Source organism: Microbacterium sp. CH12i, from assembly GCF_000685355.1.
Lineage (GTDB): Bacteria > Actinomycetota > Actinomycetes > Actinomycetales > Microbacteriaceae > Microbacterium.
In genome coordinates this window covers 53924-109600 of sequence record NZ_JHET01000001.1, presented here as the reverse complement: position 1 = coordinate 109600, position 55677 = coordinate 53924, and the positions used below count along the sequence as shown (strand labels likewise).

64 protein-coding genes and 2 pseudogenes (2 of these 66 only partly in view) are annotated in these 55677 nt (G+C 63.4%); 45 read left to right on the top strand and 21 right to left on the bottom strand.

The genetic code is table 11. The annotated features are described in order from the left end of the window. A protein-coding gene (locus DC31_RS00625; protein ID WP_235201248.1) for an alkaline phosphatase family protein crosses the window boundary here: on the top strand, positions 1–1527 show its 3' portion. The gene continues 123 nt to the left of window position 1, outside the view; 1527 of the gene's 1650 nt are visible here — the last part of the coding sequence; its start codon lies off the left edge, out of view; it ends in the stop codon at positions 1525–1527. A gap of 13 nt (positions 1528–1540) precedes the next feature. After that, entirely contained in the window at positions 1541–2257 is a 717-nt protein-coding gene (locus DC31_RS00620) for a glutamine amidotransferase-related protein (protein ID WP_036275831.1), read from the top strand. Between the two features lie 6 nt (positions 2258–2263). Here DC31_RS00620 and DC31_RS00615 read toward each other — a convergent pair whose 3' ends face one another. Both DC31_RS00615 and DC31_RS00610 read right to left on the bottom strand, forming a co-directional pair. After that, positions 2264–2734, bottom strand: coding sequence for a hypothetical protein (locus tag DC31_RS00615; RefSeq protein WP_036275829.1), 471 nt, complete (start codon positions 2732–2734; stop codon positions 2264–2266). Continuing rightward, positions 2731–3939 (bottom strand): cation:proton antiporter, encoded by a 1209-nt coding sequence (locus tag DC31_RS00610; RefSeq protein WP_036275825.1) that lies wholly within the window; start codon positions 3937–3939, stop codon positions 2731–2733. The genes DC31_RS00615 and DC31_RS00610 overlap by 4 nt, the downstream gene beginning before the upstream one ends. Before the next feature lie 97 nt (positions 3940–4036). Between DC31_RS00610 and purU the strand changes: the two genes are divergently transcribed. Beyond that, positions 4037–4888: a formyltetrahydrofolate deformylase gene (purU, locus tag DC31_RS00605; protein WP_036275822.1), complete on the top strand. Its 852-nt coding sequence runs from the start codon at positions 4037–4039 to the stop codon at positions 4886–4888. 6 nt (positions 4889–4894) lie between these two features. On the opposite strand, the gene DC31_RS00600 is transcribed toward purU, so the two are convergent. Together DC31_RS00600 and DC31_RS16695 are read right to left on the bottom strand one after the other, a co-directional pair. Then, positions 4895–5941: an NAD(P)H-dependent flavin oxidoreductase gene (locus DC31_RS00600; protein WP_036275819.1), complete on the bottom strand. Its 1047-nt coding sequence runs from the start codon at positions 5939–5941 to the stop codon at positions 4895–4897. Positions 5942–6020: 79 nt separating this feature from the next. Next, complete coding sequence (locus DC31_RS16695; RefSeq protein ID WP_051606273.1) at positions 6021–6473, bottom strand: hypothetical protein; 453 nt, start codon at positions 6471–6473, stop codon at positions 6021–6023. A 112-nt stretch (positions 6474–6585) separates the two neighbouring features. Here DC31_RS16695 and DC31_RS00590 point away from each other — a divergent pair, with 112 nt between their 5' ends. The 3 genes and pseudogenes from DC31_RS00590 (at position 6586) to DC31_RS00580 (ending at position 8348) form a co-directional block, all read left to right on the top strand. Then, positions 6586–6912, top strand: a complete 327-nt coding sequence (locus DC31_RS00590; RefSeq protein ID WP_200872837.1) for a DUF6412 domain-containing protein — start codon at positions 6586–6588, stop codon at positions 6910–6912. Between the two features lie 11 nt (positions 6913–6923). Continuing rightward, positions 6924–7675: pseudogene (locus DC31_RS20415) on the top strand (YidC/Oxa1 family membrane protein insertase). 10 nt (positions 7676–7685) lie between these two features. Beyond that, positions 7686–8348 (top strand): hypothetical protein, encoded by a 663-nt coding sequence (locus tag DC31_RS00580; RefSeq protein WP_036275817.1) that lies wholly within the window; start codon positions 7686–7688, stop codon positions 8346–8348. On the opposite strand, the gene DC31_RS00575 is transcribed toward DC31_RS00580, so the two are convergent. The 5 genes from DC31_RS00575 to DC31_RS00555 form a co-directional block, all read right to left on the bottom strand. Then, entirely contained in the window at positions 8335–9423 is a 1089-nt protein-coding gene (locus DC31_RS00575; protein ID WP_051606272.1) for an alcohol dehydrogenase catalytic domain-containing protein, read from the bottom strand. The two genes, DC31_RS00580 and DC31_RS00575, sit on opposite strands and share 14 nt — an antisense overlap. Position 9424: 1 nt before the next feature. Continuing rightward, positions 9425–10135: a phosphonatase-like hydrolase gene (locus tag DC31_RS00570; RefSeq protein ID WP_051606271.1), complete on the bottom strand. Its 711-nt coding sequence runs from the start codon at positions 10133–10135 to the stop codon at positions 9425–9427. Next, positions 10132–11280, bottom strand: coding sequence for a TIGR03364 family FAD-dependent oxidoreductase (locus tag DC31_RS00565; RefSeq protein WP_036275816.1), 1149 nt, complete (start codon positions 11278–11280; stop codon positions 10132–10134). Before DC31_RS00565 ends, DC31_RS00570 begins: the two co-directional genes overlap by 4 nt. Before the next feature lie 141 nt (positions 11281–11421). Beyond that, positions 11422–12288 (bottom strand): EamA family transporter, encoded by an 867-nt coding sequence (locus tag DC31_RS00560; protein WP_036275813.1) that lies wholly within the window; start codon positions 12286–12288, stop codon positions 11422–11424. A 379-nt stretch (positions 12289–12667) separates the two neighbouring features. Next, complete coding sequence (locus DC31_RS00555) at positions 12668–13810, bottom strand: sensor histidine kinase (RefSeq protein ID WP_036275811.1); 1143 nt, start codon at positions 13808–13810, stop codon at positions 12668–12670. Between the two features lie 227 nt (positions 13811–14037). Here DC31_RS00555 and DC31_RS00550 point away from each other — a divergent pair, with 227 nt between their 5' ends. The 14 genes from DC31_RS00550 to DC31_RS00495 all read left to right on the top strand — a co-directional run bounded on the left by DC31_RS00550 (position 14038) and on the right by DC31_RS00495 (position 28288). Beyond that, a complete protein-coding gene (locus DC31_RS00550; protein ID WP_036275809.1) occupies positions 14038–14697 on the top strand; it encodes a response regulator in 660 nt (219 codons plus the stop codon). Positions 14698–14727: 30 nt separating this feature from the next. Beyond that, the gene (locus tag DC31_RS00545; protein ID WP_036275807.1) at positions 14728–16017 is read left to right on the top strand and encodes a M18 family aminopeptidase; all 1290 of its coding nucleotides are present in this window, start codon (positions 14728–14730) and stop codon (positions 16015–16017) included. Positions 16018–16051: 34 nt separating this feature from the next. After that, positions 16052–17503 (top strand): purine-cytosine permease family protein, encoded by a 1452-nt coding sequence (locus DC31_RS00540; RefSeq protein ID WP_036275804.1) that lies wholly within the window; start codon positions 16052–16054, stop codon positions 17501–17503. Then, on the top strand, positions 17500–18078 hold the full coding sequence (locus tag DC31_RS00535) for a cysteine hydrolase family protein (RefSeq protein ID WP_036275803.1): 579 nt from the start codon (positions 17500–17502) through the stop codon (positions 18076–18078). Before DC31_RS00540 ends, DC31_RS00535 begins: the two co-directional genes overlap by 4 nt. 38 nt (positions 18079–18116) lie before the next feature. Further along, positions 18117–19568, top strand: a complete 1452-nt coding sequence (locus tag DC31_RS18905) for a BCCT family transporter (RefSeq protein WP_235201247.1) — start codon at positions 18117–18119, stop codon at positions 19566–19568. After that, on the top strand, positions 19550–20302 hold the full coding sequence (locus DC31_RS18900) for a BCCT family transporter (protein WP_235201246.1): 753 nt from the start codon (positions 19550–19552) through the stop codon (positions 20300–20302). The genes DC31_RS18905 and DC31_RS18900 overlap by 19 nt, the downstream gene beginning before the upstream one ends. Continuing rightward, complete coding sequence (locus tag DC31_RS00525; protein WP_036275799.1) at positions 20299–21771, top strand: aldehyde dehydrogenase family protein; 1473 nt, start codon at positions 20299–20301, stop codon at positions 21769–21771. Before DC31_RS18900 ends, DC31_RS00525 begins: the two co-directional genes overlap by 4 nt. A gap of 33 nt (positions 21772–21804) precedes the next feature. Next, on the top strand, positions 21805–23367 hold the full coding sequence (locus DC31_RS00520) for a GMC family oxidoreductase (RefSeq protein WP_036276211.1): 1563 nt from the start codon (positions 21805–21807) through the stop codon (positions 23365–23367). A 134-nt stretch (positions 23368–23501) separates the two neighbouring features. After that, complete coding sequence (locus tag DC31_RS00515; protein WP_051606270.1) at positions 23502–24566, top strand: alpha/beta hydrolase; 1065 nt, start codon at positions 23502–23504, stop codon at positions 24564–24566. Between the two features lie 28 nt (positions 24567–24594). After that, the gene (locus DC31_RS00510) at positions 24595–25482 is read left to right on the top strand and encodes a tryptophan 2,3-dioxygenase (protein WP_051606269.1); all 888 of its coding nucleotides are present in this window, start codon (positions 24595–24597) and stop codon (positions 25480–25482) included. Continuing rightward, a complete protein-coding gene (locus DC31_RS00505; protein WP_051606268.1) occupies positions 25482–26519 on the top strand; it encodes a hypothetical protein in 1038 nt (345 codons plus the stop codon). The genes DC31_RS00510 and DC31_RS00505 overlap by 1 nt, the downstream gene beginning before the upstream one ends. Before the next feature lies 1 nt (position 26520). After that, the gene (locus DC31_RS20050) at positions 26521–26649 is read left to right on the top strand and encodes a hypothetical protein (protein ID WP_327036779.1); all 129 of its coding nucleotides are present in this window, start codon (positions 26521–26523) and stop codon (positions 26647–26649) included. Between the two features lie 80 nt (positions 26650–26729). Continuing rightward, complete coding sequence (locus DC31_RS00500) at positions 26730–27743, top strand: kynureninase (protein WP_327036778.1); 1014 nt, start codon at positions 26730–26732, stop codon at positions 27741–27743. A gap of 197 nt (positions 27744–27940) precedes the next feature. Next, a complete protein-coding gene (locus DC31_RS00495) occupies positions 27941–28288 on the top strand; it encodes a hypothetical protein (protein WP_036275797.1) in 348 nt (115 codons plus the stop codon). A gap of 15 nt (positions 28289–28303) precedes the next feature. Here DC31_RS00495 and DC31_RS00490 read toward each other — a convergent pair whose 3' ends face one another. Then, positions 28304–28705 (bottom strand): hypothetical protein, encoded by a 402-nt coding sequence (locus DC31_RS00490; protein WP_036275793.1) that lies wholly within the window; start codon positions 28703–28705, stop codon positions 28304–28306. A 124-nt stretch (positions 28706–28829) separates the two neighbouring features. Between DC31_RS00490 and DC31_RS20410 the strand changes: the two genes are divergently transcribed. The 3 genes from DC31_RS20410 to DC31_RS00480 all read left to right on the top strand — a co-directional run bounded on the left by DC31_RS20410 (position 28830) and on the right by DC31_RS00480 (position 30671). Then, positions 28830–29525 (top strand): MFS transporter, encoded by a 696-nt coding sequence (locus tag DC31_RS20410; protein ID WP_442921825.1) that lies wholly within the window; start codon positions 28830–28832, stop codon positions 29523–29525. Continuing rightward, a complete protein-coding gene (locus DC31_RS20405; protein WP_442921824.1) occupies positions 29459–30115 on the top strand; it encodes an MFS transporter in 657 nt (218 codons plus the stop codon). The genes DC31_RS20410 and DC31_RS20405 overlap by 67 nt, the downstream gene beginning before the upstream one ends. A 208-nt stretch (positions 30116–30323) precedes the next feature. Next, complete coding sequence (locus DC31_RS00480) at positions 30324–30671, top strand: cupin domain-containing protein (protein ID WP_036275791.1); 348 nt, start codon at positions 30324–30326, stop codon at positions 30669–30671. Positions 30672–30764: 93 nt separating this feature from the next. On the opposite strand, the gene DC31_RS00475 is transcribed toward DC31_RS00480, so the two are convergent. The 5 genes from DC31_RS00475 to DC31_RS17340 form a co-directional block, all read right to left on the bottom strand. Further along, complete coding sequence (locus DC31_RS00475; protein ID WP_235201245.1) at positions 30765–31229, bottom strand: MarR family winged helix-turn-helix transcriptional regulator; 465 nt, start codon at positions 31227–31229, stop codon at positions 30765–30767. Between the two features lie 64 nt (positions 31230–31293). Further along, the gene (locus DC31_RS00470) at positions 31294–31749 is read right to left on the bottom strand and encodes a MarR family winged helix-turn-helix transcriptional regulator (protein ID WP_036275788.1); all 456 of its coding nucleotides are present in this window, start codon (positions 31747–31749) and stop codon (positions 31294–31296) included. Position 31750: 1 nt separating this feature from the next. After that, positions 31751–33409 carry a DHA2 family efflux MFS transporter permease subunit gene (locus DC31_RS00465; protein WP_081813665.1) on the bottom strand — a complete coding sequence of 553 codons (1659 nt, stop codon included), beginning with the start codon at positions 33407–33409 and terminating at the stop codon, positions 31751–31753. Positions 33410–33610: 201 nt separating this feature from the next. Beyond that, positions 33611–35206, bottom strand: coding sequence for an isocitrate lyase (locus tag DC31_RS00460; protein ID WP_036275786.1), 1596 nt, complete (start codon positions 35204–35206; stop codon positions 33611–33613). 129 nt (positions 35207–35335) lie between these two features. Continuing rightward, the gene (locus DC31_RS17340) at positions 35336–36517 is read right to left on the bottom strand and encodes a carboxylate-amine ligase (protein ID WP_152545296.1); all 1182 of its coding nucleotides are present in this window, start codon (positions 36515–36517) and stop codon (positions 35336–35338) included. 679 nt (positions 36518–37196) lie between these two features. On the opposite strand from DC31_RS17340, the gene DC31_RS00450 reads away from it, so the two are divergent. The 3 genes from DC31_RS00450 (at position 37197) to DC31_RS00440 (ending at position 38921) form a co-directional block, all read left to right on the top strand. Next, the gene (locus DC31_RS00450) at positions 37197–37679 is read left to right on the top strand and encodes a pyridoxamine 5'-phosphate oxidase family protein (protein WP_036275782.1); all 483 of its coding nucleotides are present in this window, start codon (positions 37197–37199) and stop codon (positions 37677–37679) included. Positions 37680–37762: 83 nt separating this feature from the next. Beyond that, positions 37763–38110 (top strand): hypothetical protein, encoded by a 348-nt coding sequence (locus tag DC31_RS00445; protein ID WP_036275781.1) that lies wholly within the window; start codon positions 37763–37765, stop codon positions 38108–38110. Positions 38111–38114: 4 nt separating this feature from the next. Continuing rightward, positions 38115–38921 (top strand): nitroreductase family protein, encoded by an 807-nt coding sequence (locus tag DC31_RS00440; RefSeq protein WP_036275778.1) that lies wholly within the window; start codon positions 38115–38117, stop codon positions 38919–38921. On the opposite strand, the gene DC31_RS00435 is transcribed toward DC31_RS00440, so the two are convergent. Further along, complete coding sequence (locus tag DC31_RS00435; protein WP_036275777.1) at positions 38922–40436, bottom strand: FAD-dependent oxidoreductase; 1515 nt, start codon at positions 40434–40436, stop codon at positions 38922–38924. A gap of 204 nt (positions 40437–40640) precedes the next feature. On the opposite strand from DC31_RS00435, the gene DC31_RS00430 reads away from it, so the two are divergent. Together DC31_RS00430 and DC31_RS00425 are read left to right on the top strand one after the other, a co-directional pair. Then, on the top strand, positions 40641–41690 hold the full coding sequence (locus DC31_RS00430) for an iron-containing redox enzyme family protein (RefSeq protein WP_442921830.1): 1050 nt from the start codon (positions 40641–40643) through the stop codon (positions 41688–41690). Beyond that, positions 41687–41887 (top strand): CDGSH iron-sulfur domain-containing protein, encoded by a 201-nt coding sequence (locus DC31_RS00425; RefSeq protein WP_036275771.1) that lies wholly within the window; start codon positions 41687–41689, stop codon positions 41885–41887. The genes DC31_RS00430 and DC31_RS00425 overlap by 4 nt, the downstream gene beginning before the upstream one ends. Positions 41888–42012: 125 nt before the next feature. Here the strand turns inward: DC31_RS00425 and DC31_RS00420 are convergent, their stop codons facing one another. After that, a complete protein-coding gene (locus DC31_RS00420) occupies positions 42013–42282 on the bottom strand; it encodes a DUF7218 family protein (protein ID WP_036275766.1) in 270 nt (89 codons plus the stop codon). Between the two features lie 216 nt (positions 42283–42498). Here DC31_RS00420 and DC31_RS00415 point away from each other — a divergent pair, with 216 nt between their 5' ends. The 3 genes from DC31_RS00415 to DC31_RS00405 all read left to right on the top strand — a co-directional run bounded on the left by DC31_RS00415 (position 42499) and on the right by DC31_RS00405 (position 44053). Then, positions 42499–43041 (top strand): GNAT family N-acetyltransferase, encoded by a 543-nt coding sequence (locus DC31_RS00415; RefSeq protein WP_051606265.1) that lies wholly within the window; start codon positions 42499–42501, stop codon positions 43039–43041. A gap of 32 nt (positions 43042–43073) precedes the next feature. After that, positions 43074–43247: a hypothetical protein gene (locus tag DC31_RS18330; RefSeq protein WP_160173185.1), complete on the top strand. Its 174-nt coding sequence runs from the start codon at positions 43074–43076 to the stop codon at positions 43245–43247. Positions 43248–43375: 128 nt separating this feature from the next. After that, on the top strand, positions 43376–44053 hold the full coding sequence (locus DC31_RS00405) for a DUF6766 family protein (protein ID WP_036275761.1): 678 nt from the start codon (positions 43376–43378) through the stop codon (positions 44051–44053). A gap of 49 nt (positions 44054–44102) precedes the next feature. On the opposite strand, the gene DC31_RS20400 is transcribed toward DC31_RS00405, so the two are convergent. Continuing rightward, positions 44103–44489 carry a hypothetical protein gene (locus DC31_RS20400; RefSeq protein ID WP_442921832.1) on the bottom strand — a complete coding sequence of 129 codons (387 nt, stop codon included), beginning with the start codon at positions 44487–44489 and terminating at the stop codon, positions 44103–44105. 145 nt (positions 44490–44634) lie between these two features. Between DC31_RS20400 and DC31_RS18325 the strand changes: the two genes are divergently transcribed. The 5 genes and pseudogenes from DC31_RS18325 (at position 44635) to DC31_RS00380 (ending at position 47371) form a co-directional block, all read left to right on the top strand. Continuing rightward, positions 44635–44787 carry a hypothetical protein gene (locus tag DC31_RS18325; RefSeq protein ID WP_160173184.1) on the top strand — a complete coding sequence of 51 codons (153 nt, stop codon included), beginning with the start codon at positions 44635–44637 and terminating at the stop codon, positions 44785–44787. A 545-nt stretch (positions 44788–45332) separates the two neighbouring features. After that, positions 45333–45560 (top strand): annotated as a pseudogene (locus DC31_RS17335) (alcohol dehydrogenase catalytic domain-containing protein); the annotation flags it as partial. Positions 45561–45595: 35 nt separating this feature from the next. Next, the gene (locus tag DC31_RS20395; protein WP_442921829.1) at positions 45596–45748 is read left to right on the top strand and encodes a DUF7882 family protein; all 153 of its coding nucleotides are present in this window, start codon (positions 45596–45598) and stop codon (positions 45746–45748) included. A 109-nt stretch (positions 45749–45857) separates the two neighbouring features. Next, positions 45858–46379, top strand: a complete 522-nt coding sequence (locus DC31_RS17940) for a hypothetical protein (protein ID WP_235201244.1) — start codon at positions 45858–45860, stop codon at positions 46377–46379. Beyond that, positions 46376–47371, top strand: coding sequence for a cation diffusion facilitator family transporter (locus tag DC31_RS00380; RefSeq protein ID WP_036275755.1), 996 nt, complete (start codon positions 46376–46378; stop codon positions 47369–47371). The genes DC31_RS17940 and DC31_RS00380 overlap by 4 nt, the downstream gene beginning before the upstream one ends. A gap of 460 nt (positions 47372–47831) precedes the next feature. Here DC31_RS00380 and DC31_RS00375 read toward each other — a convergent pair whose 3' ends face one another. After that, complete coding sequence (locus DC31_RS00375; protein ID WP_081813647.1) at positions 47832–48833, bottom strand: IS481 family transposase; 1002 nt, start codon at positions 48831–48833, stop codon at positions 47832–47834. 110 nt (positions 48834–48943) lie between these two features. Here DC31_RS00375 and DC31_RS00370 point away from each other — a divergent pair, with 110 nt between their 5' ends. Then, positions 48944–49183 carry a hypothetical protein gene (locus DC31_RS00370; protein ID WP_036275749.1) on the top strand — a complete coding sequence of 80 codons (240 nt, stop codon included), beginning with the start codon at positions 48944–48946 and terminating at the stop codon, positions 49181–49183. A gap of 44 nt (positions 49184–49227) precedes the next feature. Here the strand turns inward: DC31_RS00370 and nrdH are convergent, their stop codons facing one another. Next, positions 49228–49455, bottom strand: coding sequence for a glutaredoxin-like protein NrdH (nrdH, locus tag DC31_RS00365; RefSeq protein ID WP_235201243.1), 228 nt, complete (start codon positions 49453–49455; stop codon positions 49228–49230). Between the two features lie 324 nt (positions 49456–49779). On the opposite strand from nrdH, the gene DC31_RS00360 reads away from it, so the two are divergent. The 7 genes from DC31_RS00360 to DC31_RS00335 all read left to right on the top strand — a co-directional run bounded on the left by DC31_RS00360 (position 49780) and on the right by DC31_RS00335 (position 54127). Next, on the top strand, positions 49780–50871 hold the full coding sequence (locus tag DC31_RS00360) for a tyrosine-type recombinase/integrase (protein ID WP_235201242.1): 1092 nt from the start codon (positions 49780–49782) through the stop codon (positions 50869–50871). Next, positions 50868–51191 (top strand): helix-turn-helix domain-containing protein, encoded by a 324-nt coding sequence (locus DC31_RS00355; protein ID WP_036275737.1) that lies wholly within the window; start codon positions 50868–50870, stop codon positions 51189–51191. Before DC31_RS00360 ends, DC31_RS00355 begins: the two co-directional genes overlap by 4 nt. Beyond that, positions 51188–51601 carry a DNA repair protein RecO C-terminal domain-containing protein gene (locus DC31_RS20390; protein WP_081813646.1) on the top strand — a complete coding sequence of 138 codons (414 nt, stop codon included), beginning with the start codon at positions 51188–51190 and terminating at the stop codon, positions 51599–51601. Before DC31_RS00355 ends, DC31_RS20390 begins: the two co-directional genes overlap by 4 nt. A 493-nt stretch (positions 51602–52094) precedes the next feature. After that, positions 52095–53018 carry a hypothetical protein gene (locus tag DC31_RS17930; RefSeq protein ID WP_152545294.1) on the top strand — a complete coding sequence of 308 codons (924 nt, stop codon included), beginning with the start codon at positions 52095–52097 and terminating at the stop codon, positions 53016–53018. Beyond that, on the top strand, positions 53015–53146 hold the full coding sequence (locus DC31_RS19795; RefSeq protein WP_268748194.1) for a hypothetical protein: 132 nt from the start codon (positions 53015–53017) through the stop codon (positions 53144–53146). Before DC31_RS17930 ends, DC31_RS19795 begins: the two co-directional genes overlap by 4 nt. Positions 53147–53277: 131 nt before the next feature. Continuing rightward, positions 53278–53520 carry a hypothetical protein gene (locus DC31_RS00340; RefSeq protein ID WP_235201241.1) on the top strand — a complete coding sequence of 81 codons (243 nt, stop codon included), beginning with the start codon at positions 53278–53280 and terminating at the stop codon, positions 53518–53520. 43 nt (positions 53521–53563) lie between these two features. Continuing rightward, the gene (locus tag DC31_RS00335) at positions 53564–54127 is read left to right on the top strand and encodes a hypothetical protein (RefSeq protein ID WP_036275730.1); all 564 of its coding nucleotides are present in this window, start codon (positions 53564–53566) and stop codon (positions 54125–54127) included. Between the two features lie 9 nt (positions 54128–54136). Here DC31_RS00335 and DC31_RS00330 read toward each other — a convergent pair whose 3' ends face one another. Beyond that, positions 54137–54667 carry a hypothetical protein gene (locus tag DC31_RS00330; RefSeq protein ID WP_152545293.1) on the bottom strand — a complete coding sequence of 177 codons (531 nt, stop codon included), beginning with the start codon at positions 54665–54667 and terminating at the stop codon, positions 54137–54139. A 96-nt stretch (positions 54668–54763) separates the two neighbouring features. On the opposite strand from DC31_RS00330, the gene DC31_RS00325 reads away from it, so the two are divergent. Then, on the top strand, positions 54764–55677 hold the 5' portion of the coding sequence (locus DC31_RS00325) for a hypothetical protein (protein WP_036275724.1). It continues 85 nt past the right edge of the window; the window shows 914 of its 999 coding nt (coding positions 1–914); it begins with the start codon at positions 54764–54766; the stop codon falls past the right edge of the window.

Sequence of the window (55677 nt, the reverse complement as noted above, 5' to 3'; positions counted from 1 at the left end):
GATCACATCGTCGTGGTCATGGGCGAGAACCGCTCCTTCGACAACCTTCTCGGCCACCTCTACACGCCGGACACGCTTCCGGAAGGTCAGACCTTTGACGGGATCGCGTTCGGCGACTACTCGAACGTCGCACCGGACGGCACGGTTATCCCCGCGCACGTCTATGACGGACCCACCGATCATGTGATGGGCTTACCGAATCCCGATCCCGGTGAGGAGTTCCCGCACGTCAACACTCAGCTGTTCGAAGCCGTCTCCCCTGCCGGAAACGAACATCTCTGGGTCGAGCATATGACAGCGCCGTACAACGCTCCGGCACCCGGCGTGACGCCTACCAATGGCGGGTTCGTTCAGGACTACTTCATCAACTACCGGCGGTTGAAAAAGGGTGAGGCGCCGGCCACCGATCAACTTGAGCACATCATGGGTGGCTTCTCGCCTCAGATGCTGCCGGTGTTATCGACCCTGGCGCAGGAGTTCGCTGTTTTCGACCACTGGTTCAGCGCTGTCCCCTCGCAAACGTTTTGCAACCGATCGTTCTTCCACGCCTCGACGTCGCATGGGTTCGTCACGAACAAGCACGACGGCGGATATGAGAAGTGGATTGACGCACCAGAGGCCCCGACGATTTTCAATCGTCTCGAAGAGGCAGGTCTCAGCTGGAAGGTCTACTACGACGAGATCCAGCTGGTCTCGTACACCGGATTCCTGCACGCTCCGGTTCTGGAGAAGTACTGGAAGACCGACCACTTCGCCACGATGGATCAGTTCTTCAAGGATGTGAAGAATGGGGACCTGCCCGCCTACGCGTTCATCGAGCCGCGCATGACGTTCAACCACAATGACTTCCACCCACCGTTCGGCGTGCTGCGTGAGGATGCTGTCGACGGCGTCGACGTCATCGACAGCGCCCTCAGCGATGTGCGCGCGGGTGAGGCACTGATTCACAGCATCTATTCGGCGATCAAGGACTCTCATTCTTCCGAGGGTTCGAACGCCATCAACACGATGCTGCTGATCACCTTCGACGAGCACGGGGGCACGTATGATCACTCAGCCCCACCCGCTGCTGTCCCTCCCCATAAAGGCGAGAAGGGCGAAATGGGATTCGCCTTTGATCGCCTGGGATGCCGCGTCCCGGCCATCGCTGTTTCTGCGTACACGCGTCGCGGCACCGTCATCAATGACGAAATGCACCACGGCTCGGTCATCAAGACGCTGTGCGAACTGCACGGGCTCAAGCCGCTCACCCACCGCGATGCCGGCGCGAACGACTTGTCTTCCATCGTGAACCTCGAGCAGCCTCGGCACCCTGATGACTGGCCGGAGATTACGCCGCAGTGGGTGCCCAAAACCCGCAAGAGAACCCACCGCACCCCGCGCACACACATCAGAACAAGCCGCTCAGCCCGCCAGCCCGCGGTCTCATGGGCCTGCTTCAGGCGCGATTCGGCAATCCAGACGCACCGGTTCCCGAGACCTTCGCCGAGGCATACGAGCAGCTGCACAAGTACGGCGTCGGCGTGATGGGAACAGACTGATGGCGTCACTTCTGTACGTCTGCGTGCGGCCGGAGAAGGGCGCGGCGGAGGCCGAGCATGTGTCTTTCCTGCGCGGGCTCGGGGTAGACGAGCTGGATCAGCTCGACCTCGTCGCGACTCCCCTCACCGACGACGTGCTTGCGCGTCACCGTGGCTTCGTCATCGGCGGTTCGCCGTTCAACGTGACGGATGCCGAAAAGACACCGCTGCAACTGCGGGTTGAGGCAGACCTCGAGCGCATCGCGGCGCGCGCACTCGAGGATGAGACGGCCGCGTTCTTCACCTGTTTCGGTATCGGAGTCGTGACGCGGATGCTGGGCGGCACGCTCACTCTTGAGCATCCGGAGTCGACGAGTGCAACTGAGATCAGGACGACGGATGCCGCGGCATCCGACCCGATCTTCGGACCGAGCGCGCCGGCGCTGAAGGTGTTCACGGCGCACAAAGAGAGTGCATCGGCTGCGCCCGCGGACGCAACACTCCTGGCGACCAATGACGCGTGCCCTGTGCAGGCATACCGCGTGGGCACGCACCTGTACGCGACGCAGTTTCACCCCGAGCCGAGTCCGCGTGACTTCGCCGACCGCATGACGTTCTACCGGAACAACGGCTACTTCGATGCGGAAGCCTTCGAACGTGTCGAAGCCGAGGTGCTCGCTGCCGACAGCGTCAACGGCGCAAATCTCTTGCGCCGGTTCGCCGCACACTTCGCCTGAAGGCGCTTAGAAACCGGCGCTCTCGCGCATCAGCGGGATGCGCTCATCCAGATATGCGGCCAGCGGCATGTACGCACCGGCGCTCGACCATCGCACCGAGGGTACGGCGTCGATCATCGCTAGCGGACCCGAGGAGCCACCGGCATCCACTGTCTCGACGTCAATGACCGACCAGCCGACGTGTGCGACTTCTCCTTCGCCGAAGCCGCCGCGCAACGCCATCTGGCGACGCGCAGCTCGCGCCCGCGCTGACTCCGCTGTGTACCCACGGCGACCGGGGTCTGCGGCCCGCAGTATCTCGCCCGTGGCGAGCACGCGGTCTTCGCTGAGCAACAACACTCCGACATGCCACGCCTCCCCCACCTGCACAATCCGCTCGCCGCGCCAGCGTGAGGAACGCTCCTCGCCGAGGCCTTCCTGCGGCACACCCACCAGCGCAGTTCTCGCCGCGACCAGCAGTTCGGATGTTGTGGTCATAGCTCTCCCTGCGGCACGTCTCGCTCGACGGCATCCAGTCGCTCGCGCTCGCCGCGCAACGTCATCGCGATGAGCGGGTAGATCAGCACTGACAGCATCCCGGCACCGACCAATGCGGATGCGATCGCGGGAGCCAGTATTTTCTCATCCACACCGATCGCGGTGACGGCCACGATGATCGGAAGGCCCGTTGCGGCCATCAGCCCCACCGTGGTCCGCTCCCGCATGCCCGCACCCTTCACTACCGACAGTTGGGCTGCCATTCCACGGATCACCAGCAACGCGACCAGGAAGAGCGGCACGAGCGCGATCGTTGAGGGTTCTGCGGTGAGGGACTCTAGATCGAATGTGACGCCGGTGTAGAGGAAGAAGATCGGTATCAGGAAGCCGAACGCGATTGCCTCGATCTTGCTCTCAATTGCTGCCGCGTCGGGCGCGGGCGCCCCCGCCATGACGATGCGCCAGACGCCGCCGGCGACGAATGCACCGAGCAGCATGTCCAGATCCAAAATGACGCTGAGCCCGACCAGCGCGGCAATCAGCATCAGGACAAACCGCACGCCGAACTGGGCTGAAGTGTGTTGCGTCGCCCTTACGAATGCGTGCAGTCGCCCGTAGGGTGTGCGTTGCGCCACGACAATTACGATGACGGCTACTACGACAAATGCCAGCAGGATCACTGCGGCCAGCGGCGCCTTGCGGGTACTGAGGAAGATCGAGATCGCGATCAGAGGCAGAAACTCTCCGATGGCACCGATCGCGGTGACAGTCCGACCGAATGGCGTATCGAGTTCGCGTGCGTCGCGGAGAATCGGCATCAGCGTGCCCAGTGCCGTCGAGCTCAGCGCGATACCGATCACCACCATGCCCTCATCGGGTGCGAGTAGGAAACCGACGCCGATGCCCAGTGCCAGACCGAGAACCCATCCGAGTGAGGCACGCACGAGGGGCTTACCGGTGATGGCGCGGAAGTTGATCTCTGTGCCGGCCATGAAGAACAGCATCGCGAGTCCGAAGTCGCTGAGCTTCTCTAAAACGACGCTCTCTTGCACCCAGCCGAGCATCGCCGGACCGACCAGGATGCCGAGTACGAGCTCGAAGACGATGATCGGTACCCGCAGCACCGGGCGAATACCACGCGCAAGCAGAGGAGCAGCGACCGCGAGCAGCGGGATTAGCACCAGCCCCGCGTCGATCGCATCCACGTGCTCAGGGTATCGACAAGGCAGCCTGGTGTGCTCGATTCGTCAGCGTCTCACGAACGGGGCAGAATCGACACAGATCTTTTTGCAAGGAGCCCCCATGTCTCAGACCGATACCGCACGCCTGCTCATCGCCTGCGATGACCAGCCCGGCATCGTCGCGGCCGTCGCGGGCGCACTCGCCGCGCACGGCGCGAACATCATCTCGCTCGACCAGCACTCGACGGATGCCGCGGGCGGACGTTTCTTCCAGCGCACGGTGATCCACCTGGACGGGCTAGCCGCCGCACGCCCCGCGTTGGAGGCATCCATCGCGGAGGTGGCTGACCGCTTCGGCATGGAGTGGTCGCTGCACGACACCGCGCGCCGCAAACGCGTGGCGATCTTCGTGTCGAAGTACGACCATTGCCTGATGGAGTTGCTGTGGCGCACCCAGCGCGGTCAGCTCGACATCGACATCTCGATGGTTATCTCCAACCACGCGGATCTCGCTGAGTCGGTGCGCACGTTCGGGGTGCCGTTCGTGCACATTCCGTCTGGCGACAAGGTCGCGATGGAGCAACGCCAGCTCGAGCTGTTGCAGGGCAACGTCGATCTCGTGGTGCTCGCACGCTACATGCAGATCCTCACCGACGATTTCATCGAGCGCGTCGGCGCACCGATCATCAACATCCACCACTCGTTCCTACCTGCGTTTATTGGCGCCAACCCTTATGCGCGGGCCAAGGAGCGCGGTGTGAAGCTGATCGGCGCAACCGCGCACTACGCGACCGCCGACCTCGATGAGGGTCCAATCATCGAGCAGGACGTCACACGCGCCTCACACGCTGACTCGGCCGCTGACCTGCAGAGCCGTGGCGCCGATGTTGAGCGTCAGGTGCTCGCCCGCGCCGTGCAGTGGCACACGGAGGATCGCGTGATCGTGCACGGCAAGTCGACCGTCATCCTGTAGCCGGACTTAAGCGCGGGCAGGCAGCCCAGCTACCAGTTCCTGAAACACCTCGATCGCGTTGTCCAGTCGCGCAAGCGGTGCGGCCTGGCCCAGCCAGAGCGACTGAAGTTCACCCAGGTTCTGCTCTCCTGCTGCTGCCCGGAACTTCCCGGTGAGCCAGTTCTGCGCGGGGAACGGCCCGATCATGCCGCCCGCCTCGATCGCGCGGACCGTCCGGTTGCGCACACCACGGGCAAGGCGCCCGCTCATCGCCTTCGTCAGCACGCTCTCATCGGCGGCAGTCGAGCGGATGGCGCGTCGGTGCGCGTCGTTCGCTGCTGACTCCTGTGTCGCGAGAAACGCCGTTCCCACTTGAACGCCGGATGCTCCGAGCGCGAACGCTGCCGCCACCCCGCGTCGGTCGGCGATGCCTCCGGCCGCGATTACTGGGACCGATACGGCATCCGCTACCTGTGGCACGAGCGCGAACGTGCCGACCAGCGAATCCTCTGCGGGGCGCAGGAACGACACTCGATGACCGGCCGCCTCAGCGCCGCTGGCGATAATGGCATCCACTCCCCCCGCCTCCAGCGCGATAGCTTCGGCTACCGTCGTCGCGGTGCCGATCACCCGGATGTCACGGCGATGCGCCTCGTCGATCACCTCAGGCGAAGGAACCCCGTAGACAACGCTGAGCACCGCGGGCGCAGCATCCCAGATCGCCTCGAGCTGCTCATCCAGTGTCGGCAGATAGCGATCGGGCCGTGCAGGAATCTCGACCCCGACCACGGCGTAGAACGGCTCGAGCGCCTGCGCGAACACGCTGTATTGCGGACCCGGCTCGACCTCGTCGCCGGTGGGCAGCCAGATGTTCAACGCGAATGGCCGGTCCGTGACTTCACGTAGTGCCGCCGCGGTCGACCGGATTCGCTCGCCGTCGTATCCGTAGAGTCCGTAGGCGCCGAGACCACCCGCGGCGCTCACTGCGGCAGTAAGCGCCGTCGATGACAATCCACCGAAGGCGCCGAGGAAGATCGGATGCCGGATGCCCAGGAGTTCACGCAGATCACTCATACTTCCGAGGCTACGCCCGGCATCCGCATGCGTTCTCATCTGTGACGACGATCACTTATCGGCCGTCATCACACTGCCGTCACAGTTGCAGCGTGACTCCTGCATCGGTGCACGCCCCGCTCGCATCCAGCACCCACGTGGTCATGAGGCCCTGCGTTTCCTCCGACATGACGCCGTCGATGCTGGCCTCGTACGCGGCGGCCCGCAACACGGTGAACATCCCGTAGGTCTCCTCCGGGATGGTCGGAAGCACCGGCTCCAGCGCGAGACCGATGTCCATATATCCATATCCGTCGGGGTCTTCAGGATCGACGTCGCCGTAGTCCGCCCAGGTGCTATTGAAGAGCTCGCACGATTCCTGCACGCTGAGCATCTCGGCGCCAGAGCTCGTGGCATCGCTCGTATCTTCCACCGGCGCGGCCTCCGTCTCGACCGGCGCGGGAGGCTCGGGCTGCACAGCAGGACTGCAGGCAGTGAGGCCCACGATGACAACGGCGGTGACGGCAGCGAGCACCAGAAAGTTCTTGGACATGTTTCTCCTCGTGGACGATGCACGATGAGTCCCCCGCGCGTCTTCACCCTATGCGAAGACAGTGAGCGCTCAGAATCAGCGGCACTAGACTCGCAGCAGGACGGGAGATCGTGTGAGTGAGTGGTTTGAGCAGATGCTGAGCATTCTCCTCGCCGCGCTCGGCCTCGTCTCTGTGCCGGATGTGATGTCCTTCGGCGTCGCCATCGCGATCGTCGCCGTCGCGCTCCTCACGCTGACGATCGTGTTGAGCACCCTGCCGGCAGGCAGCAGCAGTGCCCCGCATCCGCGGCGCGCCATCGGCAGATCCGTCCTGCTCTCGCAGAGTGATCCGGGAGCCAGCGGCCACCCCCGTCCCAGGCGCCGGGAGTCGTGCGCGCCGTGTAACCGTCCGTTCGTGACGGGAACGCGGCTCTTCGCCGACCTTCCCGCCACACTCTGAACGGACTTTCCTTGGACATTTATGCCTTCCCGCCGATCGCGGCGATCCTCGACGCCGCCTACGGCGCGCTCACGGGACTCGCCGATCTGCTCCAGCCGCTCGCTGGATCTGCTGCTGCCGCCGCGGCCGTCATCCTCGTCACCCTCATCGTTCGCGCCCTACTCATCCCCGTCGGCGTCTCGCAGGCGAAAGCCGAGCAGACCCGCGCCCGGCTCGCGCCCAAACTGCGCGAAATCCAACGCAGGCACAAGAAGAACCCCGAACGCTGCAGCGCGAGACCATGCAGCTCTACAAGGACGAGAACACCTCGCCCTTCGCTGGATGTCTACCCGTACTGCTGCAGGCTCCGGTCGTCGGCATCCTTTACTCGCTGTTCCTGCGCACCGACATCGCCGGGCACCCGAACGACCTGCTGACTCACAACCTGTTCGGCGCCTCACTCGGCACGAGCCTCGTCAACATGCTGACCATCGGGCCGTTCTCGCTTCCGACGCTCGCCGTGTACGGCGCACTGATTGTCATCATGATCGTGATCGCCGAGGTCACGCGGCGCGTCTTCCGCCCCACCCCTGTTGAAGACTCCCCCATGTCGTCGCCAGGGATGCTCCGCATCATGAGCGCACTGCACTATCTGACCGCGGTGTTCGCCGTATTCGTGCCGCTCGCTGCCGGGCTGTATCTCACGGTCACCGTGACCTGGACGCTGGCGCAACGCGTGGTCCTGCGTCGCCGGTACCCGCTTCCGATCGCCAACGCGCGATAGGTTCGGTGGCATGATGATCGCCGATTCCAAGCCCTCACGCACCGCGCGGGTGCTCATCCTGGTCGGTGGCGGCATTCTGGCGTTGATCTTGTCGGTCCAAGCCGTCGGGATGCTTCGCGAGCAACTGCACGTCGGATGCTCGTTCGGCACGATGGGAGAAGCCACCGGATCCTGGATGTGCACCGATGGTATCGGCTACCTCTTCCCTGGCCTCGCCCTGCTCTTCGGTTCTGGTCTGTCGCTGCTGATCGGTGTGTTCGTGGTGCTGGGCGCGAGGTTGGAGCGCACTCGGCGCCGCGCTCTTACAGTCCTCGCGTTCGCACCGCTGCTGTGGTCACTCGGCTGGCTGAGCTCGGTGACGCTCGCCCGCACGGATCCGCTGCCGGATGGCGAAACGTGGCCGGGCGTCTGGCTGATCGCTGTGGGCATCAGCGCACTTCTCGCTCTCGCGGGCGCGGCCCTCGCAGCATCCGCACCGCCGCTGCGAGGAGGTGCCGCCTATTTGCTGTGGCTTACCGGCGGGGCACTCTTAGTCGCGGCCAGTATCGTGCAACCCGGTCTCGCGCTGGCGACAGTCCCGACGGCTGCACTGCTCGCCGCCGCGCGACTCGTCCCCCTCCTCACTCGAGACGAGTCAACCGACGGCTTGCGCGACAGATTCAGCGCGGGTTGAGGGCGACGCGCAGCGGCGCGCCTGGTGCGGATGCCGCGATGAGCGCAGCATCCACGTCATCCAACGGATGCACCGCACCGACGACGTCGGTGAACGGGAAGGCACGCCCGCGACCGGCGAGGAAAGCGACGGCTGCAGCGAGGTCACGCCCGGTGTAGTTGTGCACCCCGGTCACCGTGACCAGTCGCCGCACCAGACTTTCCGCATCGAGCAGCACCGGATCAGCGGGGAAGACACTACCGACCAGGACGACGGTTCCGCCGATGCCGGCCGCTGCGATCGACTCAGCTACCGCGTGGCCGGATGCTTCGATGACGAGGTCCGCCGGCCCTGCTGATTCCATCAGCGCAGTCGCTCCGAATCGCTCTGCGAAAGTGCGTCGCGCGGCCGAAGGGTCAACGATCGTCACCTCGGCACCGTCGTCCGCTGCGATCGCGGCGGCGGAAAGCCCGACCAGCCCCGCGCCGTAGACCAGCACCCGGATGCCTTCCAGGCTGCGTCCCGCCGAACCGCGGGTGACGGCGGCCCAGGCCGTGGCCGTTGCGCACGACGCCGGTGCGAGTACTGCGGCGGGCAACGCCTCTGGCACCCGCACGATCGCGGTGCCTGCGCGTAGATGCACGTGCGTGGCGAATCCGCCGGTGAGTTCCCATCGGGGTCCGATGCGCTCATGACCGTATTTCGCCAGTGACCGGCACTTCTGTGTGAAGCCCGCAACGCAGCGATCGCACGTGCCACATGACACGGTGACCGACCACACGACGCGGTCGCCGATGTGCAGGACAGTGCCGTCCGCGGTCACTGCACCGTCGTCGCCGATAGCGATGACACGGCCCACGCTCTCGTGCCCGAGCACCAGCGGTGTCGGTGCGGACCGGTGGCCCTGCACCGTGTGCACGTCAGAGCCGCACACGGTCGACAGCTCGATCGCGACCAGCACGTCGCCACCACTGAGCGCCACACCTGGCACGGCAACAGTCTCGTGCGGCTGGCCTACGCCGAGCCAGACCTTCGCGACCGCCGACGGGCGCAGCGTCACATCGTGGCGCTCTTCATGCGGCAGCAGGGTACGCATGTCAGGACGTTCCGGCGAAAGCTGCGTCCAGCAGGGTGCGCGCCCGGAGTGCGGCGTGCAGCGCAGTGACGTCGTCGAGCACCATGTCAGCGCCGGCAACGATCAGTGTGGCTCGATCGTGTGCGCCGCTGAGGACGCCGGCGACGAAACCCGCACCAGCCCGACGGCCACTCTCGACGTCGCTACTGGTATCACCGCACACAGCTACCGCGCGCACGGACGAGGTGCCGGTGCGCAACAGCGCCGTGAGAACCAGGTCGGGTGCGGGGCGCCCCCGGCCGGCGTCCACCGGCGACAGTGCGAGGTCAACGAGGTCGCGCCAGCCGAGCCCGTCAAGCAACGCATCGCGAGTGACGGGTGCAAAACCGGTGGTCAGCACGACCTTGAGGCCTGCATCCCGCAAGTTAGAGATGGCGTCCGCCGCGCCGGGAACTTCAGCCACACCATGCTCAGCGACGATCTCGGAATATGCGCCCTCGAACGCGGCGGTGGCGGCGGCGGCTCTGGCAATATCTCCGCCGGAGAGGTGCGTGAACACATCGATCTTCGACATGCCCATGGTGTCGCGTACGTACTCCAGGGCTTCATCCCACGGCATCCGTTCGGCGACGCCGGTGCGCTCTGCGGCACGCTGGAAAGCCTGCTCGACGACGCCGTCGTCGCGGACGGTCGTTCCTGCCATGTCGAGGACGACGAGTTCGATGTTGGTCATGGGGTTCCTCCCTGTGCGGGCTGCGATGCCCGGTCAAATGCAGATGAAAGTGTGCGTTCCGCGAGTCCCAGCCCCGTCGTCATGCCGATCCCCGTCGTCGCCGCGATCACGTGCAGCCCCGGCTCTGGCTCCTCGATAAGGAACTCGTTCGGCCCGGAAGCGTAGATGCCCTGCCAGCGCTCGAGCACGCGGAAGCGCTCAACGTCGAACAGAGAAGCCGCCTCATCAAGGAAAGCTTCGAAGGCCGACTCGGGCTGGAATGGCCCCGGCTGGATACCCCGAGAGTGCGAGTCGCCGATGATGAACGAGCCGTCCGGTAGCTGGGTGTACATCTGGTTCAGGTCGAGCGCGGCCAGGTCGGGGCGCTCGGTGTGCAGCCGTTCACGAAGACGAGCGGTCTCGGCGAACGCGCCGAAGCGGCCGTACCGCAGCAGCGACCACCCGGTCAGCAGCGGCGCGTCGAGCGGGCGTGGAACATGGGCGGCGACCCGCATCATGTCGAGCGCACAGCGCACGACGCCGGCGCGTTCTGCGAGCTCCGGCAAAAGCTGGTCGACGTCGTGATTGACAGCGACAACCACGAGCCCAGCATCGATCGCACCGCGCGTCGTCTGCACTCGAGATGCAGCAACCTCGGTAACGGCCGTGCGGAAGAAGAATTCAACACCGAGGGACGCGAGGTGTCTGACGATCGCGCCCGATGCTTCACGGGGATTCGTCTGCAAATCAGAATCGATGACTGCACCGCCGATGACCGCGTCTCGTCGGAGCGGAGCACGGTGAAGCAGCTCGTCGACATCCAGCATTCGCAAGTCGCCGTCTTCCGATGCTCGCTCGAGGATGGCGAACTCGTCTTCGTGGCGCGCGGCGATCAGCGTGCCGGACTCCCGCACCCAGAACCCGGCGTCGGTCGCGAGTTGCAGCCAGATGTCACGCGAGGCGTCGGCGAATTCGCGAGCAAGGCCCGTCTGTGCGCCGATGCAGAGGTGTCCAAAATTGCGGATTGTCGCGCCGACCGGTTCTGCCGTGCGATCGACGACAGCGACGCGCAGACCGCGACGAATTCCGGCGTAAGCGGCACCCAGACCGACGATCCCCGAGCCGACGACGACGAGCTCGACGGCCGTCACCGATCGAGTCTTCATGACGGCCTTTCGAGAGTGAGCGAGGGGGATCCACTTGCCACTCTGACACCGGCCAGAAAGGCATCCGCGCCGAACTCGGGAGAGTTTCCCTCCCGTTCACCGACCCTTCGCCCGGGTGAACAACAGATGCTCTACTCCCCGTCAAAGTGCGAGCAATATGATGCCGGCCACCACAATTCCCGATGCGCCCAGCCGCCACCCCGGCTTCGACTCTTTCAGAACCAGGACGCCGAAGAGGCTGACCAGTACGACGCTCACTTCGCGCAGCGGCGCGACGAGCGCGACGGGCGCCATCGTCACCGCGATGAGGATGAGGATGTAGGACAGCGGCGAGAGGAATCCGAACACCAGGATGCGGCGCCACTCCAGCTTCGCGAATGCCAGCGTCGCGCCCCAGCGACGCCGAAGCATGAACGAATAGACGAAAATCTCCATGAGGCAGGTGCCCACCATGTACGGCACCGGCGCAAGCGACCACTCGCGCACGGCGTGTGTGTCCCAGATCGTGTACGTCGCGATGGCAACGCCAGTGAGCAGACCGAACACGATCGATGGATCCCATCCGCGACGTCCGTTACCGCGCGGCGGCATGTCGACGAGTCCGAGCGCGATGACACCGCCGATGATCGCCAGCACCCCGACCAGTGCCCACACCGACGGACGTTCCCCGAGCAGCAGGATCGCGGCGATCACCGCCAGGAACGGCCCGCTGCCACGCGCGGTTGCGTACACCGTGGAGAGGTTTCCTACGCGGTAGCCGTGTTGCAGCACCAGCATGTAGGCGACGTGCAGCACACCCGAAACGCCAACACCGAGGAAGAACCCGGCCAGGTCGCTTTCGTGCAGCCCTCCGGTGAACGGGATGACAGCACCCCAGATGACGGCGCCAGCCACCGCACCGCACCACAGAAATGGGATGCCGGCACGGCTGACTCCGTGGGCAATGATGTTCCACGTGGCGTGCGTGACGGCTGCGGAGAAGACCAGGACAAGGGCAAGAAATGACACGGGAGCCTTCTGTTCGCCAGCGGGCGCGACGAACGGGCTCCTCCGGGCTTTTGTCCTGTCAGATGACGGCCATCCGTGGGGATAGACCGTGGTGCCGCTCGGACCAGTCGGGCGTAAACCCCGGAACCCTAGGCACTATCAGGCGTCAACATAGCATCCGGATGTGAATGGCAGGAACGGGCCTGGACAGCGAGGATCGCGAGCGCGAGAACGTCAGAGTCGCGCCCGCGATCAAAGCGCTGGGGACGCTTTATAACCAAGGCGCTGGGGACGCCTATCTGGGGTACCTCTGACGATACGGATACGCGGTACGTGCCAGTAGGCCCGAAGGTCCCGCACACCCTAGACCTTTGTCTAGATCTTCACTTGATCGGCAACTTCACTTGATCGGCAACAGTGCCGACACGCGCCATTGGCCATCGTCTGCGCCAGCACTGAACTCGCCGTGGGCACCGAGCACGCGCTCTGCCATCCGATTCACGCCAGTCTGGCTGGAGGGCAGATCCCGTCGGGGCGTCTCTGAAAGCGGGCTGCAGATCTCCAACTTCAGTGACTCGTCATCGACATCCAATCGGATGCTGACTTCTCCTGCGCCTGCGTATTTGAGAATGTTCGTCGTTGATTCGCGCATGACGCGAGCAAGAATGATTTCGCCGGCACGGTGAATACGCTCATCGCGCGGGGCTCCCTCGATGCGCACCCGATGCCCGGCGGCCTCGATCTCGCTGCGGGCCTCGTCGATCGCCGTCGCGAGGTCGCCAGAGTGCACTGCGGACGAGCGTGGCCCGTCATCTGCGAGTTCGATCACGAAACGTAGATCCGTCATCGCCGTTTTCGCGGCGACACGAATCGCTTCCTGCGAGTCACGGCTGCGTTCGGCATCATCGAGCATCTGAACATGCAGCGCGACGACGGTGAGGTGATGCGCGATGCTGTCGTGCAATTCGCCGGCGATCCAACGGCGCTCGGCGAGGACCGCTTCACGCTCGTGCTCGGCTCGCTCCGCGAGCTCCTGCTCTAGCCTTCGTCCCTTGTCCAGGGCGATTCGGAGCGCGAGCCCGATTGCTCCCGCCACTGTCGCGATGATCAGGTAAGCGCCGACGGTGACTGGAGCGTCGGTGTCGCCGTACGCGACGATCGCGGTCGCCACCAGGAAGGCACCGATGTAGCAAAGGATGAGCGCAGTTCGGCCCAACCGCATGACGAGTCCGACCGCCACAGCAGCGGCGAAGATCGACTCGGATTCCGTACCCGCGATGAACGACACCGCGAACACGATTCCCAGCGAGATTGTGGCCGCCCAGGGCGACCAGAGGTACAGCGCGAACACGATCGAGGTCGCGATGCTAAGAACAGATTGGAAGAGGCTGGGGCTATAGGAGAGGACGAGGCTGGAGACGTCGACGGCGATGACGCCGCCGATCACCACGAGCATCACGACACGCTCAAGAGTGCTCAGCGCCCCGGCTCGCGTCAGTCGAAGGAAGCCAGAGCCATCCGGGAGTAACCGACCGAAAGCCATGGTTCAGTATCTCCTATTTGCCAAATGCGTTAGCCTTAGAAACCGAAGGCCTTCGCCATCATTTGCCAGAAAGTCATAGTTTTCACCACCAAGATTAGGTCTTACGTCGAATGTCTAAACTCATCTTCTCGGTGAACAAGCGTCAGCGCATCTGACTACCGGACAGTCTTTTTTGACCAAAGGTCTAGGGCATCCGCGACAACCCTCCTGGCGGTTAGGCTTCTCTCATGCCGGAAATCCGTGTTCTCATCGTCGATGACGATCCGCTGGTGCGCTCAGCGCTCTCGCACTTCGTGTCGCGCGATGCAGAGATCGAGGTCATCGGCGAAGCCGAATCCGGTCTCGAAGCGATCGCCTTCGTGGAGCAGGACATTCCTGACGTGATCATGATGGACGTGCAGATGCCGGAGATGAACGGTATCGAAGCGACCGCAGCCATCGCGCAGCGCTGGCCGGACATCCGCATACTGGCCGTGACCACCCTCGAAGGGAGCGATACCGTGCTTCCGATGCTCAGCGCTGGCGCTTCCGGGTACATGCTCAAGGACTCCAGCGCCGAGAGCATTCGCGCGGGTGTACGCGAGGTCTACAACGGCGCCAGTTCTCTGTCGCCGAGGATCGCGTCGATGCTCGTCAAGCACGTGCGCGAGACCGAATCTGCCGCAGCCAGGCAGACGGATCAGCTCGCCCCGCTCACTGAACGCGAGAGAGAAGTACTCCACTGCCTGACGCAGGGCATGTCGAACGCTGAGATCGCGCGGGCGATCATCGTCTCTGAGGGCACTGTAAAAGCCCACCTCGGCAGCATCATGTCGAAATGGCAGGTGCGCGACCGCGTGCAGATCATCGTCGCGGCGGCGCATGCCGGCCTGGTGAACTTCGGCTGACTCGCCCTGACGCGCGGCTACGATCGAAGGATGCCCGTTACGCCGCACGCCCTGTCGCACGCTGAGGATCTCGCCGATTTCGTCGCAGCATCCCCCTCGAGCTATCACGCCGCCGAAGAGGTCGCACGACGCCTTGAGAACACCGGTTTCGTAAGGCTGAGCGAGGAGGACGCGTGGCCGACACAAGCCGGCGGCCGTTTCGTCGTTGTGCGCGACGGCGCTGCGATTGCCTGGGCTGTACCGAAGCATGCCGCAGCCACGACATCCGCGCAGATTTTCGGTGCCCACACTGATTCCCCCGGTTTCAAGCTCAAGCCGAAGCCGACGACCGGTTCCCGTGGCTGGCTCCAGGCAGGCGTCGAGGTCTACGGCGGCCCGCTGCTCAACTCCTGGCTTGACCGTGAACTGCGCCTCGCTGGCCGCCTCGCACTAGCAGACGGCCGTGTCGTGCTCTCCGATACTGGTGCACTGCTCCGCCTTCCCCAGCTGGCGGTTCACCTGGATCGCGAGGCGAATACCGGCCTCGCGCTCGACAAGCAGTTCCAGACCCAACCGGTGTGGGGCCTGGGAGATCCGACCGCAGAAGACCTGCTCGGTGAGCTTGCTTCTTCCGCTGGCGTGGACGCCGCAGATATACGTGGATTTGACGCCGTTGTGGCGGATTCTGCTCGGGGTGCGGTGTTCGGAAAGGACAACGCGTTCTTCGCCAGTGGTCGGCTCGACGATCTGGCATCCGTGCATGCTGGCGTAGTCGCACTGTCGGCACTGGCCGCGGACGAATTTGAGGGCCAGGGCATCGCGATCCTCGCGGCTTTCGACCACGAAGAGCTGGGTTCGAACTCTCGCTCTGGCGCCGCAGGCCCATTCCTTGAAGACATTCTCGCGCGGATCTACGCCGACCTGGGCGCAGATGCCTCTGAACAGCGTCGCGCGTTCGCGGCATCCTGGTGTCTCTCCAGCGATGTCGGTCACTCAGTGCACCCGAACTACGCGCACAAGCACGATCCGGTTGTGCAGCCGCTGCTCGGGTCGGGCCCGATCTTGAAGATCAATGCCAACCAGCGCTACGCGACGGACGCTCTAGGCGCAGCCGCCTGGGCGAACTGGTGCGCCACCGCGGGAGTCCATTCTCAAGAGTTCGTCTCGAACAACGCCGTCCCCTGCGGGTCAACGATCGGTCCGATCACGGCGACCAGGCTCGGAATCCGCACGGTTGACGTCGGCATTCCGATCCTCTCAATGCACTCCGCTCGTGAGCTCGCCGGCGTCAGTGACCTCGACGCGCTGACACGCGTCGCCGCATCCTTCTTCACCGCCTAACCCCACGCAGGCGCGGCAGTGCCAGGATGATGGCATGAGCCAGAAGATTGCAGCAGCACCGGGGCTGATCGAACGCGCCGGCATCGAGGTCATCCCCGAGTCTGATCGCACGGCGAAGCCCCGCGACCTGTTTTGGCCGTGGTTCGCGGCGAACGTCTCGGTGTTCGGCATGTCGTACGGCTCGTTCGTGCTCGGCTTCGGCATCTCGTTCTGGCAGGCGACGATCGTGTCGATCATCGGCATCGTGGTGTCGTTCCTGCTGTGCGGCCTGATCGCCATTGCCGGCAAGCGCGGCTCCGCGCCGACCATGGTGCTCTCGCGCGCGGCGTTCGGCGTGCACGGGCAGAAAGTCCCCGGCATCGTCTCGTGGCTGACCTCGATCGGCTGGGAAACGTTTCTGGCGATCATGGCGGTACTCGCCACTGCGACCGTCATCACCCAGCTCGGCGGCGACGGCGACAGCGTCGCTCTGAAGATCACCGCCACCGTGATCGTCGCGGCGCTCATCGTCGCAGCATCCGTGCTCGGCTATCACACGATTATGAAGCTTCAGTCGGTACTCACCTGGGTCACCGGCGCCGTCACGATCCTGTACGTCATCCTCGCCTTCTCGCACATCGATTTCGCCGCGGTCATGGCGCTCCCCGACGGCAGCCTCGGTCAGCTCATCGGTGCACTGGTGATGGTCATGACCGGGTTCGGTCTCGGCTGGATCAACATCGCCGCCGACTGGTCGCGCTACCAGAAACGCACCGCATCTGACGGCGCGATCGTCGCGTGGAACACGATCGGCGGGTCAGTCGCCCCGGTCATTCTCGTCGTCTTCGGTTTGCTGCTCGCGGGCTCCGACGAGAATCTGCTGAACGCGATCGCCGGAGACCCAATCGGCGCTCTCGCGGCGATTCTCCCGGTCTGGGTGCTCGTACCGTTCTTACTCACCGCGGTGCTCGCGCTCGTCTCCGGCGCGGTGCTCGGAATCTACTCCTCCGGACTCACGCTGCTGAGCCTCGGCATCCGCATTCCTCGCCCGTCTGCAGCGGCGATCGACGGTGTCATCCTCACGATCGGCACGATCTATGTCGTGTTCTTCGCGACCGACTTTCTCGGTCCATTCCAGAGCTTCCTCATCACCCTGGGCGTGCCGCTGGCATCATGGGCCGGCATCCTCATCGCTGACATTCTGCGACGCAAGAAGGACTACGACGATGAGGCGCTGTTCGACGCCAACGGCCGCTACGGCGCGTGGGACTGGACGTCGATCATCACGATGGTCGTCACCTCGGTCATCGGCTGGGGACTCGTCGTGAACCTGTTTGCCGAAGACGCCGCCTGGAATAACTGGCAGGGCTACCTCCTCCCGCTCATCGGAGGTAAGGATGGCGACTGGGCATACGCGAACCTCGGCGTCTTCTTCGCGCTCGTGCTGTCGTTCGTGGTGACGTACTTCGCCCGGGCTCGGAAGATCCGTCGTCAGGAGCAGGCGTGAGTACGCCGGTTCCTGACCCTTCGTCCGGGACCGGATGGCTCGTCATCATCGACCCGCAGGCGATCTTCGCCTCGCCGGATTCAGCCTGGGGTTCGCCGTTCTTCGCCGATGTGATGCCGAGAATTCGTGCGCTCGCGGATGCTTTCGGCGAGCGCGTTCTCGTGACCAGATGGATGCCGACAGCTGATCGCTCCACCTCGTGGGGCGAGTACTTCGCAGCGTGGCCGTTCGCAGATCAGCCGTCGACCGATCCGCTGTTCGAGCTGGTTCCGGAGGCTGCCGCGCTGAGCCGCCGCGAGACGCTCGACCTGCCGACGTTCGGCAAGTGGGGTGCAGAAATCGAGGCGATCGTCGGTCGCGGGGCACACGTAGTGCTGAGCGGAGTCTCGACGGACTGCTGTGTGATTTCAACGGCGCTGGCCGCAGCGGATGCCGGCGCGCACGTCACCGTTGCCGCCGATGCGTGCGCTGGTTCGACGGCAGAGAACCATGCCGCAGCAATCCAGGTGATGGGGCTCTATCCGCCGCAGATCACGATCAGCAATACCGCAGAGGTGCTCGCGAATATCATCTGATCCGCAATGACGCAGTTTGCTATCCTCGGTGCCAGAACGTGACTGAAGATGACTTTAACTGGCCGATACTCGACGGAACTGATGTGATGCCCGAAGATACCGCACCCCCTGTCCTTTCGACGCGAAAGAGCGCCGTACCGCCGCCCCGCTGGCCTGTACTGATCGGATCGGCGGCAGCGATCCTGGCGATCGCGCTGTGGGCGATTTTCGCACCGGTGCAAGCCGGTGAAGTCATCGGCGTCATGGTGGTGTGGATCTCGACCAACTTTGGCTGGTATTTCGTCCTCACCGCGGCGATCGTGGTGGTGTTCGTGCTGATCCTGGCGTTCTCCTCGGTGGGCCGCACCAAACTCGGGCCCGATCACTCGAAGCCGCAGTTCAGCATGTTCACTTGGGCGTCGATGCTTTTTGCTGCGGGCATCGGCATCGATCTGATGTTCTTCGCTGTCTCAGAACCCGCCGCGCAGTACATGCATCCGCCAACGGGCGCAGGTGAGACCATCGCGGCCGCCCGACAGGCGATCGTCTGGACGTTCTTCCACTACGGCCCCGTCGGCTGGGCGATGTACGCGCTGATGGGCGCAGCCTTCGCCTACTTCGCGTACCGCCGCAACCAACCGTTGACCATCCGCTCCGTCCTCGCTCCCATTTTCGGCAAGTACACGAACGGCTGGGTCGGACACAGCGTCGACATCTTCACCGTGCTCGGCACCGTATTCGGCATCGCTACGACCCTCGGCATCGGCGTCGTGCAACTCAGCTACGGGATGCATGTACTGTTCGGCACCCCCGATGGTGTCTCGATGCAGATCGCGCTGATCGTGCTCGCCGTAGCGATGGCGACCATCTCCACCGTCTCCGGCGTCGAAAAGGGCATCCGGCGCCTGTCCGAGGCAAACGTCGTCCTCGCCATCGCCCTGCTGATCTGGATCACGATCACCGGCCAGACCCGGCGCATCATGGACGGTCTCGTGATGAACGTCGGCGACTTCTTCGCCGCTTTCCCCAGCATGCTCATGGACACGTTCGCGTGGAGCCGCCCGGACGACTGGATGCAGGCATGGACACTGTTCTTCTGGGCCTGGTGGATTGCCTGGGCGCCGTTCGTCGGACTCTTCCTCGCGCGCATCTCGCGCGGCCGGACACTGCGCCAGTTCATCGTCGGCGTGCTGGTGATCCCGTTCGCGTTCATCGCGATCTTCATCTCGGTCTTCGGCAACTCCGCTCTCGAGCTCATCCTGGGCGGCGATAAGGCCTTCGCGGAATCTGCGGTGAACACCCCGGAGCGCGCGTTCTTCGATCTGCTGCAGCAGTATCCGGCTGCCCCCGTCGTGCTCGGCGTCGCGTTGCTGACCGGACTGCTCTTCTACGTCACCTCCGCAGACTCCGGCGCACTGGTGCTCGCGAACCTGACGTCCAAGATGGAAGACCCCCAGCAGGATGCCGGGAAGATGTTGCGCATCTTCTGGTCGTGGCCACCGGGCTTTTGACTCTCGGCATGCTGCTGGTCGGCGGCGTTCCGACGCTGCAGGCGGCCACGCTCATCATCGGCCTGCCCGTCTCACTGCTGCTGTACCTGGTGATGATCTCGCTATACCGCGCGCTGGGAGCCGAGAAACATCATCGTGCGGGCTACCTCGCCACGATCCCTGGACGCTTCGGCCCGACGCAGACGAACTGGCGCCAGCGCCTGAAGCGCTCGACCACGTTCCCCGGGCGTGCGCAGGCGATCAACTACCTCGACGCGGTGGCAGCGCCTGCATTGCAGGATGTCGCGGATGAGCTGTGCGCGGCCGGCGCCGAGGCAACCGTCGAACGCCTCGACATCGACGGTCTAGACATGCCTTCGCTGGTGCTGTCCGTCCCCTTCGCCGACGGCGAGAACTTCACCTACCAGCTCTACCCTGTTCCCCACGAGCTGCCAACGTTCGCCTACCGGAGCGTCAGCGAATCGGGACAGTACTTCCGAATCGAACCCTTCGCTGCCACCGGCTCACGCGGTTATGACGTCTACGGCTACACGGCCGATCAGCTGATTACCGACGTGTTGAGCGGCTACGAATCCCACCTGGAGTACCTGCGACTCACCGTCGACGTGCCGGAACCGGTCTTCACCGAAGCTCTGCCGGTGATCACCGACTGGCAGGGAGACTTCCTGGAACCGAAATCCGATTCCGACACTAACTCCACCTCTGATGCAAGCACTCCGAAGGAGACCCCATGACCGCCACACTCTTCATTGACGGCGCCTGGACCACAGCAATCGACGGCGGCACCAGAGAGATCCGCTGCCCCGCCGACGGCTCACTCGTGGCCGTCGTCGACGAGGCAACCGAGGTCGACGCGATCGCCGCGATCCACGCCGCACGAAAGGCATTCGACAGCGGAGTGTGGACGTCCACTCCGGCATCCCAGCGCGGCGATTTTCTGCTGCAAGTCGCTGAACGCCTGCGCGAGCGCAAGGAAGAGTTTGCTCGCGCCGAGTCGCTCGACACTGGCAAGCGCCTCGTCGAATCCCGCATCGATATGGATGACATCGCGGCGTGCTTCGACTACTTCGGCAAGCTCGCCGCTCAGGACGCCGGACGCATCGTCGATGCCGGCGATGCCAATGTCCTCAGCCGGATCGAGCACGAACCGGTTGGCGTGTGCGCGCTGATCACACCGTGGAACTATCCGCTGCTGCAGGCCGCGTGGAAGATCGCACCGGCACTGGCTGCCGGAAACTCGTTCGTGCTGAAGCCTGCCGAACTGACCCCGCACACGGCGATCCTCATGATGGACCTGCTTGATGAGTTGGGGCTGCCCGCGGGCGTCGCCAACCTTGTGCTCGGCGCGGGCGCCACAGCCGGCGGGCCGCTCTCCACTCACGAAGACGTCGACATGGTCTCGTTCACCGGAGGGCTGGTGACCGGCCGCCTTCTGGCCGCGAACGCTGCGGCGACCGTGAAGAAGGTCGCCCTCGAGCTCGGCGGCAAGAACCCCAACGTGATCTTCGCCGATGCCGACTTCGACGCCGCCGTAGACAACGCGCTGAACGCGGCATTCGTGCACTCCGGTCAGGTGTGCTCGGCCGGCGCTCGTCTCGTGGTCGAAGAGTCGATTGCGGAGCGCTTCGTTGATGAGTTGGTGCGCCGCGCTGAGGCCATCCGCCTCGGCGGCCCCTTCGATGATGATGCCGAGACCGGTCCCTTGATCTCTGCCGCACACCGGGAGAAGGTCGATGCATATGTGCAGGCCGGCGTCGTAGAGGGCGCCCGACTGCGCACTGGCGGCAAAGCCCCTGAGGGTGAGATGGCCGACGGCTTCTACTACCTGCCGACTATTCTCGACCAGGTGCAGCGCGGGATGTCCGTGGTGACCGATGAAGCCTTCGGCCCCGTCGTCACCGTTGAGACTTTCACCACCGAGGATGAGGCCGTCGAAATCGCCAACGACACCATCTATGGCCTGGCTGGCGCCGTCTGGTCGCAGGATGCCGGTCGCGCACAGCGCATCGCTCGGCGCCTCCGCCACGGCACGATCTGGATCAACGACTACCACCCTTACCTGCCGCAGGCCGAGTGGGGCGGGTTCAAGCAGTCCGGCTTCGGGCGCGAGCTCGGGCCGACCGGCCTTGCCGAATACCAGGAAGCCAAGCACATCTACCAGAACCTCACCCCCGCGGTGACCGGCTGGTTCCCCGAGCACTGAGTTCCCCCGAGCACTGATCAGGAGCTGATGACGATGAAGACGACACACACCTTCGACTATGTGATCGTTGGCGGTGGTTCTGCCGGCGCCGCGGTTGCCGCCCGGCTGAGCGAGGATCCGTCCGTCACGGTGGGTCTGCTCGAAGCGGGTCCCTCCGACACCGACCAGGAGGTCGTGCTGCGGCTCGATCGCTGGATGGAGCTGCTGGAATCTGGGTTCGACTGGGACTACCCCATCGAGCCGCAGGAAAACGGCAACTCCTTCATGCGCCACGCGCGAGCCAAGGTGTTGGGCGGATGCTCGTCACACAACTCGTGCATCGCTTTCTGGGCGCCGCGCGAAGATCTCGACGAGTGGGCCCACACCCACGGCGCCACCGGGTGGGATTCGGAGCACACCTACCCGCTGTACAAGAAGCTCGAGACCAACGAACTGCAGGGCGACCTGCACGGCCACGACGGCCCCGTGCACCTGATGAACGTTCCGGCGGTTGACCCCTGCGGGATCGCTCTTTTGGATGCCTGCGAACAGGCCGGCATCCCTCGCGTGCAGTTCAACAGCGGCGAGACGGTCATCAACGGTGCGAACTTCTTCCAGGTGAACCGTCAGGCCGACGGCACCAGGGCGTCGTCTTCGGTGTCGTACCTGCATCCGATCCTCGAGCGCGACAATCTCAGCATCCTGACCGGCCAGCACGTCAAGGAACTCACGTTTGACGACGATGGTGCGTGCACCGGCGCGATCACGGTCGACAATGCTTTCGCTCGCCCCTCTCACATCGCGGCAAGCCGCGAGGTCATCGTTTCAGCTGGCGCGATCAACACGCCTCAGCTGCTCATGCTCTCTGGCATCGGCCCTGCCGAGCACCTCCGCGAAGTCGGGATCGACGTCCGCGTGGACTCCCCCGGCGTCGGCTCGAACCTCGCCGATCACCCCGAGGGTGTCGTGCAGTGGGAGGCGAAGAAGCAGATGCCGCGCGAATCGACGCAGTGGTGGGAGATCGGCATCTTCGCGCCCACCGAGGAGGGCCTCGATCGCCCGGATCTGATGATGCACTACGGCTCGGTGCCGTTTGACATGCACACCTACCGCGCGGGCTACCCGACCGCTGAGGAGATGATCTGCCTGACGCCGAACGTCACGCACGCACGCTCCCGCGGGACGGTCCGGCTGCGTTCGATCGACTACCGCGACAAGCCGAAGGTCGATCCCCGCTACTTCACGGACCCTGAGGGCCATGACATGCGCGTGATGATCAACGGCATCCGCAAGGCACGCGAGATCGTCGCGCAGCCCGCGATGTCGGAGTGGGCCGGACGCGAACTCGCACCGGGTGCGGGTGCAGTGACAGACGAGGATCTCGCCGCGTACATCCGCGCCACGCACAACACCGTCTACCACCCGGTGGGAACCGTGCGGATGGGCCCCGTGGATGACGAGATGTCACCGCTTGACCCGCAGCTGCGCGTGAAGGGCGTCTCCCGCCTGCGCGTGGTCGATGCTTCGGCGATGCCGGAGATCACCACGGTCAACCCCAACATCACCGTGATGATGATGGGCGAGAAGTGCGCCGAGATGATCCGCTCGGGGAACTGACTTCCCTGTTACGCGAGCCCCGATCAGCTGATGGCGTCCCGATCAGCTGAGCAACCCGGCTAATTCGTCAGCAGATCGGGACAAGCTCGGCATATCGGGCAGGCTCTGCCACACTGAATCCCGGAGAGGGTTCTATGACCACGCATACGCACGAGACGGACAACAGCGACACCGCGAAGAAGACGCATCACCGGTGGCGGAAGACGAGGATCACTCTCGGCATCGTTGTCGCCGTCGCGGTAGTCGTGGCGATCATCGGATCGATCACTCCATGGCCATCTGCGATGGTCATCCGCTCGGTCTTCACTCAGGGCGGTGAGGCGACCGCGGCCGAGATGGACAAGTACCTGCCCGACACGAAGCTCACCGAGACGCTCGATGTCTCCTATGGTAGCGACGGCGTCGACACGACGATGGATGTCTTTACTCCAGCATCCGCGAGCGGCCCCCTCCCGACGGTTGTCTGGATTCACGGCGGCGCCTGGATCTCGGGTTCAAAAGAGAACATTGACCCCTACATGCGCATCCTCGCGGCCAAGGGATACACGACCATCGCGGTGAACTACACGCTGGGACCAGAGGGTTTCTACCCGAAGGCCGTGAACCAGATCAACGAGGCGCTCGGGTACATCAACGAGCATGCCGCCGACCTCAATGTCGATGACTCGCAGATCGTGCTCGCCGGAGATTCAGCCGGCAGCCAACTCGCCAGCCAGATGGCCACGCTCATCACCAGCCCCGATTACGCCAAGATCATGGACGTCACTCCGACGCTCAACGCCGATCAGGTCGTCGCCACCGTGCTGAACTGCGGCGTATATGACCTCGCGGCTCTCGCCGCTCTGAACGGCATCGTCGGATGGGGCCTGAAATCGTCGATGTGGGCGTACACCGGTACCCGCACGTGGGCCGAAGACTCATCCGGCGCGACGATGTCGACCATCAACTGGGTCACCGAGGACTTCCCGACCACCTACATCTCGGGTGGCAACGGTGACGCGCTCACCTGGTTGCAGTCCATCCCGATGACAGATCGACTGGAAGAACTCGGCGTCGATGTGACAACGCAGTACTGGCCTGCGAATCACGAACCAGCCCTCCCCCACGAGTACCAGTTCCACCTCGACATGCCAGACGCCCAGACTGCGCTGCAGAAGACGATCGACTTCCTCGACGCACAGACAACACCTGCCAGCTGAACGATCGTTCGGGATATCGTGAGGTCTCATGGACACCGATAATTCTGCGCGCTCCGCCAGCCCCGCGCACACAGGCAACGAGCGTGCGCTGGAGGACGGGATCGTCACCGACCTCACGGGCCGGATGACGTACGGGTCGTACCTCGAATTGGATCAGCTGCTCTCGGCGCAGCATCCGGTCAGCAGCCCCGAGCATCATGACGAAATGCTGTTCATCATTCAGCACCAGACCACCGAGCTGTGGCTAAAGCAACTGATTCACGAGCTGGGCTCGGCGCGCATACTGCTCGCCAGCGATGACCTTCGCGAGGCGCTGAAGCGGGTCGCTCGCGTCAAGCGCATCCAGGACGTCATGACTCAGCAGTGGTCAGTGCTGGCTACTCTCACTCCCACCGAATACGCGCAGTTCCGAGGGGCGCTGGGCAATTCATCCGGGTTCCAGTCCGTGCAATACCGCGCCGTCGAGTTCGCACTGGGCAACAAGAACGAGCGGATGCTGCAGGTGTTCCGCGATCATCCAGAAAATCTCGCGATGCTCACTGCGGAGTTCGAGCGTCCGACGCTGTACGACGAGTTTCTGCGCTTCGCGGCACGCCGCGGGCTAGCAATCCCCACCGAAATTCTCGAGCGCGATGTGCGCGAGCCGTACCGGCCGCACGCGTCGCTCGTACCGGCGATCCGCGAGATCTACGAGAACCCGCACACCTACTGGGACCTCTACGAGGCCTGCGAAGACCTCGTAGATCTCGAGGACAACTTCCAGTTCTGGCGGTTCCGCCATCTGAAGACCGTGACCCGCACGATCGGAATGAAGGTCGGCACCGGCGGCTCCAGCGGCGTCAGCTTTTTGCAGCAGGCGCTGGAGCTGACGTTCTTCCCCGAGCTGTACACGGTACGCACGGAGATCGGCAGCTGATGCGCGCCGCGGTCACCTGGTTCGATGGTGGTGATTGGCGTGACGGGGTTATCGCAGTCAGCGCCACCGAGGTGCGGCTGCTGGCGCACGCGCCGACTTCTGGGCTCCCGAGGCTCGATGGCGTCATCACCGGCGGGTTCACCGACCACCATGTGCATATTCAGCTCATCGACCCCGCGCTGCTCGCGGAGTCGATGCTCGGTCGGGTCAATGATCTCGGCGGGAACCCGGCGGTGCTCTCCGATGTTCACAACTCCTCCAGAATCGCGCGCACACCCGCTGATTCGGACGAATCGGCCCCGTACCTGACCGAATTGGAGGAGTTACGAACGATCCACGGCGTGGAGTTCGCCTTCGCCGGCGCATTCCTGACTCCTCCCGGCGGGTATCCGTCCGATCGCAGCTGGGCGCCGGAGGGTTCGGTCCGCGAGATCGCCAATGCGGATGACGCGGAACGTGCCATCGTCGAGATGAAGGATGCTGGCGCTGTGCGCATCAAGATCGCCAGCAACAGCAACGCTGGCCCGGTGTTCACGGACGAGCTACTGCGGACAATTATCTCGATCGCTGCATCCCATCGTCTGCCGATCGTCGCTCACGCCGAGGGTCGAGGCGAAGCGCAGCGTGTCGTGCGTCTGGGCGCCGGACGTCTCGCGCACGCGCCCTTCTCGGAACTGCTCTCCGACTCTGAGACTGCCGCGCAGGCGGCATCAGCCTCGTGGATCTCGACTCTCGCCGTCCATCACGGCGCAGGATATGACACCGCCGTGGAAAACGTCCGGCGCTTCCACGCCGCCGGCGGCACCGTGCTCTACGGCACCGATATGGGCAACGGACCCACTCCGGTCGGGCTGAACTCACGCGAGATCAGAGCATTGCGAGAGGCAGGAATCGTCGGCGTGGATCTCTTGCAGTGCCTCGACCCAACGGACCCCCGTGACCCACAATCGCGCCTGCTGTTTTTCCCCGGACAGTCGCCGGAGACGGCCGACCCGCTCCGCGCCCGGTTGCTCGCTGCCGACGATTTGAGAGTGTGACATGACCGACCTGCTCGATGCCGCCCGCGCTCTCGACGCCGCGGATACGCTGCGCACACACCTCGGCGCTTTCGTCGATGCCCCTGCGTCGACGCCTATCTTGATGGCAATTCGCTCGGCCGTCCGCTGAAAGAGACGCCGCACCGCATCGCGGAGTTCATTCGCGCAGAGTGGGGCACGCGTCTGATTCGCTCGTGGGACGAGCAATGGATGGAGCTTCCCACCAAGCTGGGTGACCGCATCGGCCACTCCTGTCTGGGGGCGGCAGCAGGACAGACCCTCGTCGCAGATTCGACCACCGTGCTGCTCTACAAGCTCATGCGCGCCGCCGTCGCAGCCCACGCAGAGCGCACCGAGATCCTCATCGAGGAGACGAACTTCCCCACAGACCGCTTCGTCGCCGAAGGTGTCGCTGCCGAGCGCGGACTGACCCTGCGCTGGCTTGCCTCCGATCCGGTCAATGGTGTGACACCGTCGGATGTCGCGGCAGCAGTCTCTGAAGACACAGCGCTCGTCGTGTTGAGCCACGTCGATTACCGCTCGGGCGCGTTGGCAGACATGGCCGCGATCACGGATGCGGTTCACAAAGTCGGTGCACTGATGCTGTGGGATCTCTGCCACTCCGTCGGCGTCATCCCGGTGCAACTCGACGCGTGCGGTGTCGACCTCGCCGTGGGCTGCACCTACAAGTATCTGAACGGCGGACCGGGATCCCCCGCCTTCGCCTATATGAACGCCCGCCACCATGGCATGCTGCCACAGCCCATCCAGGGGTGGATGGGCGCAGGAGACGTGTTCGCGATGGGTTCGGCGTATGCGCCGGCCGACGGCATCCGTCAGTTCATCAGCGGCACGCCTCCCGTGCTGGGCATGCTGGCGATGCAGGGCATGCTCGACCTCATCGAGGCGGCCGGTATCGATGAGGTCCGCACGAAATCCGTCTCGCTCACCGAGCTTGTCGTGCGTGCGTTCGACGAAGAACTCGCCCCGCTCGGCGTTCGTCTGCTCAGCCCGAGGGATGCCGCGCTACGCGGTGGCCACGTCACGATCGGCCATGAACGCGCGGCGGACGTGACTCGCACTTTGTGGGCGGATGGCGTGATCCCTGACTTCCGTTTTCCAGATGGCATCCGGCTCGGGCTGTCGCCGCTGAGCACCTCGCACGCGGAGGCGCTCAAAGGAGTGCGTGCGGTGCGCGACGCGCTGCTGACGGCGGCCGAATAGAACGTCGGGCGAGCACCCGCTGTTCAGCGCGCTGCAGAAGAGCGCCGGGTGAGAGCGCCGTCGACCTCGGTGACGACGTAGGCACGGCGCGGGAATTTCGTCAACATGGATTGTTTCGCCGGGTGTCATGGTGGCTTTGCTGTCACGCCGGCTCGACCTACTCTTGCCGAAACAGTTCCGAACCTGAGGAGATCATCGTGTCCACGCCACTTCGCCGCATTTCACCCCTCGAGGTGAGCGGGCGTGCGGCGTGCATGTGCGACCACGGTGATGTCTGCTCGTCTTTCACACCGGGGCACGCCCTGCACCTTATTCAGGCACGGCTCGCCTCCGCGACGCCGAGCGAGTGGGCAGACAGCATTGTCGAGCAGACGGATGCCGCAACCGGCGAAGTGCGCGTGCGGACGCTGGACGGCGAAGCCTGGACGCTCTGGAGCGCCCAGGGTGCCGCTCTCGAAGTGCAGCCAGGGTCACCGGTCGCTTTGCACCGGCGGTATCACGTGCTCGCCGTCGGGCGCGTGCGCTTCAACGTCGCGACGGCCTAAGACGGTAGCGGTCGCTCAGGCGGTCGCCATCATCATCTTCCGCATGTCCATGCAGGCGTCCATGCATGCCTTGCACGCGGCGGCGCACATCTTGCAGACCTCGCTGTGGTCGGCGTGCTCCATGCACGAGTCCATGCAGAGCTGACACATCGCTATGCAGGCATCGAGCATCGCCATCATCACGGCCGGCGTCATCCCCTGCATCCGCATCATTGAGCGCATCATCGTGTGACACATGTCGGCACAGTTCATGCACGCCGGTGCACAGTCCATCATCTGCATCGAGCACACCGTGCATGCCTGTTCGCACGCCGCGCATGCATCCATGCATACCTGCATGACGGCCATGTCCATCATCTCCATGCCGGGCATCGCCTTCATGTCCTTGGACATCGCACCCATCATCATCGAATCCATCGCACACCTCGCGTTCGTCTGGGCTTTCGCCGTCTGAAGCGGGGCAGGAGACCCGCCTGTCGCCAGGCTAGCCCCTTGGATGGGTGCGCGTCGATGGGGAGTCGCAGAGCGTAGTCTCATCATCGTGCCAGCCTTCTCTTCCCTTCAGCGACTCGTCATCACAATCGCCGTGCTGGCCTCGTTTGTCACGTTCCTCGACGGCACGGTCGTCACCGTCGCTTTGCCCGCGATCAGTGAGGAACTCGGCGGCGGGATCACGACACAGCAGTGGGTGGTCGATGCCTACCTCATCACTCTCAGTGCCCTGATCCTGCTTGCCGGATCCCTGTCGGATGCATACGGTCGCGTCCGGATCATGCGCATCGGGCTCATCGCCTTCGGCATCGCATCGATCGCGGTAGCGGCCGCGCCAGAACCGATCACACTCATCATCGCTCGCGCGCTTCAGGGCGCTGCCGGAGCGTTACTCGTGCCCAGTTCGCTCGCCCTGATCATGGCGACAATGCGCGGCAAACTGCAGTCGCGTGCGATTGGTCTCTGGACAGCATTCACCACCGGCGCACAGCTTGCGGGCCCCCTTCTTGGCGGGCTGTTCGTCGACCTCCTTTCTTGGCGCTTTGTCTTTTTGATCAACGTCATCCCGATCGGCATCACCCTCTTCTTGCTTGCACGGCTGCAACTGCCGGAGCATCCGCGCGCTCCCGCGTCGACTGGTGGAGCGGGATGCTGTGCGCAGTCGGCCTCGGAGCAGTGGTGTTCGCACTCATCGAACAGCCGAACCTTGGCTGGGCCTCGCCCGCGATCTGGATGCCGGGCCTGATCGGCGTCGTACTATTCATCACGTTCCTCGTGCGTCAGCGGCACTCCACGGCGCCGCTGATGCCGCTGTCGCTGTTCCAATCGCGCAACTTCGCCTGGGGCAACCTCGCAACACTGTTCATTTACGCCGCACTCTCGTTGAACGGCTTCGTCATTGGCGTCTACCTGCAAGAGGGCGCCGGTCTCAGCGCGACAGCTGCCGGGCTCGCGAGTCTTCCGATCACGATCCTCATGATCCTGCTCAGCTCGCGCGCAGGCTCCTGGGCGGGGCGTCTCGGTCCACGGCTGTTCATGACGATCGGGCCGCTGCTGATGGCCGCGGGCGCGCTGCTTCTACTGACGGTGTCGAACGAATTCAGCTACTGGTGGCAGGTGCTGCCGGCCATGATCGTGCTGGGTCTGGGGCTCGCTCTCACGGTTGCACCGCTGACCTCAGCCGTGCTCGGTGCGATCGACGAGAGCCGTTCTGGCATCGCATCCGCCGTCAACAACGCGATCTCCCGCGTCGCCGGCCTCATCGTCTCGCCATGCTGTCGACAATCGTCGGAGGCACGCTCGATCTCGACGGCTTCCACAGTGCGGCACTGGTGACGGCGGCATTAATGGCGTTGGGCGGGGTCGTTTCGTTTGTCGGGATCAGGAAGGCAGCCGCACTGCCGCAATAGCCATTAGCGGCATCCTGGACAGAGAGCTACTGGCCTTCAGCCGAAGCATTCGACGCGGCGTTCTCTTCGAAGTAACAGAATCTGAGTAACAGAAGCCGGTGCGCAATGCACCGTCAAGGCGTAGGCTCCGGGACATGGTCACCGAAGACCCCGTGGTCACGAATCCGGAGCACTACCGCACGCTTTTCGAGAACGACTACGTTCGCGTGCTCGAATACACCGACGAGCCCGGTGAGAGCACGACTGCACATGTGCACCCGAACAGCGTGATGATCACTCTCACGGACTTCCAACGACGGCTCAGTGTCGGAGGTCACGAACGGGAAGTCAGCCTCGCCGCGAATCAGGCGATGTGGGTTCCTGCGCAGCGACATGCGGGTGCGAACATCGGACAGACACCCACGCACACGATCTTCGTCGAGCTGAAGGGACCTTCGGCGGGCGACGTTTCGGACGCTACTCTCGGGCCCGTCGCGGCGTGACCCACGCGGGCGCCGCCCGAATGTGCGGAGCGCCTGAACCATGCTGACCGCCGTATCGTCTGGGTGGTCACTCTCCGAGCGCGCCGAGCAGCTTCACGAAATGGTCAAGATCAGCTGCCGACCAGCTGCGCAGACGTTCGCCGATGCGGCCTCGTACTTAGCGCGAGCGGTCGCTACACGTTCCTGCGCGAGATCTGTAGCAACCAAGACGCGAGCGCGCCGGTCGTCGGGGTCGGGGACGCTCTCGACGAGACCGAGCTCTTCCAGCTGGCGCACATGGCGACTCACGGCCGATTTGTCGGTCTGCAGGCGTTCGATGATCGCGCTCGCTGAGGTCGCCTTGCCGGTCGCGATCGACGTCAGCACCTGATACCCAAGCGGCTGCAGATCAGGGTGTACGGTCACGGCGGCCTCGCGCCAGCTCACACGAATCCGTGCGAAGAGCCGGCCAAGCTCTTGTTCGACCCTGGTGACGGCCTGGTCAAGTTCAATACTTTCCGTCATGCCCTCAGCATCGCCGGGTAGCGAGGTCACGTGGTCAGACGACGAGGCACTCATATTCGCCAGTGTACGGCGATGCTCAGCCGCTCGAATCGGTGGCGGAGCTGCTCTCGGTCGCTCATCAGACTTCTGCGAGCAGGCGGAACACCTTTGATGCTGCCTTTACTTCGTTCGGCGTCAGCCCCGTGAGTGCGGTTCGCAACCGATCGGCGTGATCGCCTCTCAGCGCGGCAAGGGAAACGCATGCCGCGGGTGTTGCCGTGAGAACCCGCTGGCGCCCGTCTTGATCGTCGGGACGGGATTCGATAAGGCCGAGGTCTTCCAGCATCCGCACCTGTCGGCTCACGAGCGACTTGTCGATCTCGAAGCGCTCAGCGAGTTGATGCGCGTTCGCAGTGCCCACCCGGGCAATGAAGACGAGCAACTTGTAGCCGGATGGCTGCAGCTCAGGATTGATCTGCGCTGCAGCCTCCTTCCACACTGCACGAGCCCGGACGAAGATCAGGTTCAGATGACCCTGAAACTCCGACAGCGTATCTTCGATGTCGACCGAGACGGCAGGCTCCGCGATAGCCATATCAGCGCCCGGACTCGGCAGCCGAGAGTCGAATAGTCCCGGTCGAAGCGGATGACCCGACCTCTGCTTCGGCGAGCTCGATGGCCGATTCCTCCGCCTGCTCGCGCAGCAACTCTGCAGAGGTCTTCGTCGACAGCGGCTTGTTCTTGATGAACGCGATCGCGATGATGCCCAGCACGGCGAGGGGGATCGCGATCATGAAGGCATCCGCAATACCGTGCCCGTAGGCAGCTTCTACGACGGTTCGGATCGTGTCTGGCAGATCTGACACCTTCGGCACATCGCCCGAGGCGAGGTTCTGCAGAGCACTGATCTCATCCGGTGTAGTCGGGGTGAAGACACTGAGAGCATCGGTCATGTAGGTTCCGACGCTGGTCGCCAGCAGCGAACCCATGACGGTGACGCCGATGGTGCCGGCGATCGTGCGGAAGAAGTTGACGTTAGATGATGCGGCACCGAGCTGCGACGGCGGCGTGTCGTTCTGCACGATCAGTGTGAGATTCTGCATGACCATGCCGAGGCCAGCGCCGAGCACGAACATGTAGACCGCGACGAACGGGAATGGTGTGTCGTAGCGCAACGTGGACATCAGGCTGACGCCCACGAGCGTGAGCACAGAGCCCGTGACCATCCAGCCCTTCCACTTGCCGAACCGACTCACCAACTGGCCGATGATGATTGAGGCACCCATCTGGCCGATGATCATCGGGATTGTCATGAGACCCGACTCGGTAGGTGTGGCACCGCGCGCGAGCTGGAAGTACTGCGCGAGGAACACCGACGTGGCGAACATCGAGACGCCGATGGCGATCGATGCGACTACCGACAGGGTGAAGGTGCGGTTACGGAACAGCGACATCGGCACGATCGGCTCTTTCACGAAGAACTCGACGGTGATGAATGCTGCGATCGCGACTCCTGCCGTGATAGCGAGCGTAATGCTCGTTGAGGAATCCCAGTCGAACTGGTTGCCACCCATCGAAACCCAGATCAGCAAAGTCGAGACGCCGACGGCGAGAAGCACGATTCCGAAGTAGTCGATGGAGACCTTCGCCTTCGCGGGCTTCGGCAGGTGCAGCGTGAACTGCAGAAGAAGAAGTGCTGCGATGGCAAACGGAACGCCCACGAAGAAGTTGGCGCGCCAGCCCAGCGTGTCAGTGATGACTCCACCCAGCAGCGGTCCACCGATCGTCGCGAGAGCCATAATTCCGCCGACGACACCCATGTACTTGCCACGTTCACGCGGCGAGATGATGAGGGCAACAGCAATCATGACGAGAGACATGAGACCGCCGACGCCGACGCCCTGGATGACACGCACGGCAATGAGCATGTTCGTGTCGGTCGAAAAGCCGGCAATGACGGTGCCCGCGGTAAAGATGATGAGCGAAAGCTGGACGAGGATCTTACGGTCGACCAGGTCGGCCAGCTTGCCCCAGATGGGAGTGGTGATCGCGGTCGCGAGCAGGCTTGCAGTGATGACCCAGGTGTATTGGGATTGCGTTCCGCCGAGGTCGGAGATGATGACCGGCAATGATGTCGAAACGATGGTTCCGGAAAGAACGGCGACGAACATGCCGACGATGAGGCCGGAGATCGCGGTGAAGACTTCGCGTGCTGAGCGCTTGGCCTCAGCTGCGGGTGGGGCGGTGGATGTCAAAGTGAAGTGCTCCTGCGTTAGGTAGTTGATCTGGAACAACTATACGCATTTAGTTGCTTCAGCGCAACTATCGCACAAGGTCAACTACTTCTCTTATCGTGCTCCGCGATGCTGACAAGTTACCCAGCAAGAACACCCGCGATAATCCAGAAGGGGCCCCGACGATGCCGGAACCCCTTCGCATTTTCTTGTTGATCGAACCTAGCTGAACTGGTTCATCGTGTTGTCCTTGCCGCCAGCCTTGAGGGCTGAGTCACCGGCGAAGTATTCCTTGTGGTTGTCGCCGATGTCGCTGCCAGCCATGTTCTGGTGCCGAACGGTGGCAATCCCCTCGCGGATCTCGCGCCGCTGCACGCCCTTGACGTAAGCGAGCATGCCTTCCTCGGCGAAGTAGCCCTTGGCCAAGTCATCCGTCGAGAGCGCCGCCGTGTGGTAGGTCGGCAGGGTGATGAGGTGGTGGAAGATACCGGCGCGTGCCGACCCGTCACGCTGGAACGTGCGGATCATCTCGTCGGCCACCTGCGCGAGCTCTGTCTCGTCGTAGTCGACGCTCATGAGCGTCTTGCGGTCGTATGCCGAAACGTCCTTACCCTGCTCCAGGAACAGGTCGTATGCCTGCTGGCGGAAGTTGAGGGTCCAGTTGAACGAAGGGCTGTTGTTGTAGACGAGTTTCGCGTTCGGGATGACCTCGCGCACCTTGTCCATCATTCCGGCGATCTGCTCGACGTGCGGCTTCTCGGTCTCGATCCAGAGCAAGTCGGCTCCGTTCTGCAGCGACGTGATGCTGTCAAGGACGCAGCGCTCCTCACCCGTTCCGGCACGGAACTGGAACAGGTTGCTGGCAAGACGCTTCGGGCGCAGCAACTTGCCGTCACGCTTGATGATGACGTCGCCGTTGCCGAGCTCACCCTCGGTGATCTCTTCAACATCGAGGAACGAGTTGTACTGGTCGCCGAGGTCGCCAGGCGTGTTCGTGACCGCGAGCTTCTGGGTGAGGCCTGCGCCAAGCGAGTCGGTGCGGGCGACGATCACGCCGTTGTCGACACCGAGCTCGAGGAACGCGTAGCGAACGGCGGTGAGCTTGGCGATGAAGTCCTCGTGCGGAACGGTGACCTTGCCATCCTGGTGACCGCACTGCTTCTCATCAGAGACCTGGTTTTCGATCTGGATGGCGCAAGCGCCCGCCTCGATCATCTTCTTCGCGAGGAGATAAGTGGCCTCCGGGTTACCAAAGCCAGCGTCAATGTCGGCGATGATCGGCACGACGTGGGTCTCGAAGTTATCGATCTGCCCCTGGAGGAACTCCACCGCGGTGTCGTCGCCCGCAGCCCGTGCATCGTCGAGTTGCGTGAAAAGGAGGTCGAGCTCACGGGCATCTGCCTGACGCAGGAATGTGTAGAGCTCCTGGATGAGAGCCGGCACCGATGTCTTCTCGTGCATCGACTGGTCAGGCAGCGGACCGAACTCAGAGCGAAGCGCGGCGACCATCCAGCCCGACAGGTAGAGGTAGCGCTTGTTGGTACTCTTGAGGTGCTTCTTGATCGAGATCATCTTCTGCTGACCGATGAAACCGTGCCAGACACCGAGCGACTGCGTGTACACCGACGAGTCAGCGTCGTACTCGCCCATGTCGCGGCGCATGATGTCGGCCGTGTACTGGGCGATCTCGAGCCCGGTCTTGAAGCGGTTCTGTGCCCGCATTCGAGCTACCGACTCAGGGTTGATGGCATCCCAGCTGGACCCGACTTCATCCTTCAGTGTCCGGATGGCTTCGATGTCGTCTTGGTAGGCGGTCATGATTTTCCTTTGCTGTAGTGGCGGCCAGCTCAGAAGAAGCGGCAACTGGAGGCGTTACATCCACTCTTAGGCAAGAAGAGAAGGTTCTCTTGCCAATCGCTAGGAGAAAATTACCGGTTATTCTGTTCTTCAGAATTCAACCGTTGTGCCACGTCCTATAAGAGCGCGAAGGCCAGCGAAACCATGTCGAGATCTGGCATCTCGTTGCCTGTCAGCGCCGGTTCCTGATTCGCGAACGAAAGCGGCTCGCTCCTCGACGAAAGCATCGTCTTGGTGTGCAGTGAGGCTGTTGGCGAGCGTGCTGAGCAACCGTTCCGCAATGGCCCACGCGTCTATGACATCTCCTGTAATCGGATCTACCAAGTGAGAGTGCATGCCTTTTCGGGCGGCCATCCACAGCGACGCGTCGATCTCTTCCGCGCCAAGCGGAACTGTCGAAGGCTGGTCAATGATTATGGCTCGTGTCAGAGCTGCGGCGAAGAGGGTGTCCTTCACTTGCAGCTGGGCATCGAACAGTCTTACCTCGACCGTGTTGTAGTTCTCCGACAAGCGCGCTGCCCATGAAATCGTGCCACGATCGACAGCGGCGTCCATCTGGACAAGGCGATCGATTCGATGCTGGTAATCCTCGAAGTCATGGAAAATTGGTGGACACCACATCGTCGCCAAACGGCGAAGTTGAATACTCCGCCAGCTCGCAAACCCGGAATCTTGCCTGCGCCAAAAAGGAGAGTTCGCCGTGAGTGCGAGTAGTACTGGAAGCCATGGCCTTACCGCATTCAGAGCTCGCACGCGATCTTCTGGATCACGCACCTCCGTGTGAACGTGTAACCCATTCACAAAATGCTCGCCGGTGAGACCCCCCATCAAGTTGGCTATCGTGTCGTAGCGGATGTCAGGCGTCACGGAGGAACTGCGTGCGGATCCGTAGGGTGTCCCCACGCAACCGGCGACCAGATTTATCTGTCTAGCGAAGTTGCCCAGATTGTTGCGGAAGCCAGCGAGCTCAGTCCCCGCCGAGAAGAGTGATTCCGAAGGTGACGTTGAAAACTCCATCTGGCAGTCGAGGAACTCGGGAGAAATCACTCCACCTACTGGTGAGCCTTCGAGAACCGATTGGGCCAAGTTATGCTTCAGCGCGCTCCGTATGGAACTCCCGTCCGGAATCGGCGCAAGTGCACGGTGGTCAAGAAGCATGAACTCTTCTTCGATACCGAATCTAACCATTCGAAGCTCCTGGCCGAACGGCGTGCGGTGGCGCAGGCGCAGGCGCAGGCGCAGGCGCAATGATTGCCGCATCCAGGTCAGCAAGGACTTCGTCCAAATTCCGGTATCTCGTCCGCGTCGGGCAGGGACTGCGCAACCACAAGACGTCGAGAGATCCCGTCGCGGTGCTGTCGATGTACGCGACAAGACGTGAAACGTCGGACTCGGCGCGCACGCGTTCGCAAATACGCCAAGCGCTACGCCCCAAGGGCAGAACTTCCCAGACGGATGCCGGTTTCGGCGCCTCCGGATTCGTCATGGTCATAGTGCCTTTCCTTCGCCGAGAGCGCGGTTCTTCGTCATTACACGGTGCGTCTCTTCGACATCCACGTGGTCTGCGACGGTCGTTAGCATTTTGATCACCCTCCTGGAGATGACTTTGCTCCAATCTGACTTCTGCATCAGGGGGGTTGACATTCCATATCTCTCCGCTCATGGTCTGCCGAAACGTCAACGTTCCAACGACGGAGAGAAGCGGGGTTGACACGCGCCTGTATTCATCGGACGGCCCCCGGCGTCATCTGGCAGTTGCACCGATGTCTCGTCGTGCCCAGGCGCAACACTCGGCCAGCCGTGATGGAGCACACCGAGATTTCGTTTTGTCAAGGCACTCGCACGACGGTGCCCAGATGAGTTAACTCGTTCTCAGCGACAACATGATATGCCGGGGAAGGAAGCCGGTGATCGACCGGCCTACACAAATCGGATACTGAAGGAGTACAGAATGAATGCCGAAGATCCTGTAAAGACACTGCTGGAGAAGGCCGAGAAGGCGGGTGTGTGCATGCTGACCACCGCTGCCCCTGACGGACGGATCGTCAGCCGGCCCATGGCCATCCAGGAGATCGAAGACGACCACTCCATCTGGTTTATCACTCGCGTCACCACGCCGAAGGTGGAAGAGGTGGCCGAAGGACGACCAGTCAACGTCACCGTCGCGGAGAAAGGCTTCTGGGCGTCCATCACGGGCACCGCAACCGTGATGCACGACGTCGAGCGCAAGAAGAGGTACTGGAGCAAAATCACCGAGGCATTTTTCGGCGAATCTCAACCTGAGGACTCGGATATCGTCCTATTGAAGGTAGACCCAGACACCGGCGAATATTGGGACTCTCCCGGCCTCCCCGCGACCGTGGTGGAAGTCGTAAAGGGCATGATCAGCGACGAACCGGCACGGCCTGGGGAGAGTAACACCGTCGAACTCTGACCCGTCGCGTTCGGCTCAGCCACGGGTCCTCGTAGATGACGTCACGCTGGAGAGCACGACACACTCGTATCAGGAGGAACACCATGAGCACTGCGACGGTGTTCATGGTGTTGGCAATGAGCTATGGCGCGAACTGCACTCTAGGGGCAGCCGTCGCGGTGAAGCTCGTCGACACCAGCGGCTTCAGGTGGTTGCATCATGCGCTGTACATCGCAACGTGTACGAGCACGGCGGTCGCCGTCAGCGCCGGATGCTGGGGCGGGCAGCAGGGCCGTCGAGCCGCGCTTGCCCTGGTCCCCGCGTCGGTGCCGCTCGCCCTGATCCCGTGGGCTGGCACTCGCGGCTCCCGGCATCCGCTCGTCGCACTTGCCGCCGCACCCTTCGTCGTCGCGGGCCTCATCTGCTCGCGGCAAATCGCAGACCGGAAGTGACTCCTTGGAACTGCTCGACGCGATCCGACGCCGAAAGACCACCAACGGGGCATTCCTCCCGGACCCGGTTTCTGCGGAGCACCAGCAGACCCTCTTGGAAGCGGCAGGGCGCGCCCCGTCCCAGTTGAACAGCCAGCCCTGGCGATTCGTCGTAGTCGAGAGCCCTGAGACGATCGATGAGATCGCCCGGATCTCTGGCGAGAGCATGACCGAGACGATGTCGAACGGTACGTTCTTCGAGCGGTACAAGCCATACTTCCGCTTCAGCCAGGCAGAAATGGATGAGAAGCGCAGCGGGATGCTTTTTGACAAACTGCCCGCGCCGCTTCGCCCTTTTACGAGTCAGGTCTTCACCAAACGCGGTCAGACGCTCATGAACGCGTTCGGCGTACCGAAGACTCTCGGCTCCGAGAATCGCAAGCTCGTCGCGGGCTCTCCGCTGCTACTGGGCGTGATGCTCGATCGCAGCGAGTACCGACCGGGGCAGCTGTCATCGTTCTACTCGGTCTTCAGCATGGGCGCTGCGATGGAGAATATCTGGCTCACCACGGTCGAGCTCGGCATGGGCATCCAGTTCGTCTCCTTTCCGATGGAGACCCCTGACCGCTGGGATGAGATCGTCCGCCTGCTGCATGTTCCCGACGGCCTCGAGCTGATGGCGGTGTACCGGCTGGGTTACCTGCCCACGGACCAGCGGCGACCGGCGATCGACTGGTCGAGCAGTCAGCGCAGAGTTATCTCTCAATATGTGTTTCGCGAGAACTGCGAGACGCCCCAACAGGGGTGGGATACGCCGCCCGCGCCGCGATGATCACTGTAGATTCTTCAGATCCCGCAGCGCAGGACCTTCGATGCGGGTGCCGTCGGGAGCGAAGCGTGAGGCATGCAGCGGACAGTCCCAGGTGCATTCGGCGTCGTTCCAATCGAGCACCCCACCGAGGTGGGTGCATACCGCGCTGACGCCGCGGGTGACCCCGCCGACAGTGGAGATGCCGACCGGACGCCCGGCCCTGTTGGCGACGACAGCGTCGCCTTCGCTCGGTCGAGCGACGGGGACTGCTCGGCTCTCAGCACCGGCCCATCCAGACGCGAGCTCAGCGGCGACGTGGCCGCTCTCGGCAGCCCCTCGTCCGATGTCGGAGGGCACCGTCAGTCGGGTGCCGATCGTGGTCATCCACTTCGGCCGAGCAGCCCGGCTGGTGCCAAGTATCTCTGCGGTCAGGCGCAGAGCGGCGGCAGGAGCGTTTGACAGACCCCACTTGGCGTAGCCGGTCGCGAAGCGGATGCGTCCCAGCCCTCGAGGCAGAGCACCGACGAACGGGATCAGATTGTGCGATTCGTAGTCTTGCGCTGACCAACGGTGGCTTTCCTCAGCTCCGGGAAAGTGCTTCTGAGTCCACGAGATGAGATCAACGATCGCCGCAGTCTCGCCGTCGGAGCGCCCGACCGGATGGCCATTACCGCCCACGATGAGCTGTGCTTCGCTACGCGGCCCATCGGCGTCCGATACAGGACGGATCGAGCGCGTCGGCTCGTCGACGGAGATGAACGTCTGCTCGACCACGTCGTCAGGTACCCGGAATGAAACGCAGTACGAGCGCAGCCCGCGAACCTTCGCGAAGTAGAGACCGCGGTCGATGATCGGCGTTCCGGTTGCGAGCACGATGTGCTTGGCGAACAGCGGCCCGGAGGGAGTGTCGACGCGCGGTTCGGGCAGCGCATGCGCGCCGGTCACGCGGATGCCGGTGTGCAACGTTCCGCCCGCCGCGAGCAGTGCTTCGGCCAGCGTGCGTGCGACGAGCACGGGGTCGATGGTCATCTGATCATCGAGCGCAACGGCGCTCGTAATCGGGAACGGAGCCATCGACAGCTCTGCGGCGGTGAGCATCCGTGTCGGCAGTCCCGCTTCCTGCGCCGCATCGTGTTGCGCTCGCACCGCGTCCAGGGCCTCGGGACTCTGAGCATAAGAATGGTCCGTGCGCCGGGTGTAAGGGACGCCGAACGCATCGGCGAATGTCGTCAGCCAGTCCATGCCGGCTCGGTTGGCGTCGACGTATGCGCGCACGAGCGAGGCGGGATGCTGTCGCCGAATTGCCGCCAATCGTTGGCCCTGAAGGAGCGAGACTTTACCGGTGTTCGCACCCGTTGCAAGCTCTGCTACTTCGCCGGCATCGACCACGGCGACGTCGAGTCCCCTATGCGTGAGCATCATGGCGGTGGCCAGGCCCGTGAGCCCCGCGCCGACGATGACCACATCATGGCGTGCTCCCGCGCTGAATGGTGAGCCCTCGGGAGTCGTACGGTCAGTCTTCCACAGCGGTGTCATGGAGCCAGTCAACGTCGCGAGTGCCTCTTCTCACATGCCCTTGACATTTCGTTCGAACAATTTGCCGGGCTGAGGGCTCCACCTGAGTTCCCACAAGACGCGTCCGACAGCGACTTACCTACCCGCTTAGTCAACTGTGGTCAAGGCCGTTCACGTACGAAGTCAACCACGGCAAACTTCTGGTTGACCAAGGAGTGAAGATAAATCGTGTCACAGCTCGCCAGTGCCCCAGAGGCCAACCGTCTCGCGTTCGGTGAGCGCGGGCCGCTCAGCAGTTGCGTGTTGCGTCGCCTTACCGGCTCATCGACAGATCGTGAGCACATTGAGTTGGCGCGTCTCGCGGTTGCCGAAACTACCGATGTCGTCTGGGATGACGACATTCAGCTCGCGCTGTTTGCGCTTTACGCCTCGGCCTACGGATCGATTGAGCAGTTCGTTCCATCTCTCGAGTGGGATGCGGAGCTGATCACGACTCGAGGAATCTTGGAAGAGCATTTTGAACGCACTCTTCGGGACAGGATCCCAGTGCCCGATCTGCCAGAGCCTGCGGTCGATGCCGTCTCGAGGTCGCTATTTGCGCTGACCGGATCTGACTCCGGACCCAGCCTGTCGCGATATCTCGCCAAGAAGGCGACAACCGAGCAGGCGAGGGAGTTCCTCGTGCAGCGCTCTCTGTATACCTTGCACGAAGCGGATCCCCACTCGTGGGCGATCCCCCGTCTGCACGGGCGCGCCAAAGCGGCGCTCGTTGAAATTCAGGCAGACGAATATGGCGGTGGTCGAGCCGATCGCGTTCACGCGACGATCTTCGCCGCGTCCATGCGCGGAGCGGGCCTGGACGACACATATGGTGCCTACATCGACGACGTTCCTGCAATTACTCTCGCCTCGCACAACATGATGTCGATGTTCGGGATCAACAGACGCCTCATCGGAGCGATCGTCGGGCACCTCGCCGCATTCGAGATGACATCCTCCGTACCCAACCGAATGTATGGCGACGGCTTTCGCCGACTCGGTTTCGGTGACGACGTAACGGACTACTTCGACGAACATGTTGAGGCAGATGCTGTGCATGAGCAGATCGCTGGCCGGGATCTCGCAGGCGCCCTCGCAGAGGACAGACCAGACCTGCTCGAAGACATCATGTTCGGCGCGGCCGCATGTCTGAGCGTAGACGGCTGGGCCGGGGCGCACATTCTCCACGCCTGGTCCAACGGCGAATCGTCCTTGCGGACAGGTGCAAGCTCATGAGCGAAGAGCGCGCAACGATCACTCCGTATCCGGATGGCCCGCTGATATTGCGCGGAGATGTTGATCTGCGCACTGTCGAGGGGGAACTCATCGGCCGCCGCCGCCGCACAATCGCGCTGTGCAGGTGCGGGCTGTCCGCAATCAAACCGTTCTGCGACGCAACGCACAAAGCGGCTGGTTTCCGCACGGAAGACTGACGTGCACTCGCCGACGGGTGCGTCCATGTCCTTTCTCCGTCACGGTGTGCTGCACCGTGATCGACGCGGGCTACTTCTCACCCTCCCGCAGCAGCGCCGGTCGACGATCTGTCCGCGTGCGCGAATCAATGATTGCGAAGCATCGAGATGAGTTCGGCCTTGCGCTTGCCCGAGTACCCCGTGATGCCGAGCTCCTTGGCCCTCTTACGCAGATGGCCGACCGTCCAGTCGTCGTAGTCCCCGGCTTCGCCACCGCGTCGGCCGACCACTTTGCGACCATCGCGTGCCGCGGCGTTCGAGATGCGCGCCGCCTTTTCCTTCGAGTCCCCGTCCCTGCGGAGCTCCTCGTAGAGTTCCGCATCCTTGAGACTGTTCGAGCCGCGTCGACCGGGCATGGGAGTCCTCCTTTGTCCAGTGACACACGCTACGCGTCGTTGCTACTTCATTCGAGGGGGTTGACACGGCGAGCACAATCGCCAGCACATCGCACGGTGGTCCAGCCCACGGGTGTCGCCGTCGATTGGATAGGTGTTTTGGTGCGCAGTGGGTGCACGATCACGACTGTTGTCAAGGGGGCGGGGTCGGGCCGATCTTCGCTGTAGCCTCCAGGAATGAGTGACCACATCGACCAGCTCTCGCCGGGGCTCTCGCTCTCTCACATCACGCCCCACGACGCGGGGGAGGTCCTGACCGTGCAGCGTGCCGCCTTCGTGTCGGAGGCGCTCATCTACGGCACCGTCGACATGCCTCCGCTGGTGCAGACGCTGGCCGAACTCGAAGCGGAGCTCGCAGGCTCAGACGGGTGGGTCGCACGCATCGACGGAAGACTGGTGGGTGCCCTCCGTGCTCGCACGAGCGGGGACGCGCTGCTGATCGGGCGAATCGCAATCGCACCGGACCAGCAGGGAAGCGGCATCGGTCACGCGTTGCTCGCGGCCGCCGAGAGCAACTCCTCCGCCCACTACGCAGAGCTTTTCACAGGTAGCCTCAGCGAGGCGAACATTCGTCTCTACGAGAGCTGCGGCTATGTCGAGACGGAGCGCGTGGACACGGGTGACGGAGTCGAAGAGGTCTACTTTCGCAAGCGCCTCACCGCGTCCGGCCTCGGTACAGAGGCAGCAACCCCACCTGTTTGTCAACCCCCGGACAGATGAGCGCGCGGTACGGCTGAATGAAGGTGTGCGAAATGCGTGCACCTTTTCGGAGCGGAGAGCTGATCATGGATGCGGACGAGCGAGGCCACAACACCCAGGGGACACCCGATGGGGATGTCGAGGCGGATACGGCATCGGGCGGAGCCCCCGACGAGCCTGACACGACGGACGAGAAGGGTCGCCCTGTCGAGAACCCCTCGGGCTGAACGGGGCCTTGCGATGATGAACGACAAGCGGGCGACGGCTGGCATGCGCGTCATGTTCTGGACGTGGATGGCGCTGATCGCCGGTGGCCTGGTCATCATGATCGTGCTGCCGCTGGCAGGTCGTTGACATGCGCCGGATGTGGAAGGACCACGGCCTCAGCCTGTTCTTCCTCGTCCTGTTCGTCGGGGCACTGATCGGGCAGTCACTGGTCGGTCACGCGAACAACAACGAGGAACTGCTGCGACATGGGCAGGCGGCAACATCTTACGTCGACTTCATCACGTCCTCCGCGTTCCTGGTGGATGTCGCGGAGAACTGGCAGTCCGAGTTCCTGCAGTTCTTCCTCTTCATCTTCGCGACGATCTGGCTGATCCAGAGGGGGTCGCCCGAATCGAAGAAGCCCGGAGACGAGGGAACCGGCACAGACGCGGAACAACTCGTCGGCGCCAGTGCGATTCCCGAGTCGCCCCGCTGGGCACGCGTGGGCGGCTGGCGTCAGAAGGTGTACTCGAACTCGCTGTTGTTGGTGATGGGCACGATCTTCGTGCTGTCCTGGTTCGCGCAGTCGCTGGGCGGTGTGGTCGTGGCGAACGAGGAAAATGCACAGCACGGCGTGGCGTCTGAGACTTGGATCGAGTACGTCGTGTCACCGGACTTCTGGAATCGCACGCTGCAGAACTGGCAGTCCGAGTTCTTAGCCGTCGGCGCGATGGTCGCGTTCGCTATCTACCTGCGTCAACGGGGTTCGAGCGAATCTAAGCCCGTAGGAGCGCCGCATCACGAGACGGACGTGGAAGCCGAGTAACACCCGACGTGTCCTGACGACGATCCCGTTATTGGTGTTCGCGGTCTGTCTACCTGGCCTCGGCCGCGTATCGAACGGCAAAGTTGCCAGACGGCTTCGGAGACACCAAGCTCAGCTGGCTGGCTGGGCGCGCTGCATGGATCAGGGTGCCGGGTAGGGGTGTTCCTTCAGCAGCGTCGCGAGGTGTACGGCGTTGCGTGCCGAGGATCGGACGCCCCGCGTCATCCGTCTCCGACAGTTCGGCATCCAGTCGTTCGAGAACCCGCTGCGCAATGCTGGACTTGTGCCCCATCCAGGTCGGTGAGCACAGCACGACGATGTCGGCTGCCAAGATCTGCTCTCGCAGCCCGGGCCATTGATCGCCATCTCCCATATCGGCGTCGACGCCGGGCTTCAGGTCGAAGTTGCAATCGGCGGCGAGCTCACACGCGCTCAAGCATGCGACTAACGCGAGCGGGCACCTCATTGGACGGCGTGATTCTCTCGCCGCGACCCCCGCGTGTCAATGGGGACGACCCTCAGGCCCGAGCCTGTGATCCTAAGCGGAGGAAACACCCAACTCGCACAGATAGGAGACAGAGATGTCAGATCCCCAGGCGTACCCGGACGAAGACGGTCAGATCGCAGCGGAAGGCGTGGATCCGGATCTTGTCTCAGACGAAAGTCGGCCCGAACCAGATGACACCAGTCCTGCTGAGGAAGACGAGGACGCGGACCTCCCAGACGTTCCGTAACACCGGAAGAGGCTCCCGGTCGGCTGCTCCGAGGAGCGACCTGCCAGGAGCCTCTTCTCCCTCGAGGCTACGCTCGCTGACCCGGGAAGGATAACGGTCGGGAAAGACGTGAAAAGAACTCCCGCCGGAGATCGCAATGTGACCGTCACGAGAAAGCTGACGTTGGAGTATCGGCGGGGCGACAAGGCCTGTAAGGACGAGACTCGGGATCAGTTCTTTGAGTTGAATTCCTGGTATCGCAGCCATGCCAGGAGTCGTTGGCGCAGGGGCTGGTGTTGAAGGGCGTGAAGCCGCGACTCGGCCGCCGATGTATGGGGAACCAGCAGATGAAGGAGTGGCGGTTCCGGTGGGCGGGTGCAGCGCACCCCGTGTCGACGGCCGCTGGCGCGCCATTGCAGGACCGAACCAGTGCCGTACTCAAAACGATTCACAGCGGAATCCTCGGCCGAGTGGTGAGCCCCCAAGCTGCGACTTATGACTTGTCAACCCGGTTGGAGTCTCCGCTATAACGCACGAAAGTCGCACGTGACGAGATGGGGTATGAAATGAAGGCACTCACCTGGCAAGGTAAACGGAAAGTCACTGTAGAGGAGGTGGACGACCCGAGCATTGAGCTTCCGACGGACGCGATCATCAAAGTGACCTCGTCGGCGATTTGCGGTTCTGACTTGCATCTATACGAGCTTCTGGGCCCGTTCATCGACCGTGGCGACATCCTCGGGCATGAACCCATGGGCACCGTGGTGGAGGTCGGAGCAAATGTCACGCAGCTGGTCACGCTGGCGGCGAACCAGTTGGGCGCTCCACGATCTGGTTACACCCGTCGATTCCCCTTCGGTTTACGTTCGATGACGCTGAGTCGCCGCAGCTCAACCAGCGATGGGTTGAAGGCCTGATGCACTCCGCAAACTCCACCGGCGGGATCACGCTCGTGGACGAGATACTCGAAGTCTCGGAGTAGTCGGCGAGCAGGAAGTCGCTGGTTGCGACATATCTGCTCATCCCTAGCCTGGTGTGAACCTCTCGTCAACCATCTCGCCTGGGACGAGAATGTCCAGCATGCTCTAGAGGTGAATCTCACGAATACGCCCGCGGGACTAGAACTTGCTGTGTCTTCCACGCCGATCAGCAGGGCTGTCGGCGTCCTCACATGTCTGGCATTTGTCGGCAGTCTGGTCGGGTGCGGCCTGTCCGTGCCGAGCGACCCTGACGGCACCCTTGCGACCGTCACAAGCGGGGAGTTGCGCGTGGGGGTCTCCCCTGATTCGGGACTCGTCGACGTTTCTAGCGCCGATCCAACAGGTCCGTTGGTGGATTTGGTCGATGAGTTCACGGAGACGATCGACGCGAACGCAGAGTGGACGGTCGGCAGTGAGGAGACACTGGTCGGGATGCTAGAGGCTGGCGACCTTGACCTTCTGGTTGGCGGGTTTACTGACCAGTCTCCATGGTCTGATCGCGCCGGCATCACACGCGGATACACGGCAATCGACGGCGCGGATGGGCGCAGCCTGGTGTTCCTCGTCCCGCTCGGTGAGAATGCGTTCCTCACGAAGTTGGAGACGTTCCTAGACGAAGAGGTTGGGCCGTGAGCGCGTATCACCAGTTCGGACGATCGACACTGCCGCCCGAGCAACAGAGAGCATTGAAGAAAGCGGTGCGATGGGAGTACCTCACCATCGCCTACACCGCCATCACGATCACTGTGGTTGCGCTCGTAGTCGGAAATTCCCAAGCGATGCGGACAGCGTGGATCGAGGACATGTTCTCTCTCATTCCCCAGATCGCATTCCTCATCGCGTTGATCTTCGTCCGACGGAAACCGAGCCTCCAACGCCCATACGGGATGCACCGGGCAATGGGCGTCGGGCATCTCGTCGCCGGTGTTGCGCTTCTCGCGGTCGGGCTCAATCTCGCCTTCGAGGCTATCTCCGGCCTCGTCGCGGCTGAGCACCCCACTATTGGCACAACTAATCTCTTCGGCCACACGATCTGGCTCGGATGGCTGATGGTCGCGGTGATGGCCATCATCGTCGTCGGGCCTTTCATCTATGGGCGCGCGAAGTCGAAGCTCGCCCCAATACTGCACAACAAGCTGCTCTATGCGGACGCAGACATGGCCAAGGCTGACTGGCAGACGAACGCCGCATCCATCATCGGGGTACTCGGCGTCGGTATTGGCCTGTGGTGGCTCGACGGCGTCGCCGCGCTCTTCATCTCACTCGGCATCATCTGGGATGGTCTCCGCAACGCGAAGAGCGCCGTGGTGGACCTCATGGACCAACGCGCCCGCACCTACGATGACAAACGCCCTCATCCGCTCGCCCTCGACATCGTCGAACATCTCCGCGCACAGCCGTGGATCGCCGACGCCGCGGTGCGGATGCGTGATCAAGGGCAGGTTTTTCACGTCGAAGCCTTCATCGTGCCTCGCAAACACCGGGTCTCGATCCATCAGATCAATGATGTCTCCGAGAGCCTCTCCGCCCTGGATTGGAAGGTCCAGGATGTCGTCGTCATTCCGTCCGAAAGACTCCCCGACGAAGCCGACACCGCGCGGTCCCGAGGAACCGAGGAGACCTAGCAGCCACCGCGACGGCCTCGCCCGACATCAGGGGTTCCGTCAATGGAAGGGGCATCGCGATGGCGCTCCGACCGCCTGGACGCGACCGCCGGAGAAAGGTTTGGTGGGGAGGCGGCGGCGATTCACCCCGAGCCCACTGTCCAGGATGGTCACGCGCTGGTCGCTCAGCGCCGCGACGGCGGCCGCGAGGCCCGCGATTCGATCACCTGAGCGAGTTCTGTACCAATGATGGGAGACTTCGATCCCTGGGACTTATGCCCGGCATACCCGGATCAGTTTCCGGAGCCACCGAGATCCGATCGACTCCAATGACCTCTGTGGTCAGATCCCGCGACAGCGCAGACCCGTGAGTCGGACCCGATCCAGGTACACACAGTGATGCACACAAGATTTCGGTCACTGACAATGTGCGCGCAAACGTTAGCGAGGAGTACCTCGAGGGAGGCTAGCCATCCACCGCCTAGCTGTACTTCCCCGTGAGGTTGTGAACGCGTTCTGAGGGGGTCTTGCCGCCGATGCCGGTGTGGGGTCTGTGGTGATTGTAGTGATGGAGCCAGGTCTCGTAGGCGGCGGCTCGCTCGGATTCGCTGGCGTAGGGTCTCGCATATGCCCACTCGACGGCGAGGGTCCGGTTGAATCGCTCGACTTTCCCGTTGGTCTGCGGCCGATACGGTCTGGTCCACTTGTGCTTGATGGTTTCGCCGAGCGCGGCAGCGAACGCGTGGGATCGGTAGCAGGCGCCGTTGTCGGTCATCACCGCGGTCACGGTCACGCCGAGGCTGGCGAAGAACGCGTTCGCACGAGTCCAGAACCCGGCCGCGGTCTCCTTGCGCTCGTCGTCGAGGATCTCCGAGTACGCGACACGTGAGTTGTCGTCCACGGCATGGTGCAGGTATCGGTAGCCGCGGGATTCTGCCCCGCCGGCACGGGTGGCTTTGCCGCGGACGACGCCGGCAGCGCGGTCCTGGGCGGATCCGCGGCCGTGGACCCGCCATCCCCCGCCGTCGGGGATGCGGCCCTGCTTCTTGATGTCCACGTGCACCAGCTGGCCCGGTGAAGCGACCTCATATCGTTTCGGTGTCGACTTACGCACCGGCAGCCCGGTGGCCTGATCGACGTGAGTCAGCTTCGGCATGCCATATCGGGCCAGCACACGCCCGACCGTCGAGCGATGCAACCCCAGGTGATACGCGATCCGGTGCGGGCCCCACCGGCGCGTGAGCCGCAACGCGACGATGCGCCGCTCGGTCTTGCGTGGCAGCTGGCTCGGTGACCTCCGCGGCCTCGAGCTGCGGTCCGTCAGCGGCAGCCCAGCCCGACACCGATCCACCCACCGTTTCGCTGTCGCCGGCGAGCACTGAAACCGTTCCGCAGCGCGGCGAAGCGACCATCCATCCTGAGTTATCAACAGGGCAAGGCGCCGGCGCCCCTCAGGAGTCAACGGAGCATTAGCGTGTGTCATGGAGACCTCCGGTTTAGAGATGCGAGTGTGGTAACCCACATCCTTGCCGGAGGTCTTCCCTATGTCACGCGTTCACAACCTCCCGAGGAACTACAGCTAGGCGGTGGAACATGCCGGCCTACAAGGTCACCTGGACTCAGACGGTGATCGCCACAGCGACGATTGACGTCGAACTCGACGAGCTCGCCCATTGGGCCATTCGAGCCGGCATTGTGCGCGCAGGTGGCAAAAAGTCTCCGCTGGCCCCTGACCCTCGTGCGCTGCAACAATCTCTCGAACGGAATCCGCATCTACGCGATGCGCTCCTGCGGCTCTACAGCACCAGCACTCCAAGCCCAGACACAAAATGAGGGGCGCCCCCATCCGGGGCGTCCCTCATTTCTTCATCGGTCACTCAGCCCAGCCGGGCAGCGAGCTCGTCGATCTTGTCTGGCCGGAAACCGGACCAGTGATTTTGGTCTGTGACGACAACCGGAGCCTGCAGATACCCGAGTGACTTCACGCGCTCGAGCGCAGCGGGATCTTCCGACAGATCGAGCACTTCGTAGTCGATGCCCTTCGAGTCCAGCGCGCGGTAGGTGGCACCGCATTGAACGCACGAAGGCTTCGTGTACACAAGCAAGCACTGTTGCATTAGGTGCCACACCCGCGGTCGCGTTTCCCTGCCTGCCATCCTTGCGGTCCCGCGACGGGCCGAGAGGGGTTGAAACGCACCGCAGAGGCGTCGGTCGCGCGCCTTCCCGATCGGGAACACATCTACGCGGCGGACTCCGCAGGCGCTCGCTGTTCATTTTCCCTGGTGAATAGACAAAATGATCGCTCTCGCGATCATGCACTTCTCGTAGCGGATTATGGCAAGACAACTCGCAATCCGATGCGCCTAGTGGCAGTGTGATACTTTCAGTGTCGTGATTGTTGCTTCTAATGCATCTAGCAGGAATCGCTCGTGACTGGTCGTCCTACAGCGATTGCGCCGGTTTCGCTGCTCGACCCAGCCCGGACGACTTTTCAAGACATGCTGCAGGGCTTCGCGGTGTCGATGAGATCACGAGGCCTGGCCGCGTCCACGATTGAGGTGCGTGAGTGGGGCGTGCGACGGTTCCAGAACTTTGCTGGCGAGTATCCGTGGACGTGGAAGCCGCAGGACATCGAGGACTACACCTCGTCGCTGTTGTCGGGGCGACGCCCTCTGGCGCACTCGACGATCCGCGGATATCAGCACGCGATCAAGAGCTTCTGCGGTTATCTGTCCAACCCGGCTTATGACTGGCACGAGATCTGCCTCGAGCGATTCGGGGAAGTTCCTACGCAGATCTGTCACCCCTGGAACACGTTCGCGCATCTCGCTGAGTTTGAGGCTCGGCCGACCCGTCGCCCATTCGGATACGACGAGCTGGAAGCGTTCTTTGCTCACGCCGATCAGCTCGCGCACGACTTGCTCGACAGCCGGAAGAAGGGCGCCCTTCCGGCACTACGCGACGCACAGTTCTTCAAGACCGTTTACGCGTTCGGGTTGCGCCGGCGAGAAGCGGTGATGGTCGACCTGAACGACCTGCGGCCCAACCCGTTCATGCCCGACTGGGGTCCGTATGGCAAGGTGCAGGTCCGCTACGGGAAGGCGATGAAGGGGTCACCTCCACGGCGACGCACGGTCCTGGCCTGCCCGGAGTTCGCGTGGGCGACCGAGGGGCTCAAGCACTGGGTCGAGGTTGTCAGACCACGTCTGGATCCCGGCAATCATGCCGCGCTCTGGTTGAGCGAACGCCACGACCGGATGACAACCCGGAACGTGGACGTGCGGTTCGCGAAGATCCGTACTGGCGCCGGCCTTGACCCCGCGCTGACGCTGCACAGCTTGCGGCATTCCTACGTCACGCACCTGATCGAATTCGGCTACGCGGAACGGTTCGTTCAAGAGCAAGTCGGACATCACCACTCATCGACCACCGCGATCTACACGTCCGTAAGCGATGACTACAAGAACCGGATCTTCCAGGAAGCCCTGACTCGCGTGCTCGGAAAGGAAGCGATCGCATGACCCGCAAACTCGAATGGCACCTCCGCCGCAGGCTGGCCGAGCAGGGCCTCTACAAGACCACTGAGCTCGTCCCGCTGCTCGCGGAGCGCGGGGTCTCGCTCTCTCGTGAGCAGGTCTATCGCCTGGTGACGTCCCCGCCGCAGCGTCTGAACATGGAGGTTCTCGACGCGCTCTGCGAGATCCTCGCCTGCACACCGAATGACCTGATCACGTTCGAGGAAGTCGCGGTCAAGCAGGTCAAGACAGCCGGCGGCGTGGTGACAGGCATCGGGTCGCTGCGCCCCGTCCCGGCGCAGATCAAGCGCCCCGGCAAGGAGTGACGGGCAGGACCAGCCGCGCGCTCTCTGCCTCCCTCGACTCCCTGCTCGCCCAGGGCGACCCGTGGGTGACGATTGGTGAGCGGGCGCTCATTGAGTTGCTCGTCGAGCTTGCACCGACCGGGCAAGGGATGGCGCATCTAGCAAGGTATCTCCGGACCACGACAGCCCGCGTCGCTGACGATGCCGACCCGCAGATGCCACGACAGGTCCAAGTCCTCCTCCGAACGATCCGCGGGCTCGGCTACAACATCGAGCTGCCCCGATGCGCGCGCTGCGGCGAAGAGAAGCTCCTCGTCCAAACGCTCCATGACGGCGTCCGAGCGTGCGCGACTGCGCGAAGGAGACCTACACGCGACGTTGCGACGAATGCAGTCAGGTCCGGCCGATCAGCATCAGTCGTGGCGGGGTGAGCTTCTGCAACACCTGCTGGCGGCGACAGGACGACGCGAGGAAGCCGTGCGTGGCATGCGGCAACGTTCGACTCGTTCACACCCGCACCGACGCTGGACCGCTTTGCCCGGAATGCGCACCCGGCAAGGTCGAGCCGTGCGTGCACTGCGGACTCACGAAGCGGGTGAAGGTGAGATTCACTGGCGGAGCGACCTGCGATCAGTGCTTCTCCATCATCCGCAACACCATCGGGCATGCCCGCGCTGCAACACGGTGACCCTGGTCGCCTCCGTCGCCGATGACGGCACACTGGCCTGCTCGAGCTGCGCCGGCAGGGTGTCCTCATTCGTCTGCGTCGAATGCGGGTCCGAGGGCATCCGACACGGGAAACGGTGCTACCCCTGCGCCGCACGTTTGGCGGTCAACGAACTGTTCGCGGACGGCACCCCGGCACGTCGGGTCGCGCTCGAACCGCTACGGGTTCGGCTCGTGCACCATCCGGAGCCGAAATCAATGGTCCTCTGGCCTAAGCGCAGCGCCTCCGCCGGGATCCTCGCCCAGATCCTGCGAGAAGAGATCGCACTCACCCATGAGGCGCTGGACGCGCACCTGGTCACTCAGGCCGCGTCGCTGCTGCGCTACGCCCTCGTCGACGTCGGAGCGCTTTCTCCGCGAGATGACGGCTGGGCGGGGTTCAATCTCTGGCTGGACCGTTTCCTTCGGAGCCAGTCTGACGAGATCTCCCAGCTCCTCAACCCTTTCTGCCGTTGGGATGTCACCGCCCGCACACGGCTGATGATCCGACGCAACGGCCTCACCGACGGCACATTCGATCGCGCTCGAGGAATCTGCAGGTCAGCGCAGCGCTTTCTCGCTCACCTGCACGCGCAGAACATCGCGCTGCTTGATGCCCCGCAAAGCGTGCTCGACTACTACCTTCAGGATCACCCACGGGAACGAGAGTCGCTGCGGAACTTCTTGCGCTGGGCAGCGGAGTCAGGGCACGCGACACGCATCACGCCAGTTCCCGCCAAATGGGCTGATCCCTCAACCAGCTACCCGATGCACACCTACCGCGAATGGATGAATCGGTTTGAGACCGAGGAGAGCATTCCGCTTCGCGCACGCATCTGCGGACTCATCGCGGGCACGACTGGCCGGCCAAGCTCCACCACTGCGAAACTCACCCGCTCGATGATCGATGACACCGGGGAGAGGATGACCATCCAGATCGGCCGGAGCCCGTTCCAGCTCCGCAACCCGCTCCCGGCGCTGATCCGACGGCAACTGGACGAGCCACGCCGATGGGACACCCAGTCCGACTGGCTCTTCCCCTCCAAACTCCGCGCCGCGCACACGCCGATTACAGCAGCTTCGTCAACGACCTGCAGAAGCTGGGCTGCAGCGTCGTCGCGCTGCGAGGAGCAGCGCTGGTGAACCTGGCCGCAACAATGCCCGTGGGGCCGCTTGCAGATCTCACTGGTATCTCCGTCAACGTCGCGGCCCGATGGCAGGTCGTTGCGGCGGCCGCATACTCGCAATATCCTGCACTGCGGCTCGACTAGGCCTTCGCCGGCGGCAACCACCAGAGACGACGCTGGTCGCTCCGTGCTCCGCCGCCCGATGAAAGACTGGCCCGGTGCTTGACCGACCAGAAATTGTTTGCATCTGCGGCTCCGCCCGATTCGCTGCCGAGATGCGTGCAGCGAACAGCGATCTCACCTTCGCGGGTGTCATCGTCGTCGCTCCGGGCGAAGCCGACGAGGTGATCTCAGACGAGCAGAAAGCCGTGCTCGACGCGCTCCATCTACGCAAGATCGATTTGAGTGATCGCGTTCTCGTCGTCAACCCGGGCGGTTACATCGGTGAGTCCACGAGCAGAGAGATTGCGTACGCTCAAGCAGCCGGCAAGCCGGTCTCGTTCACCCATCACGCGTGACCTCCTCCCGAGCGCCACTCGAGACGACACATAGACTTTCCGAATGAACTGGAGAGGGCTGAGCAGCACCGCTGCTGTCGTTGCCGTCGGTTTCGCACTGGTGGCATGCACCGCGGCGCCGCTGCCGATCGAGGACGCTCAGACCCCACGCCCCACCGCTTCGGCTACTTCCAACCCCACGCCCGCCCCCACACTCTCGCCGGACATCGAGCCCGTCGCTGATCCCGGTCCCTGCGAAGGAGCGACTCCGGCCTATCCGATCGGGGATGAGACCGAGGTCGAGCAGCTCGGCGGAGTCTCTCTCGCCGTTCCCTTCGACCGAGGCCCGATGACCCATGCTGCGGGCGAAGCCATCTTGAATGATCAAGGCATCCCCGTGGCATACACGGTCGCAGACAATGACACCATCTCGGTGGTCGGCGCCCGATTCTGCGTCGGCGAGCAATGGCTCTACTGGACCAACTACGTTCGGCGCGACGGAGACGCACTCTTCGTGGGCGACACGCTCAACCTCGATGCACACACCATCCTCAGCGTCGGCGACCAGAACGGCGTTGTTCACGATAACGCGCTGCCCGAAGGCTTCGTGATCCCACCCCAGCGCTGAGTTGCAGGCTCAGAGCGCACTGACGCTGATCACCGACTGGACATGAGTTTCGGTGTCATACGTTGTGATTCTCCAGGTCGGCTCACCATCGACCATCTGCAGTTCGAGCTCAACGAGCCGTGGGTTGGGATAGATCTCACCTGATAGTTGCGCGGCGTCATAAGCACTCACTTCGACCGCCGCCAGTTCGGCATCGGTCAAGGTCACGTGGTGCGTTGCCACCAACACGCGGGTGCTTGCGTCCACCAGCGCCTCACGACCACGGTCCGGTTCTGTGATGGACTCGCCCAGCACGTCTCGTCCAGGGTCGAGACTGCGGATCCGCCACACCCATCTGTCGTCGACATACTCAAGGCGCAGACCGACGATTGGCCCGCCCGCGGCTTCAGACTCACCGACAAATCCTTCGAGCCAGTCCGACGGCCAGGTCACGTTGACCGGGATCCCTCCATCGGGGTAATCGTCACCAACAGTCGCGGGCGGCGACGGAACCGATGCCCCGCAGGCCGAGAACGAAAGCGCGCCGACAACTATCACCACGCACAGCAGCATCCTCCGCACTCCACGCATGCGCCCGCCCTTCGACTCTCGTCGCAAGAGCCTAGGGGAGCGCTGGCAAACAGCTACTCTCGGGCCATGACGGATGCGCCCACAACGGCCTCGATCAACATCTCCCTCGCCGACTTCGACGGGGACGAAGACGAGATCACGCGCGGGGCTCTGACCGTCATGCTTAACCATGGCGGTCTTGCCCGAACCCTCGTCGATGGGGTCCTCGAGCTAGTCCGGGACCACACGCTTTGGCGACTCACGATCAGCGGCAACATGGGCCACACCGTGGACACCCTCACCAACCGGGGCGCCGACAACCCGTTCACCACCGCACGCGGCGCCGGGCACGTCGGCGGGATCACGCTGACGCGAGACGATGGCACGTTCGACATCGTGATCTCCGGGAACACCCTGGTTGCCACCCGTGAAGGCGTCGGCAGCCCGGAAGCGCTCCTGGAGCACACGCTCCGCAACGCCGCGCACCTCGCACGCCACGAGGCAGGGCATGCCGCGCTGGCTCTGCGCGGCGAGGACAGCGCCTCCTACCGGGACGTCACGGGACTGACACCGACCGACGATGCCCATCGCCCCCACCTCGCGTTACACATCGAGGACCATCGCATCGAGCGATACACAGCCGTGCACGCGCCCTCTCCGTTCAAACACGCCGAGCACCTCACCGATGCGATCGCTCACCTGCGCCGGGAACTGAACTACTCCAAACAGCACTGGCACGACAACATCGATGCCGCCGCGTTTCGGACGATGGACGCCGCCAACGGCCTCGTCCGCGTCCTGGCCTACCTCTCCGCCGAGCTCGGCCTCGAAACTCCCCGGCGACCCAACCGGCCGGACCCGCTGCCGGAGGGATGGAACGACTACGTCGAGGAATCCTGGGACGCGTGGAGCCTGACCTTCCATCGACTCCGCCCCGTCGACGAACCCATGCAGACGGCGGAGCTCCGCGCGATCCTCGCGGACCTCAGCCGTCTCAACAC

Coding starts and splice junctions, on each gene's coding strand:
- DC31_RS00540 (WP_036275804.1), top strand. CDS start 16,052: ATGAGCCAGAAGATTGCAGCAGCACCGGGGCTGATCGAACGCGCCGGC.
- DC31_RS00355 (WP_036275737.1), top strand. CDS start 50,868: ATGACCCGCAAACTCGAATGGCACCTCCGCCGCAGGCTGGCCGAGCAG.
- DC31_RS00555 (WP_036275811.1), bottom strand. CDS start 13,810: ATGGCTTTCGGTCGGTTACTCCCGGATGGCTCTGGCTTCCTTCGACTG.
- DC31_RS00575 (WP_051606272.1), bottom strand. CDS start 9,423: ATGCGTACCCTGCTGCCGCATGAAGAGCGCCACGATGTGACGCTGCGC.
- purU (WP_036275822.1), top strand. CDS start 4,037: ATGTCTCAGACCGATACCGCACGCCTGCTCATCGCCTGCGATGACCAG.
- DC31_RS00480 (WP_036275791.1), top strand. CDS start 30,324: ATGGTCACCGAAGACCCCGTGGTCACGAATCCGGAGCACTACCGCACG.
- DC31_RS00515 (WP_051606270.1), top strand. CDS start 23,502: ATGACCACGCATACGCACGAGACGGACAACAGCGACACCGCGAAGAAG.
- DC31_RS00490 (WP_036275793.1), bottom strand. CDS start 28,705: ATGGATTCGATGATGATGGGTGCGATGTCCAAGGACATGAAGGCGATG.
- DC31_RS18330 (WP_160173185.1), top strand. CDS start 43,074: ATGCGTGCACCTTTTCGGAGCGGAGAGCTGATCATGGATGCGGACGAG.
- DC31_RS00370 (WP_036275749.1), top strand. CDS start 48,944: ATGCCGGCCTACAAGGTCACCTGGACTCAGACGGTGATCGCCACAGCG.
- DC31_RS00435 (WP_036275777.1), bottom strand. CDS start 40,436: ATGACACCGCTGTGGAAGACTGACCGTACGACTCCCGAGGGCTCACCA.
- DC31_RS00335 (WP_036275730.1), top strand. CDS start 53,564: ATGAACTGGAGAGGGCTGAGCAGCACCGCTGCTGTCGTTGCCGTCGGT.
- DC31_RS00420 (WP_036275766.1), bottom strand. CDS start 42,282: ATGCCCGGTCGACGCGGCTCGAACAGTCTCAAGGATGCGGAACTCTAC.
- DC31_RS18325 (WP_160173184.1), top strand. CDS start 44,635: ATGTCAGATCCCCAGGCGTACCCGGACGAAGACGGTCAGATCGCAGCG.
- DC31_RS00375 (WP_081813647.1), bottom strand. CDS start 48,833: ATGACACACGCTAATGCTCCGTTGACTCCTGAGGGGCGCCGGCGCCTT.
- DC31_RS00500 (WP_327036778.1), top strand. CDS start 26,730: ATGGAGCTTCCCACCAAGCTGGGTGACCGCATCGGCCACTCCTGTCTG.
- DC31_RS00620 (WP_036275831.1), top strand. CDS start 1,541: ATGGCGTCACTTCTGTACGTCTGCGTGCGGCCGGAGAAGGGCGCGGCG.
- DC31_RS00450 (WP_036275782.1), top strand. CDS start 37,197: ATGAATGCCGAAGATCCTGTAAAGACACTGCTGGAGAAGGCCGAGAAG.
- DC31_RS00425 (WP_036275771.1), top strand. CDS start 41,687: ATGAGCGAAGAGCGCGCAACGATCACTCCGTATCCGGATGGCCCGCTG.
- DC31_RS00525 (WP_036275799.1), top strand. CDS start 20,299: ATGACCGCCACACTCTTCATTGACGGCGCCTGGACCACAGCAATCGAC.
- DC31_RS00340 (WP_235201241.1), top strand. CDS start 53,278: ATGCGTGCAGCGAACAGCGATCTCACCTTCGCGGGTGTCATCGTCGTC.
- DC31_RS00460 (WP_036275786.1), bottom strand. CDS start 35,206: ATGACCGCCTACCAAGACGACATCGAAGCCATCCGGACACTGAAGGAT.
- DC31_RS00470 (WP_036275788.1), bottom strand. CDS start 31,749: ATGGCTATCGCGGAGCCTGCCGTCTCGGTCGACATCGAAGATACGCTG.
- DC31_RS16695 (WP_051606273.1), bottom strand. CDS start 6,473: ATGTCCAAGAACTTTCTGGTGCTCGCTGCCGTCACCGCCGTTGTCATC.
- DC31_RS00615 (WP_036275829.1), bottom strand. CDS start 2,734: ATGACCACAACATCCGAACTGCTGGTCGCGGCGAGAACTGCGCTGGTG.
- DC31_RS00545 (WP_036275807.1), top strand. CDS start 14,728: ATGCCCGTTACGCCGCACGCCCTGTCGCACGCTGAGGATCTCGCCGAT.
- DC31_RS20050 (WP_327036779.1), top strand. CDS start 26,521: ATGACCGACCTGCTCGATGCCGCCCGCGCTCTCGACGCCGCGGATACG.
- DC31_RS00475 (WP_235201245.1), bottom strand. CDS start 31,229: ATGAGTGCCTCGTCGTCTGACCACGTGACCTCGCTACCCGGCGATGCT.
- DC31_RS00600 (WP_036275819.1), bottom strand. CDS start 5,941: ATGAGTGATCTGCGTGAACTCCTGGGCATCCGGCATCCGATCTTCCTC.
- DC31_RS00570 (WP_051606271.1), bottom strand. CDS start 10,135: ATGACCAACATCGAACTCGTCGTCCTCGACATGGCAGGAACGACCGTC.
- DC31_RS00510 (WP_051606269.1), top strand. CDS start 24,595: ATGGACACCGATAATTCTGCGCGCTCCGCCAGCCCCGCGCACACAGGC.
- DC31_RS00505 (WP_051606268.1), top strand. CDS start 25,482: ATGCGCGCCGCGGTCACCTGGTTCGATGGTGGTGATTGGCGTGACGGG.
- DC31_RS00520 (WP_036276211.1), top strand. CDS start 21,805: ATGAAGACGACACACACCTTCGACTATGTGATCGTTGGCGGTGGTTCT.
- DC31_RS17930 (WP_152545294.1), top strand. CDS start 52,095: ATGGTCCTCTGGCCTAAGCGCAGCGCCTCCGCCGGGATCCTCGCCCAG.
- DC31_RS00580 (WP_036275817.1), top strand. CDS start 7,686: ATGATGATCGCCGATTCCAAGCCCTCACGCACCGCGCGGGTGCTCATC.
- DC31_RS00415 (WP_051606265.1), top strand. CDS start 42,499: ATGAGTGACCACATCGACCAGCTCTCGCCGGGGCTCTCGCTCTCTCAC.
- DC31_RS00405 (WP_036275761.1), top strand. CDS start 43,376: ATGCGCCGGATGTGGAAGGACCACGGCCTCAGCCTGTTCTTCCTCGTC.
- DC31_RS00565 (WP_036275816.1), bottom strand. CDS start 11,280: ATGAAGACTCGATCGGTGACGGCCGTCGAGCTCGTCGTCGTCGGCTCG.
- DC31_RS00550 (WP_036275809.1), top strand. CDS start 14,038: ATGCCGGAAATCCGTGTTCTCATCGTCGATGACGATCCGCTGGTGCGC.
- DC31_RS00445 (WP_036275781.1), top strand. CDS start 37,763: ATGAGCACTGCGACGGTGTTCATGGTGTTGGCAATGAGCTATGGCGCG.